The 47,631-nt window shown below is 23.1% G+C and carries 40 protein-coding genes and 1 riboswitch; of the genes, 16 read left to right on the top strand and 24 right to left on the bottom strand.

The genetic code is table 11. The features are described from left to right. Window positions 1-115: 115 nt before the first annotated feature. A complete protein-coding gene (locus tag EV215_RS10150; RefSeq protein ID WP_134113902.1) occupies window positions 116-424 on the bottom strand; it encodes a hypothetical protein in 309 nt (102 codons plus the stop codon). A gap of 269 nt (window positions 425-693) precedes the next feature. Between EV215_RS10150 and EV215_RS10145 the strand changes: the two genes are divergently transcribed. Next, a complete protein-coding gene (locus tag EV215_RS10145; protein ID WP_134113901.1) occupies window positions 694-2,304 on the top strand; it encodes a peptide ABC transporter substrate-binding protein in 1,611 nt (536 codons plus the stop codon). Window positions 2,305-2,360: 56 nt separating this feature from the next. Here the strand turns inward: EV215_RS10145 and EV215_RS10140 are convergent, their stop codons facing one another. The 6 genes from EV215_RS10140 to EV215_RS10115 form a co-directional block, all read right to left on the bottom strand. Next, window positions 2,361-5,192 (bottom strand): AAA family ATPase, encoded by a 2,832-nt coding sequence (locus EV215_RS10140; protein WP_134113900.1) that lies wholly within the window; start codon window positions 5,190-5,192, stop codon window positions 2,361-2,363. Beyond that, window positions 5,179-6,399: a metallophosphoesterase family protein gene (locus tag EV215_RS10135; RefSeq protein WP_134113899.1), complete on the bottom strand. Its 1,221-nt coding sequence runs from the start codon at window positions 6,397-6,399 to the stop codon at window positions 5,179-5,181. The genes EV215_RS10140 and EV215_RS10135 overlap by 14 nt, the downstream gene beginning before the upstream one ends. A gap of 278 nt (window positions 6,400-6,677) precedes the next feature. Beyond that, entirely contained in the window at window positions 6,678-8,696 is a 2,019-nt protein-coding gene (locus EV215_RS10130; RefSeq protein ID WP_134113898.1) for a sensor domain-containing diguanylate cyclase, read from the bottom strand. A gap of 158 nt (window positions 8,697-8,854) precedes the next feature. Continuing rightward, a complete protein-coding gene (locus tag EV215_RS10125; protein WP_134113897.1) occupies window positions 8,855-9,232 on the bottom strand; it encodes a RidA family protein in 378 nt (125 codons plus the stop codon). A gap of 2 nt (window positions 9,233-9,234) precedes the next feature. Continuing rightward, window positions 9,235-9,639 (bottom strand): hypothetical protein, encoded by a 405-nt coding sequence (locus tag EV215_RS10120; protein ID WP_134113896.1) that lies wholly within the window; start codon window positions 9,637-9,639, stop codon window positions 9,235-9,237. Window positions 9,640-9,652: 13 nt separating this feature from the next. Beyond that, window positions 9,653-9,919, bottom strand: a complete 267-nt coding sequence (locus tag EV215_RS10115) for a hypothetical protein (RefSeq protein WP_134113895.1) — start codon at window positions 9,917-9,919, stop codon at window positions 9,653-9,655. Window positions 9,920-10,096: 177 nt separating this feature from the next. Between EV215_RS10115 and EV215_RS10110 the strand changes: the two genes are divergently transcribed. Next, window positions 10,097-12,628 carry a TolB-like translocation protein gene (locus EV215_RS10110; RefSeq protein WP_134113894.1) on the top strand — a complete coding sequence of 844 codons (2,532 nt, stop codon included), beginning with the start codon at window positions 10,097-10,099 and terminating at the stop codon, window positions 12,626-12,628. 38 nt (window positions 12,629-12,666) lie between these two features. Here the strand turns inward: EV215_RS10110 and EV215_RS10105 are convergent, their stop codons facing one another. Continuing rightward, the gene (locus EV215_RS10105) at window positions 12,667-13,080 is read right to left on the bottom strand and encodes a hypothetical protein (RefSeq protein WP_134113893.1); all 414 of its coding nucleotides are present in this window, start codon (window positions 13,078-13,080) and stop codon (window positions 12,667-12,669) included. A 149-nt stretch (window positions 13,081-13,229) separates the two neighbouring features. On the opposite strand from EV215_RS10105, the gene EV215_RS10100 reads away from it, so the two are divergent. The 3 genes from EV215_RS10100 to EV215_RS10090 are packed head-to-tail and all read left to right on the top strand — an operon-like array spanning window position 13,230 to window position 18,098. After that, a complete protein-coding gene (locus EV215_RS10100) occupies window positions 13,230-14,819 on the top strand; it encodes a flagellar assembly protein A (protein ID WP_134113892.1) in 1,590 nt (529 codons plus the stop codon). A 34-nt stretch (window positions 14,820-14,853) separates the two neighbouring features. Next, window positions 14,854-16,119, top strand: a complete 1,266-nt coding sequence (locus EV215_RS10095; protein WP_166667406.1) for an S-methyl thiohydantoin desulfurase domain-containing protein — start codon at window positions 14,854-14,856, stop codon at window positions 16,117-16,119. Between the two features lie 11 nt (window positions 16,120-16,130). Next, window positions 16,131-18,098 (top strand): SpoIIE family protein phosphatase, encoded by a 1,968-nt coding sequence (locus EV215_RS10090; protein ID WP_134113890.1) that lies wholly within the window; start codon window positions 16,131-16,133, stop codon window positions 18,096-18,098. Between the two features lie 38 nt (window positions 18,099-18,136). Here EV215_RS10090 and EV215_RS10085 read toward each other — a convergent pair whose 3' ends face one another. Next, entirely contained in the window at window positions 18,137-19,417 is a 1,281-nt protein-coding gene (locus tag EV215_RS10085) for an O-acetylhomoserine aminocarboxypropyltransferase/cysteine synthase family protein (protein WP_134113889.1), read from the bottom strand. Window positions 19,418-19,596: 179 nt separating this feature from the next. Then, window positions 19,597-19,717, bottom strand: a riboswitch (SAM riboswitch). A 204-nt stretch (window positions 19,718-19,921) separates the two neighbouring features. On the opposite strand from EV215_RS10085, the gene EV215_RS10080 reads away from it, so the two are divergent. Genes EV215_RS10080 through EV215_RS10735 form a run of 3 tightly spaced genes read left to right on the top strand, consistent with a single transcriptional unit; the run spans window position 19,922 to window position 21,797 of the window. After that, window positions 19,922-21,220, top strand: coding sequence for a hypothetical protein (locus EV215_RS10080; protein WP_134113888.1), 1,299 nt, complete (start codon window positions 19,922-19,924; stop codon window positions 21,218-21,220). Between the two features lie 29 nt (window positions 21,221-21,249). After that, window positions 21,250-21,552 (top strand): manganese efflux pump MntP, encoded by a 303-nt coding sequence (locus tag EV215_RS10705; protein ID WP_134113887.1) that lies wholly within the window; start codon window positions 21,250-21,252, stop codon window positions 21,550-21,552. Further along, the gene (locus tag EV215_RS10735) at window positions 21,546-21,797 is read left to right on the top strand and encodes a manganese efflux pump (protein WP_134113886.1); all 252 of its coding nucleotides are present in this window, start codon (window positions 21,546-21,548) and stop codon (window positions 21,795-21,797) included. Before EV215_RS10705 ends, EV215_RS10735 begins: the two co-directional genes overlap by 7 nt. 26 nt (window positions 21,798-21,823) lie before the next feature. Here the strand turns inward: EV215_RS10735 and EV215_RS10065 are convergent, their stop codons facing one another. The 13 genes from EV215_RS10065 to EV215_RS10005 all read right to left on the bottom strand — a co-directional run bounded on the left by EV215_RS10065 (window position 21,824) and on the right by EV215_RS10005 (window position 36,750). Further along, on the bottom strand, window positions 21,824-24,100 hold the full coding sequence (locus EV215_RS10065) for a CHASE2 domain-containing protein (protein ID WP_166667405.1): 2,277 nt from the start codon (window positions 24,098-24,100) through the stop codon (window positions 21,824-21,826). A gap of 58 nt (window positions 24,101-24,158) precedes the next feature. After that, complete coding sequence (locus EV215_RS10060) at window positions 24,159-25,700, bottom strand: hypothetical protein (RefSeq protein ID WP_134113884.1); 1,542 nt, start codon at window positions 25,698-25,700, stop codon at window positions 24,159-24,161. A gap of 60 nt (window positions 25,701-25,760) precedes the next feature. Then, complete coding sequence (locus tag EV215_RS10055; RefSeq protein ID WP_134113883.1) at window positions 25,761-26,513, bottom strand: hypothetical protein; 753 nt, start codon at window positions 26,511-26,513, stop codon at window positions 25,761-25,763. Window positions 26,514-26,534: 21 nt separating this feature from the next. Further along, window positions 26,535-27,554 (bottom strand): FecR family protein, encoded by a 1,020-nt coding sequence (locus EV215_RS10050; RefSeq protein ID WP_134113882.1) that lies wholly within the window; start codon window positions 27,552-27,554, stop codon window positions 26,535-26,537. Window positions 27,555-27,564: 10 nt separating this feature from the next. Then, a complete protein-coding gene (locus EV215_RS10045) occupies window positions 27,565-28,830 on the bottom strand; it encodes a tetratricopeptide repeat protein (protein ID WP_134113881.1) in 1,266 nt (421 codons plus the stop codon). A 15-nt stretch (window positions 28,831-28,845) separates the two neighbouring features. Next, complete coding sequence (locus EV215_RS10040) at window positions 28,846-29,736, bottom strand: MBL fold metallo-hydrolase (protein WP_134113880.1); 891 nt, start codon at window positions 29,734-29,736, stop codon at window positions 28,846-28,848. Window positions 29,737-29,797: 61 nt separating this feature from the next. After that, the gene (locus EV215_RS10035; protein WP_134113879.1) at window positions 29,798-31,300 is read right to left on the bottom strand and encodes an HD domain-containing phosphohydrolase; all 1,503 of its coding nucleotides are present in this window, start codon (window positions 31,298-31,300) and stop codon (window positions 29,798-29,800) included. Window positions 31,301-31,389: 89 nt separating this feature from the next. After that, on the bottom strand, window positions 31,390-31,635 hold the full coding sequence (locus EV215_RS10030; protein ID WP_134113878.1) for a zinc ribbon domain-containing protein: 246 nt from the start codon (window positions 31,633-31,635) through the stop codon (window positions 31,390-31,392). A 130-nt stretch (window positions 31,636-31,765) separates the two neighbouring features. Then, complete coding sequence (locus EV215_RS10025) at window positions 31,766-31,990, bottom strand: FeoA family protein (RefSeq protein WP_134113877.1); 225 nt, start codon at window positions 31,988-31,990, stop codon at window positions 31,766-31,768. Between the two features lie 143 nt (window positions 31,991-32,133). Further along, a complete protein-coding gene (locus EV215_RS10020) occupies window positions 32,134-33,342 on the bottom strand; it encodes an ABC transporter permease (protein WP_134113876.1) in 1,209 nt (402 codons plus the stop codon). 10 nt (window positions 33,343-33,352) lie between these two features. Next, a complete protein-coding gene (locus EV215_RS10015) occupies window positions 33,353-34,030 on the bottom strand; it encodes an ABC transporter ATP-binding protein (RefSeq protein WP_134113875.1) in 678 nt (225 codons plus the stop codon). Between the two features lie 17 nt (window positions 34,031-34,047). Continuing rightward, entirely contained in the window at window positions 34,048-35,535 is a 1,488-nt protein-coding gene (locus EV215_RS10010) for an HlyD family secretion protein (protein ID WP_134113874.1), read from the bottom strand. A 9-nt stretch (window positions 35,536-35,544) separates the two neighbouring features. After that, window positions 35,545-36,750: a TolC family protein gene (locus tag EV215_RS10005; RefSeq protein WP_134113873.1), complete on the bottom strand. Its 1,206-nt coding sequence runs from the start codon at window positions 36,748-36,750 to the stop codon at window positions 35,545-35,547. Window positions 36,751-36,898: 148 nt separating this feature from the next. Between EV215_RS10005 and EV215_RS10000 the strand changes: the two genes are divergently transcribed. From EV215_RS10000 to EV215_RS09970, 7 genes are all read left to right on the top strand, one after another. Beyond that, the gene (locus tag EV215_RS10000; protein WP_208320375.1) at window positions 36,899-37,381 is read left to right on the top strand and encodes a GNAT family N-acetyltransferase; all 483 of its coding nucleotides are present in this window, start codon (window positions 36,899-36,901) and stop codon (window positions 37,379-37,381) included. Window positions 37,382-37,454: 73 nt separating this feature from the next. Further along, entirely contained in the window at window positions 37,455-38,117 is a 663-nt protein-coding gene (locus EV215_RS09995) for a deoxynucleoside kinase (RefSeq protein ID WP_134113872.1), read from the top strand. A gap of 47 nt (window positions 38,118-38,164) precedes the next feature. Further along, window positions 38,165-39,340: a tRNA nucleotidyltransferase/poly(A) polymerase-related protein gene (locus EV215_RS09990; protein WP_134113871.1), complete on the top strand. Its 1,176-nt coding sequence runs from the start codon at window positions 38,165-38,167 to the stop codon at window positions 39,338-39,340. A 133-nt stretch (window positions 39,341-39,473) separates the two neighbouring features. Continuing rightward, complete coding sequence (locus tag EV215_RS09985; RefSeq protein ID WP_134113870.1) at window positions 39,474-40,448, top strand: YeiH family protein; 975 nt, start codon at window positions 39,474-39,476, stop codon at window positions 40,446-40,448. 82 nt (window positions 40,449-40,530) lie between these two features. After that, window positions 40,531-40,953: a DUF3783 domain-containing protein gene (locus EV215_RS09980; RefSeq protein ID WP_134113869.1), complete on the top strand. Its 423-nt coding sequence runs from the start codon at window positions 40,531-40,533 to the stop codon at window positions 40,951-40,953. A gap of 129 nt (window positions 40,954-41,082) precedes the next feature. After that, on the top strand, window positions 41,083-42,339 hold the full coding sequence (locus EV215_RS09975) for a helix-turn-helix domain-containing protein (protein ID WP_134113868.1): 1,257 nt from the start codon (window positions 41,083-41,085) through the stop codon (window positions 42,337-42,339). 103 nt (window positions 42,340-42,442) lie between these two features. Beyond that, window positions 42,443-43,075, top strand: a complete 633-nt coding sequence (locus tag EV215_RS09970; RefSeq protein WP_134113867.1) for a hypothetical protein — start codon at window positions 42,443-42,445, stop codon at window positions 43,073-43,075. Between the two features lie 7 nt (window positions 43,076-43,082). On the opposite strand, the gene EV215_RS09965 is transcribed toward EV215_RS09970, so the two are convergent. Further along, on the bottom strand, window positions 43,083-45,026 hold the full coding sequence (locus EV215_RS09965; RefSeq protein ID WP_134113866.1) for a fructose-1,6-bisphosphatase: 1,944 nt from the start codon (window positions 45,024-45,026) through the stop codon (window positions 43,083-43,085). Between the two features lie 259 nt (window positions 45,027-45,285). Here EV215_RS09965 and EV215_RS09960 point away from each other — a divergent pair, with 259 nt between their 5' ends. Then, entirely contained in the window at window positions 45,286-47,415 is a 2,130-nt protein-coding gene (locus tag EV215_RS09960; RefSeq protein WP_134113865.1) for a glutamine synthetase III family protein, read from the top strand. A 30-nt stretch (window positions 47,416-47,445) separates the two neighbouring features. Here EV215_RS09960 and EV215_RS10530 read toward each other — a convergent pair. Next, window positions 47,446-47,631, bottom strand: a 186-nt coding sequence (locus EV215_RS10530; protein ID WP_208320374.1) for a hypothetical protein, incomplete at its 5' end; no start/stop codon positions are given.

The following is a 47,631-nucleotide window of genomic DNA, read 5'->3' as shown; positions in this document are numbered from 1 at the left end:
AATATTGTTTTTAGTGATTCAACATTTTAGCATAGATTCTTATTAGATGTGTCTTTTTTTTTATTTATTTGTGCAATTAATTATACAATGTTCCATATTTTTTACTTTTAATAAGTTATTCTTTAGTATTTTTATATTTATTTAAAATATAACTTCTAATATAATTTGCAGCTAAGCCATTTGTATACTCAAGAGAATTTGTTTTTGCTATTATTGTTGATACATTTATTTCTTTCTTATTTTCTTCTTCTATATCAAGTTTATCTTCTTTAGTTTCTTCTATCTCTTCTTTTAATATTTTTTCAAATTTTGTTTCTTTATTTTGAATTGTTGTCTTATTTTCTGTTTCAATTTCTTTTTTTTCTTTTTTTTCTTTTATTAATTCTAAGTCATTATAAAATCTATTATTAATATTAAAGTACATATTTTTCCCCTCTTTTCTATTTCCCAAAAAAATTTCCTAATTATTATATTAAATTTTTAAACTTTTTTCAATATTTTTTTGTTTTTTAATAGATGAATTTGTTATTATACAAATTTTTTCTACTTATTATTTATATAATATAAATTTTATAAAACATTACTATTCTTTATATATATATAATAAATACATCTATAAATTTTATATATTTTACTTTTATACTACTTTTGTAATACAATTCTATTATAAGTAAAATAAAAGGAGGAATTTTTATGAAAAAAAGATTAATATTAATATTTACTTTAGTATTTTCACTTGTTATGTCAGTTACAAGTTATAGTGGACTTTTCTTTAAAAAAAATAAAGAAAATAAAAAAATAGTAAAACTTAGTGTTGAAGGTGAGCCTGCGTCACTTGATCCTCAAGTTTTAACTGACGGTACATCGATACTTATTGCTAATGAAGTATATGAAGGACTTACAAGATTGGATCCAAATGGAAATCCTATACCAGCTGGGGCTGAATCTTGGGATATAAATGGTAATGTGTGGACTTTCCATTTAAGAAAAAATGCAAAATGGTCAAATGGAGAACCTGTCACAGCAAATGATTATTATTATGGAATAAGACATGGATTAGAGCCAGAAGTAGCTGCTCCATATTCATATATGCTTTATTATATAAAAAATAGTGAAGCGTATAATACTGGAGAAATTAAAGATTTTTCTCAAGTTGGAGTAAAAGTAATAGATGATTATACTTTAGAAATAACTCTCGATAAACCTGTAGCTTATTTCCCATCTGTGCTTGCATTTCCTACTTACTTTCCATTAAATGAAAAATTTTATAAATCTCAAGGTGATGATTTTGCTTTAGAAAAAGAAAACCTTATTTATAATGGACCTTGGAAAATTAAAGAATGGGAACATGATAGTAAAATAATTTTAACAAAAAATGAGAATTTTTGGGATAAAGATACTATAAAAATTGATGAATTACATGTACTTATGGTACAAGATGTAAATACTTTAGCAAATATGTACAAAAATGATGAAATTGATGTAATTAATATTACTGGCGATCAATTACCTGATTTCAAAGATAGTAAAGAACTTATTAATTTAGATGATAGTTTTGTATGGTATTTAGAATTTAATACAAATAATAAATATTTTAAAAATGAAAATTTAAGAAAAGCTATTGCTTATGCAATTGATAGAAATGATTTAGTTACAACAGTGAGAAAAGATGGTTCTAAACCAGCTCGTTCATTTACACCTGAAGGATTCCCTGGTAAAAATAAATCTTTTAGAGAAGATTACGGACTAAATTTATTCGAAGAAAATATAGAATTAGCTAAAAAATATTATGAAATGGCTAAAAAAGAATTAGGATTTACAGAACCACTTACTTTAAATCTTTTAATTGGAAGTAAACCTACTGCTAAAGGTGATGCTCAATTTGTTCAAGAACAATTAAGAAGTAAATTAGGTATTCAAGTAAATATAGAAAACGTTACATATCAAATAAGATTACAAAGAATGAGACAAATGGATTTTGATTTCCAATTAACAAGATGGGGGGCTGACTATTTTGACCCTATGACTTATATGGATCTATTTGTAACTGGTGGTGGAAATAACCATACTGCTTGGGGAAATACAGATTATGATAAATATATAGATATCGCTTATAATACAGCTGATAAATCTAAAAGAATGGACGCAATGGCTGCTGCTGAAAAAATATTAATAAAAGAAATGCCAATTGTTCCTTTAGTATTCAATGCTAAAAACATCTTAATAAAATCTAGAGTAAAAAATTTAACTCTTTCAAGTGTTGGAGCAGAAAAAGAATTTTATTGGGCTGATATAGAAAAATAATTATAAAAAAAACTAAAAATAAAACTAGACTTTAGTATAAACTAAAGTCTAGTTTTTTAAATATATATAATTTTATTTGCCATTTCTTCAAATGTATCATCATGTGTTACTATTATGCTTTGATTTATACTGCTAAGAATTTTTGACATGGAATCCGCAAGTGATTTTCTTCTTTCTTCATCAAGATTATTTGTAGGTTCATCAAAAATTATAAAGTTCGTAGAACTAAGAATTTCAGCTAATGCTGTACGTATAGCTAATGCTACAGCTATTTGCTCTCCTCCAGATAGCTGTTCAAATACTCTAGTTCCTTCTTCATCTTTTAATAACACTTGATATGTATTGTTTTCATCATTTATCCATTTAATAATCTCTGTTCTTCCGGTAATTTCTCTAAAATTCTCTGTAGCTTTTATAGAAATGTCTTCTATTAAATATTTTGATACCATTTTCCCCATATTATTTATATTTTTTCTAAAATCATCTGCAATATTAGATTTTAATTTTATTTTATTTAACCTTTTTTCTAATTTTTTAATCTCTTTTATATTTTTATTATATTCTTCTTCTTTTTCTTTAAGCGTTTTTATCATAGTATTTGATATTCCTATCTTCTCATTTATATCTATTATATATTCTTCAATTTCAACTATCTCTTTCTCTAATTTTTCTTTATCTATCTCTGATATTTTTTTCTTTAATTCTATTTTTTTCTTATTTTTAGTATTTTTTTCTTCTGATTTCACCTCTTTTTCTTGTTTCAATTTTTCCAATTTATCCAAACAACTATCATAATTATCTGCTGTTTTTTTATTTTCTATATAAATATTTTTTTTGTTTTCTAATTCTTTATTTTTTTCTTTTAAGTCATCATATTTATCTTTATATGGATTTAAATTTTTTAATTTATCAGCTCCTATTGAAAGTTGTTTTGTTAATTCTTTTAATCTAGTTTGCTTTCTTTTAATTTCTTCAGATAATATTTTAGCTTCATTTTCTAATTCTTTGTTTTCTAATTCTTTATTTTTTAATTTTAATTCTAACTCTTTTTTTATTTCAATATCTTTTTTTATATTTAAATTTTCTTGTTTATTTTGGAGAGTTATATATTCTTTTTCTAATTTTGACACAACTTCTTTTATATTTTCATTTTTTTCTAATTTTAAAATATCTCTTACTTGTATATATTTTTTTTCTAACTCTAACTCTAATTCTTTTATTAATAATTTTTTTCCATGCTTTTCATTTTTTTTAATATTAAATTCTTTAATTTTTTCTTTATTTAAATTTATTTCTTTTTCTATTTCATTTAGTTTGATTTCTACATTATTATATTTATTCAACTTATTTATTATTAATTCATATTCTTTTTTTAACTCTTTTGATTTATTTATGAAATAATTATTTGGACTATTTCCCTCTATATTTTTACAATTTTCTTGTAAAATTGGACAAAATCCTGTTGATAATTGCTCTTCTGCTTTTTTATTTTGATCTATCAGTAATCTAATATTAATTTCTTTATTTTTTAATTTTTCTTTTTCTTTTTTTAATTCTAAAAATTTTTTCTTTTCTTTTTCATATTGATTTAAATTTTTTTCTATTATCTCTTGTTTATCAATAGAAAATTTCTCTTTTATTTCTTCTAAACTTTTTTCTAAAAATCGTTTTTCTTCTTTTAATTTTTCATATTCATCATATAACTTTTTTATTTTTTTCTTTTCTTTTTCCTTATTTTCAATATTTTTTAAAATTTCTTGTTCTTGAATTTGTTTTTTAGATAATTCATTTTTTATTTTTATTAAATCATCTTTTATTTCTTGAACTCTATTATTTATATTTTCTTGTTTTGTTTTAATATTTCCTATTTTCCAATTTTTTTCCTCTATTTCTAGTTTAATTTTTTCTTTGATTTTTTCTTGTTTTTCGCACCAACTTTTAATTTCTTCATAATTTTTTAATTTTTCTTCAAGCTCACCTAATTCTTTTTTATTTTTATTATACTCATTATACTCTTTTTCATTTTCTTTTAATAAAACTTTAGCTTTTTTGATAATCTCAAATTCTTTTTCTTGTGATTTTATTTGATTTTCTATATTATTTATAAAACTATCAATATTTTCTATGCTAGATTTTATTAGTTTAATTTCATTTTCTAACTCTAGTAACTTTTCTTTTTCTTTTTTTAATTCATCTTTTTTTATACGAATTTTTTTTTCTTTTTCTAATAAATTTTTATTAACTTCTTTTTCATTTTTCATATCTAAATTAACTTTATTTATATCAATATTATTTTCATTCAATAATTTTAATTCCATTTCAATATCTATTTTTTTTCTATCATATTCATCTTTTACTTCTTTTAAATATTTCTCAAACATCTCTCTATATATTTCTGTATTAAATATTTCGTTAAACATTTTTTCCCTATCACTAGGTTTTAACAAAAATATATCTACAAAACTATTTTGTTTTATTGAAACTATATTATCATATATATTATTTGACTGTTTAATAAGTCCACATATTTTATAAATTTTTTCGTCTATCTCTTTTCTAGTTGCAACTGACTTTTCCGGATTATTTTTTTCATAAAAACTATAAGTATCATTTCCTACTACTTTTATAGTTTTTTTTATAACATATTCTATTCCATCATTTCCTTCAAACTCTATTTCAACTATAGCTTTATTCCTTCCATATTTTATACAATTTTTAGCAGAATTATCCCGTAACTTTGAAGAAAACAAAGTGTGTCCTATTGCTTCCAATATTGAGCTTTTACCTGCACCATTTTTCCCTAGTAATAAATTTACTCCATTAGAAAAATTTATCTCTTTTTTATCATGTATTCTATAATTTTCTAAATATATTTTATTTATTTTCATTATTATCACCTGATATTATTTTATTTACAAAATGGTCAAATACTTCAAAAAATCTTTCTTTATCTTTCTCTTGTTGATGTATTTTTAAATTATTTAATGTTTCTACAACTATTTCTGAAGCATCTCTAAATTTATCCCAGCTATTTTTTATAACTTCTTTTTCTATTTCATATATATTTGATATATTTTCTCTATTAATACTTCTATTATTTAAACTATTTTTATATTTAGTATTTATAAATATTTTTAATGGTTTTTCTTTTTCAAATAATTTTTCTATTTCATTTGTATTTAAAAATATATTTTTTTCTAATGAAATATTTATAAATAATAATGATTCATTTTCAATAATATTTATATTATTTTTTTCTTTATTTATTTTAAGAAAAACTTCTTCTTCTTCTTTTATATTTTCTATATTTAAAATAACAATATCTCTAGTTTTACTATCATAAAATTTATATTCTTTTGTTTCTGTATCAAAAATAATAAATCCTTTTTTTCTGTTTATTTCACTTTTTATATTCCAATACTCACTAGCACCCGGTATAAAAAATATAGGATTTTCTTTTGGATAAGTTATATGTGTATGAAAATGTCCTCCTGCAATATATATAACTTTCCCTTGAAATTTATCAATAATTTCCTTTTCAATAGTTCCAGGCAAAAAATCTCCAGATGATATAGCTGTATGTACTATCACTATATTTTTTTCTAATGGATTAACTCTTTTAGACAGTTCTTCCATAGCCTCATTTACTAATATTCCTGGATATCCAAGTCCATAAAAATTAACATCTCCTATTTTTATAACATCAAAATCAAATTTTTTCTCTTCTCCTATATAAGTTACACTAAAAGTTAATCTTTTAAATAAACCTTTTTTTTCTAAGTAAACTATCCACGAGTTTTCTTCATTTCCCTTTATAATATTATCATGATTCCCTTCAATAATAAGTACTTTTATACCATTTTCCTTTAATTTTTCTAATATTTTCTCTGTTTTTTCTAGTATTTCCGGATTAATAACTCTTTTATCAAAAAAGTCTCCAGCAATAATAAAAATATCTATTTTTTCTTTACAAGCAGACTCTATAATATATTCAAATGATTTAAAATAATCTTCATACCTTTTATTTGAATACTCTCCAATCCCTCCGACAGGTCTTTTCCCTAGATGTATATCTGAACAATGTAGTATTTTCATCTTCTCCCCTTTCTTTTTTGCTATAAAATTTTATTTGTTATGATTTTTATTTTTTTACTATTTTACTATTACAATAAAAAAGCTATCAAAATGATAGCTTTTTGGTTTTATTAAATATCACTAAACTATCTCTACACTTGTTCATGTTAAAATTAGGACTTTAATATATGAAAAACTTTATATATTTTTCTAAATTACTTTCTCCATAACCATTCATATAAAACTTACAATTTTTCTTATGCTATATATAGATAATACTCCAGTAGTTAGATTCAAATTTAATTATTTATCGGTTTTATATGCTCAAAATTATTTTTAATAGTTGATATTTTATCAACCATATTATCTATAATTTTTTCTAGATTTATATTTTGATCTAAAATTTCTGTATCAAAAAATAAAATTTTACATTTTAAACCCTCTTCAATTTGTTCTATATTAAAAGAATCAAGTATTCTTTTAACTACACTTTCAGAATTATTATTTACAATATTTTTAAGTATCATTACAAATTTATCTTCTGAATATCTAGCTATTAAATCTTCTTCTCTAAGATTATCTTTTAAATGTTTTGCAAATTTTTCTAATACATAATCTCGTATATCAATTCCATAATTTTCTAATATATCATTTAAATTTTCTACGTATATCATAACTACTGAAAAAAGATTAATATTTGAACGAAGTTTTTTAAATTCATTATCTAATTCTTTTAAAAAGAATGTTTTATTATAAAGCTTTGTTATATTATCTTTTATTAATAACTCTTTTATATCGTTCTCTTCTGTTTTAAATTTTGTTACATCATAAGCTATAAATTTATAAGTTTTTTCTTCTTTTTCTTTTTTTGCTTTTAACATTAACCATATATAATTATTATCATATCTTTTAATCCTAAATTTATACTCAAAATATCCATTCTTACTATTGTTAAAATCTAAATAATAAAAATTAAATTTTTCTAAATCATTTATATGAATAAGTTTTTTAAAAGTTTCAAAACTAATAATATTATTTTCTTTAGGATACTTTAAAATTGTTAAAATACTTTCATTAAAAGCTACTTTATTTTCTGATATCTCAATAATTCCTACGTTTCCTACATCTACAATATATTTTAATAATTCATTTTGTACTCTTATTTGATTATTTTTTTCTTCTAAAATACTTTTATCTTGAATTCTAATAATATATTCTAATTTTGATACTCTAAAAAGTCTTAATTCAAAATAATTATTATTTCCATTTATTAACATAGAATAATTAAAATCTTTATATTCATTTATATTAATAACATCATTACTATTCTTTACCATACTAATAATATCATCTGGAATAGGTAATTCTTCAAATTTCAATGTTTCCTTTAAAGGATAAATTTCTCCAGATTTATTAAATATATAAAAATTAACGCCCTCAATATCATATAATTTTTCAATCATATTATTAGTATTATTGAGTTCATCTATATATTTTAATTTAGACATTATGTTGCTTATTTGATATCTCATAGATTCTATAATCAATTTTAATGCTTTTGGTATAATCATATTTTTATGGGATACTAAAACAATAAGTCCAAAACTATTCTCATCTGTTTTTAATGGAATTTTAGCAATTGACATTATATTTTCTTTTTTAAACTCATCTATTTGCTCTACGTATACAACTTTGTCTAAACTCGATTTTGCATCAACATGTATTTTATTATAAAAATTTTTATTTGATAAAAATACCTCACTTATATTAATATAGTCTTTTAAATAAAAAATATTTTTTTCTTTATTATATAAATATAGTATTCCAGAATCAAATGCTTCTATTGATTTAAATTTATCTACTAATATTTTTAATGATTCACCAAATGTTTTGATTTCACTTAATTTTTTTAAGATATCATTTTGAAAGAAAAACATATTTTCAATAGTTTTATCTGATTTTATCTCTCTTGCTAAAATATTATATTTTTCTACAATGTGTTCTTCATTTAAAATTGCATAATATTCCCATTCGTACCACACGCTTTTAGAATTTCCAAATTTTATTTTATAATTAGCCTTTGAATAAGGTTTAAATTTATTTAAATATCTTATTTCTTTAACTATTTCATTTTTCAATTTTTCATTTAAATATTCCCCTAAATTTCTACCTACAATTTGTGTTTCATCTATCGAAAATGCATTACAAAAACTTTGATTTACAAATAATATCTCTAGATTTCCCTTTATTTGAATAAAAAAATCTTTTTGTTTTGTATACACAAAATTATAGATATCATCTTCAGCTAATAAAAGCATACTTACCAACTCCACAATTTATAATCTAATATATATTTCAATAGAAATAGCTATTATCCTTTTTATTTTATCAAATAATTATATAATTTTAAAGTTTTTAATAAAAATAATTATTCTATAAAAAAAGAGTAAGTCATTTTAACTTACTCTAAATAACTTTATTTTATATATGCTATTGCTTCTATCTCTATTTTTGCATCTTTTGGAAGTTTAGCTACTTCAACTGCAGCTCTTGCAGGTTTATGGCTTCCAAAAAACTCTTCATAAACTCTGTTCATATCTGCAAAATCATTTATATCATCTAAAAACACTCCAACTTTTACTATGTTTTCTATTGTTCCTCCAGCTTCTTTTACAATTGCTTCAATATTTTTAAGAGATTGTAATGTTTGTTCTTTTATATTATTTGATACAAATTCACCTGTTTTTGGATCAATAGGTATTTGTCCTGAAACAAATAAAAAATTTTCTACTTTTATTCCTTGAGAATAAGCTCCAACTGCTTTTGGAGCATTATTTGTATGAATTTTTTGCATATTTATTCCCCCTTATCAATTTTTTCAAAATCAATTTTTTCTAATCTTTTTTCTACTTTTTTTAAATTTTTAGATATTTCATTTAATCTAAACTCAAGTGACGTTAATATCCAGAATTGAAAATGATTTACTTTTTCTTGAGAGTTTATCATATATGCTACTTTTAATGATACTAAAAAAACCCCTATTTCAAGTGAAAGAGTTATAGGAATTGTATGAAAAATACCTCCTAATATAAAAACAATTAAAACAATTATTAAAAATAATATATTTATATATTTATCATTTTGAAGGTTTCTTTTCCCTCCAATTTGTCCTATTATCTTTCTAACTCTCTCTTTTTCTTTTCTAAAATCTTTTACCTCTTTTTCAAGTTCTTCTCTACTCAATCTTTGTTGTTCTTCCATATTCCACCCCTTTTTATAATTCATCTAAAAACATATCAATTTGTCTTTTTATCTCAATAATAATATCTTCTATATCATCACTATGTTCTTTTAAGTCTTCAAAAAACAAGTAAAAAAAATACCAAGATGACAAACTCATAATAAAAAATAGAACAACATAATGTTTTTCTGTATATTCAGATTTTTTAAATAATTTTTTATATTTATATACTATATAAAATGTAGAAATAAGAGCTAAAAAACTTCCCATAGCATAAAAATTTATAATTGTTCTAAACATTTTTGCCACCCCATACTTTTAAAGTTATAATATTTTATCATATAGAAGAAAAAAATCAAATATTTTTAATTATTGAAAAACAAAATTTTATTTTTGACAAATTTATAAAAATATATTAAAACTTTTATAGAAATATTACGTTAATATATATATACGTTATTTATACAAGGAGGAATCATGAAAAAATATATAATCATTTTTTTTATAGCTCTACACATATTTACTTTTGCAGAAATCAAAACATTAAATACAAAATATTTTAATTTTATATACGAAAATGAATTAGAGGATAATGCTTTAGAATTATTGAAAAATAGCGAAAATATCGCAAATAAAATATTTGAGTTTTTTAATTATTATCCACAAAATAAAATTACTGTTATCTTAAATGATAACTATGACTATTCATACACATATAGCGATAATGACGAAGTCTATATTTCAGCTACTTCTCCATCATTATTTGACCAAGAAAAAAATTATGATAACTGGTTTCTATATAGTTTTTCTATTAATTTAACAAAAACTGTTATCTATAAAAATGTAAATGGTTGGTTTGGAAGATTACCATTTTCAAAGTATACTGCGCAAAAAAAATTTTTACCTAAATGGTACGTAAATGGATTAGCGACATATGTGAGCTCTATTATTTTAGAAAAAGGTATAACTGGTAATCCTATATCTAATAAATTTAAAATGCAATTAAAAGCAAATATTTTAGAAAATAAATTTAATGGTTTTGAACTCTCAAATGGTTATTATAATAATAATCAAGAAAACGAATATGGCTATTATTTTATTAAATTCTTTGTAGATACATACGGTGAAAACAAATTAAAAGAAGCTATATCTTATATATCAAATCATCAATTATTTCAACCATATGATGGCTTCTTAAAAATATCTGGAGTTAATGATGAGATATTATTTTTACAATACTATAAAAATTATTTAAAAACAACATTTAATATTTCAAATAAAAATAATTTAGTTTCTGGAAAAACAATAAGTCAATTGTATTTTAATACAATTAAAAATTTACAAGTTAAAAATAGAAATTTATTTTTTATAAGTAATAATAATATATATTCATATAATATTATTAATAATAATTATAATAGAGTCTATAATAAAGCTATCCTAAATTATACTTTAGGTGATAATAATATATATTTTTCAAAAGTTAATTATAACAATAAAGAAAATACCTATTATTCTTTTTCTTATAAAAAAAGTAAAAATATTAAGAAAATATCAATAGAAAGAGCTATTAATTATATTAATATTGACGGTAAAATTGCTTATATAATAAATAAATCTGGAAAACAAAAGTTAGTTTTAGATAATGGTAAAATATTAATAAATTTTGACGAAAATTTTTTATTTGAAAAATTTTATTATGATTCACTTAATTATAAATTATATTTTTCAGCTGTAAAAATAGATGAAAAAACTCCAAAAATATATGAATTAAACCTTGAAAATAATGAAATTAATTTTATAACTGAAGGTTATTCACCATTTATAGAAGGAGATTACTTATATTTTGTAAATTCAATAAATGGAACATATAATATATTTTCTTATAACTTTGAAAATAATAAAATATTACAATTAACCAATGTACTGTATGGAGCTTTTGAACCTATTGTAATCAATGAAAACCTTTATTTTTCAAATTATACTTCAAATGGATATACCTTAAATAAACTAAATTTAAATAATTCTTATTCTAAATTAATAAAAACAGATATGTATGATAGATATACTCAACCACAAGAAAATATTATTGAAGAAGTTGATAGAACTTTAAATATTGATGATTTAGAAATTAAAGAATTTAGAGATAATTTTGTATTTCAAAATACTAATTTAACAATTGATAGCTTTGGTTCTGTATTTGATACTTATTCAGCTACTTTTTCAAATGTTTTTAAAACACGATTTTTTAAATTAGGAATTAGTGAAAATATAAATAATGGAAAATATAATAACAGTAGTACTGGAATATTTTTTAAAAACATGTACAAAAATAATCAAACTGGAATATTTTTTAATTATTTTGATAATACATCTTTAAATATTTATTTAAGTAATTCTACTACTTATAGTTATGCAAAATTTAAATATCATTACCCTTTAAAATCTTTTAATAATATAAATTGGTTTAATTTAGATTTAAGTTTTGATAGTAATAAAAAATATGATTTTGATTTAAATTATGATAAAAAAATAGGTTCAATTCTAACATTATATAGCGATAATATTGTTGCTAGTGGATATTTAAAAACAAAATATATAAAAGTTAAAGCAAGCCTTGCTAAAAAAGCATTTTATTTTAATGATATACTAGATAATAATGAATATTTTGATATATCAAATAAATCATCAAATAGTATTATTTATAATATATATTCTAGATATCTATTAATAAGTAAACTTAATTTTAATAAAACTATATCTATAAATAGAGGAGTTCCTTCTGGGACATATAGTTTGAAAAATTATAAATTCAATCTAGATACGTATCATATATTATCAAGCGGGCTTACTCAAAATTTAGTATTAAATACTAATGTAACAGGAAATGGATTTATTTTTACTCATATCCCTGTAAATTTAGGAATTGGGATATTAAACCAAATTAATATAAGTAATAAAAATTGGCAAACACCTACAATTTATTTAAAAAGTAAAATTAACTTTTAAAATTTTTACATAAAATAGGCAGATTTTTTATAATCTGCCTATTTTATGTATCTATATACCATATTTCCTTCTTTTTTTAGATACTCTATTCTAATTAATCCTTCATCATCTTCTATTGCTACAACAAATTCATCTTTTTTTTCTTTTAAAATTTTTGATTCATACCCTAATTGTTTTAAATAATAAACAATGTTATTATTTTTTTCATTACAATAACAAATTTCTAAAAATAAATTATTTTTTTCTACTAAACGATATAATTTTTTATTTTGAATCTTAAATTCTATTATTTTTACAACTTCTTCTTCCTCTTTATAATTATTTATATATAATGCAAATAAATATAAATTATTTTCTTTATAATATTCTTTTACTTTGAAGCCATTATTTTCCAAGAGTTTTTTTATATCTAAAATATTTTTAATTTCTTTTTTTGCATATTCCACCCACATATCTTCCCTCCTTATATTTCTTTTATTGTATCCTACTTTAATTTTATTATATTTTTTTTAAATTTCAAACTTTTTTAAAGGTTTTTTTTATTTTTTTAGTAATAATATATTGAATAAAAAAATTTTAAATAAACAAAGGAGGAACAAAAATGAGTGAGAAGTTTAATAAAGTTATTTTAAGAGTTGCTCCCGATGGTGTATATATTAAAATAAAAAATGAACCTATGAGTATCTCTAGTGTACTTGCATTTTTAAATCAAACAGAATTAGATACTTTTGATTTGGAAGCTGTAAAACAAGCTTATTTCGAAAGAGGTGTTGAAGTAAAAATATCAGATAATATTGAAAATCTTAAAAAAATTCCTGATATTGAAATAAAAATAAGTGATGATAAAATGAAAGCTTATTTAAAAATAAAAAATACTGGTTTTATAGAATTTTTATCTTTAAAATATTTATTAGAAAAAGCTTATGATATAGGCATTTCATATGGTATAAATAAAAAAGTTTTATTAGGTATGATAAAATATGATTATAGAGGAAAATTTGTTCTCTTTGCAGAAGGAACTCCACCTATAAAAGGAAAAGATGCTATGATTCATTATAAATTTATGCCTAAAAAAAATAAAGATGAAGATAATCCTAATAACAAAATTGACTATAAAGAAAGAAATGATCTTTTTATCCCTGTAAAAAAAGATCAAATTTTAGCTGAAAAAACTCCTGCTACTCAAGGTACAGATGGAATTGATATTTTTGGAAATATTATTCCAGCTATTCCTGGTCAAGATAAAGTTTTAAAAAGAGGTGAAAATACACAATTAATTCATAATGGCCTCACTTTAGTTGCTGCAATATCTGGGCTTGTTGATATTAATGGTGATACTATTTCAGTAAAAAATATATTAATTGTTAACGATGTAAATATAAAAACTGGAAATATAGATTTTGAAGGAACCGTATTAGTAAATGGAAATGTAGATTTGGGATATCGAATAAAAGCTGATAATGATATTCGAATAAAAGGAGTAATTGAAGGTGCTATTTTAGAGGCTGGAAAAAATGTAATTATTGAAAAAAATTTTATCGGTTCTGAAGTAGGTAAAATTATTGCAAATCATAGTATAAAAATTAGAGATTTAGAATTTGCTTACTTAGAAGCAAAAGAAAATATAATAATTACAGATAGTGCTGTAAACTGTCAAATTTTAGCTGGTAAGTCTGTTGAAGCTATTCAAGGTAAAGGTATAATAATGGGAGGAGAAATCATTGCAATAGAGGGGTTATCTACAAAAATACTTGGTTCTAAAAATGGCTTAAAAACTATTATAAAAACTGGAAAATCTATATCTGTAAAAGAAGCTGTCGATAAAATAGATGAATATAAATCAGAAAATAAAAAAAGATTAATTAATATTGAAAAAAGTTTAGAATATATGGAAAACTTGCGTTTTGCTCACCCAGAATCATTTGATGAAGAAAAGAAGAAGCAATTTAACAGACTTCTTAATGAAAAATTAGCTATTGAATATGAAGTAAAATCTATGGTTAAAGATATAGCTAATAATCTAAAAAATGTCCATCCAACTGAAGGAAGCTTAGTTAAAGTATATAAAATATGCTATCCTGGAGTAGAGATATGGTTAAATAAATATAAATATGTCGTTACTAAAATAATGAAACATGTAGAATTTGTATATATAAATAATAAAATAGAGATACGTCCATTAAGAAAATAACTATAAATTAATATAATAATATATGGGGGTTAAAATGAAAAAAATTAATTCAAAACAAGATTTAGAAGCAATTATTTTAGGTGGATTATTTTTAGGCGCTGGTGGTGGTGGTGGCAAAAATGAAGCTATTATAATCCAAAATAAAATTCTAGAATATATAAATCAAGGGAAAGAAATTAATATAACTACTGTCAATGATAACTCTTTAAATTCTGGTGCTGTAGTTGCAATGATGGGTTCACCTCTTGCATTAAAAAAAGACAACGATTACTCTGCTCCTTCTAGAGCCTTTAATACACTCAGTAAACATATGAATGAAAATTTTAATTTTACACTTCCTATTGAAATAGGGGCTGTTAATAGCCTTATTCCTATCCTTACTGCTGCTCAACTTGATAATCTTTTTGTTCTTGATGCAGATGGTTCAAGACGTGCAGTACCTCAATTACAACTTACTACTTATAGTAAAGATATAAAAATTGCCCCTGCTGTATTATCAAATGATAATTTAAATAATTACATAAATTCTCATTTAAATATAACTATTGATAGCGAAAAAATAAATGATTTGTTATCTTCTGATATATCTGATGCGGAAATATTAGAAAGTATTGCTAGAAACATTCTTAGTAGTAATATTTTTGAATGTTTATGTGGTATATCATTCTATCCATTTAAAAAATCTGAACTAAATAAATTAGCTGATTCTACTATTCAAAATACTTTATCATTAATTTATAAAATTGGTAAAAATTTTATTGAAAATAATGATAGAAATTTAGTACAATATATCTATAACCTATTTTATAATAATAAAAAAGAATTGACTACTTTTTTTGGTGGAATAAAACCTATAAAAATATTTAAAGGTGAATTTGTTGAGTATATCCCTGGAAGTATTGATAAAAAAGGTTTTGATTTTGGTACTATTATCATAAAAAATGAAAACCAAGAGATGCATATTTTTTTTGAAAATGAAAATTTACTTTCTAGCTTACATGAAACAAAAAAAATAAATAAATACAAATCAACACACAAATGTAATTTATGGGGAATGGCTCCTGATACTATTTCTTATGTAACAAATGAAGGTCCTTTATCTAATGTAGAAGTAGTTAACTTATCTAAAGGAGAAAAAATTTTGGTTATAGGTTCAAAATGCGATAATAAGATGAGAGATCCATTTATATCTAATGGATTTTATAAAGTTATCTATAATTTAGCAAATCATAATAAAGGGGGCTTTATACCAAAAGATCTTATCCCTACAAAATATATTCCCATTGAAAAATTGGAATAATTGGAGGTTTTATGTATATTTTTAATAGTCTACGAAAAAAATTACTCTTTTCTATATTACCTATCTTGATAATAAGTATTTATTTATTATCATTTTATCATGCAAAAAATACAAAAAAATATCTTCTCGAAGAATACAGAGTAACACAAAATCAAACAGAAAATGAAATTATTTCATATATTTATTTAATTGACTCTGCTTACAAAATGTTTGAAAAAAAATTAAATGAAGAATTAAATAAAGATATCCTTAAATTTGTAAATGAATACAATAAAAGTTCTAAAGATATCTCTAAAATTAATTTAATAGAAGTTAGTAAATATTTTAAAAATAAATATGATTTTTATATAATAGATGAAAATACAACTGTAATAAAAAGTACAGAAAATAAAGCATTAAATTTTAATTTTAAGAAATTTAATAAAAAACTTGGAGAAAATATTGACTTTATTAGAAAAAATGGAAAAATTTATAATGAAAGGCTTCGAACAAATGTAATGAGTGGTTTTTTAAGTACTTGGGTATATAAATCTACACCCGATAAAAAATATTTATTTGAACTTGGATATACTGCTAATGGGTTAAAAGATTTTATTAATGACCTTGATCCCTTAAACATCATTGATAAACTAAAAAAAATTAATCCAATTATAAAAGATATAAAAATATATGATGTTTTTGGATATCAATTTGTAAGTAACGGGCAAAATTATGCTCCTACCAAAAAAAGTAAAGAAATTGTTGAATTAGCTAAAAAATATACTAAATATACTAAAGAAGATAATGAATATATAGAAAATATTATTTATATCAATTTAAATACGGGATTCAATATATCTGATCATAGTAAAATAATAGCTATACAATACGATAAATCTTTTATAAATAAACGTTTAAAAGAATTAAATCAATTTACATATTTTGCAATAACTATTTCTGTTATTATTTCTATATTTATTATTTCTATTATAAGCTTTTTTGTAACACATTCTTTAAAAAAATTAAAATTTATTTCTCATGAATTATCAAATGGAAATTTTAATATTAAAGCAGATATAAAAAGTAATGATGAAATTGGAGATTTTGCAAAAACATTTAATATTATGACTGCTAAATTAAATGATAGTTTTAATCAAATAAAAGAACAAAATAAAAGAATTGAAGAATACAATTTAACATTGGAAGAAAAAGTAAAAGAACGTACAAAAGAAATTAGAATTAAAAACGAAAAAATTGTTTCATCTGTAAGATACGCTAGAAAAATTCAAAACTATATTTTACCTTCAAAAAAATTTTTAAAAGAAAATTTTAAAGACTTTTTTATTATTTGGCAACCAAAAGATGTGGTTGGTGGAGATTTTTATTTTGGAAAAAAAATAGAAGAAATTATTTATTTCGCTGTTATTGATTGTACTGGGCATGGTGTCCCTGGTGCTTTTATGACAATGGCTACAAGTTCATTTTTAAATGAATTAATTACAAAAGAGATATCACCTTCTGAAATATTAAATGGATTAAATCATAGAATAAAGACATATTTCAATAAAAATAGTCAAAAAATATCAGATGATGGACTTGATATTTCTCTTATAAAATATAATTCAGTTAGTAAAAAATCTATCTTTGTAGGAACAAAGCTTTCAATGTATTTATCAAAAAATGGAGTTATTAAAACATTTAAAGGTGATCGCCAAAGTATTGGATATATAAAATCAAAAGATCATTACGATTATACAGAATATAAATTTGATGCAACTTCAGATACAATAATCTATCTATCTACTGATGGATATACTGACCAAAATGGTGGTCCAAAAAATTTTGGTTATTCAAAAAAACGATTAATAAATGATTTAGATCAAATAGCTCACAAACCATTAGATGAACAAAAAAAAATTATTATTGAAAATTTAAAGAAATGGAAAGGTAAAGAAACTCAACGAGATGATATTACTCTGATAGGAATAAAATTTAAATAATTATAAAAAAGAAGCTCTTATAATAAGAGCCTCTTTTTTTATTTAATTTTATTAAAAGCTTGTTCTAAATCCGCTATTAAATCATCTACATTTTCTAATCCTATCGACAATCTAATAGTTTCAGGTTTTATCCCTACTTCTTTTAATTTTTCTTCTGAAAGTTGTCCATGAGTAGTACTTGCTGGATGAATAATTAATGATTTTGCATCTGCAACGTTTGCTAAGTGTGAAAATAATTCTACACTATCAATGAACTTTTTACCTGCCTCTACGCCACCTTTTATTCCAAATGTAAATATCGAACCTACACCTTTAGGAAAATATTTTCCTGCTAAAGCTTTATTTTCATTTTCATCTAATTCAGGATAACTTACCCATTTTACTAACTCATGATTATTTAAATATTCTACTATTTTTCTAGCATTTTTTATATGTCTTTCTAATCTAAGACTAAGTGTTTCTATCCCTTGTAATATTAAAAATGCATTAAATGGACTAATTGCTGCTCCTGTATCTCTAAGGAGTTTTACTCTGGCTTTTAATATAAATGCAGGTGCCCCTAAATCTGAATATTTTAATCCATGATACCCTGGATCTGGCGTTGTAAAATTATCAAATCTTCCACTTTTTGCCCAATCAAATTTTCCACCATCTACAATTATTCCACCAATACTTGTACCATGCCCCCCTAAAAATTTTGTAGCTGAATAAACTACAATGTCTGCTCCATGCTCTAGCGGTTTAAAAAGATATGGTGTCGCAAAAGTATTATCTATTATTAATGGTAACCCATTTTCATGTGCTATATTAGCAACTGCTTCTACATCAACAAGAGTACAATTTGGATTTCCTATTGTTTCTATATATATTGCTTTTGTTTTTTCTGTAATAGCATTTCTAAATCCTTCTAAATCATCAGGATCAACAAATTTCGTTGTAATCCCAAAATCATTAATTGTATTTGAAAGTAAATTAAATGTTCCACCATAAAGATTTCTTGCCGCTACAATTTCATCACCAGCTTTTGCCACTGTAAGTAAAGCATATGTTATTGCTGCAGAACCAGAAGCCACCGCTAAAGCTCCTACTCCACCATCAAGTGCTGCTAATCTTTCTTCAAGTACTGCTGTTGTTGGATTCCCTATTCTTGTATAAATGTTTCCAGCTTCTTTTAAAGCAAATAAATTTGCAGCATGATCTGTGTCTTTAAATACATAAGATGTTGTTTGATAAATAGGTACTGCTCTAGAACCAGTTTCACTATCTGGTTTTTGTCCTGCATGTAATTGTAATGTTTCAAATTTTAAATTTTTACTCATATTTAATTCCCCCTTAGTTTTTTTATTTTACTTTTTATAAATTATTATTTTTATAAACTTATTATCTACATAATTATTTATCTTTATTCTCTATTTATTTTTTGTTTATTCTTTTAGTAAATAATATTTATAAAAAAAACTCTTCTCTAATGAGAAGAGTTAAAATCTTAATTTTATCTCTCTCATCTTCGAATTTTGATTTAAATTTTTAAATCAATTATTTCACGGAATTAGCACCACACCATAAGGTAGGTTGCTGAAGTTTCTAAGGGCCGTTCCCTCCACTTCTCTTGATGAGTTTTTGTTCAGTTTTGACTTAATAGAAGTATACAATAAAAAAGTAGTTTTGTAAAGTTTTTTTATTAAATTTGTCAAAATTTTTTTTAAAAATTATTATTTCTTTAAAATAATAATAGTTTTTAATTTAAATATAGAAATAGTTTACCTCTTTTAATTTTTATGTTAAACTATTAATAATGCCAAAGTAATAAAGGAGAGAAACCTATGAAAAAATTAATATTTCTTTTGTTTTTATTAAACATAAGTTTAACATTTTGTAATACAAAAATATATAATGAAGAAAATTATAAATTTCCATTTAAAAATAGATTTACAAGTACCGCAATAGGAACTCCTCCTAGATTGCAGTATAAAATCAAAAAAAAACCTGTTGTTTCATTATATAAACTACAAATAAATAAAACAAATAATATCCCTGAAATATTTTGGTTTGCTAAAAAAAACATTTTTTCATTAGCAAAACAGAAAAAAAAGGCCCCTCTTGTATATATTTTTTCGGGTACAGGAGGTTACTATAATGCTCCAAAAACAAAATTTTTAAGAGATGTTTTTTATAATAATGGATTTCATGTAGTTTCTCTCACATCCCCTAGTCATCCATCATTTTTAATAAATTCATCTTCTTATGGATATACTGGAATTATAGAAAAAGATTCAAAAGATTTATACAAAGTAATGAAAAAAGCTCATGAAATAATAAAAAAACAAATTAAATATACTGATATATATTTAGTAAGTTATAGTTTAGGAGGAACTCATGCTGCTTTTGTGTCAAAACTTGATGACAAAGAACATTATTTTAATTTTAAAAAAATATTTATAATTAATCCTGCTGTAAACTTATATACTTCATCTATCATTCTTGATGATTTAGTTGAAAAATATTTCCCAAATAAAATTTCTGATGTTAATAATTTTATTTCAAATACAGAAAATTTATTTTTTAATATTTATCCACATGATCATATAAATCTTGATTTAAATATAATCAAAGATAACTCTTATAACTTAGAAGGACTTGGACTTACTGAAGAAAAATTTAAAATATTTATTGGTCTTTCTTTTAGAAATTCTATAACTAATATATCATTTATTAGTGATATTAAAAATAATCTTGGAAAAATAGTTCCTAAAGATACTAAATTGTCTAAATTTGATTCTATTACTAAATATTACAAAAAAGCTAATAATATGAGTTATATAAAGTATTTCAATGAATATGTTCTTGAAAATTTAAAAAAAGATGACCCTACTTTAACAAAAGAAAAACTTATAGATATGGCCAATATGATGAGTATTACAGATTATTTAAAAAATAAAAAAAATATGTATGTTGCCATAAATGAAGATGAATCTATTTTACTTCCTGAAGAAGTTAAATGGTTAAAAGACACTTTCAAAGGACGTAGTTTTATTTATCCATATGGTGGTCATTGTGGTAATATGTACTATAAACAAAATGTAGATGATATGCTAAGCTTTATTTTAGATAAAAAAAATTAATAAAAATTTTATAAAGGGGTAGAGAATTTATGACTATTTTTACATTGATTTTATTAAGTATCGGATTAGCAATGGATGCTTTTGCAGTATCTATATCTCAAGGTGTTGCTGTTAAAAGATTAAAAATAAACCAAGCACTTACTGTAGCACTTACTTTTTCTATTTTTCAGGCATTCATGCCATTATTAGGATTTTTTTTAGGAAAAAGTATTTATAATTTAGTTCATAATTATAATAATATAATTGGATCTGTTTTATTAATTGGAATAGGTCTTAAAATGCTACATGAAGCATACAAAGAGGAACAATGCGAAAGAAATGGTAAATGTTAAACTATAACCTTATTCTTCTTGCTATTGCTACAAGCATAGATGCGCTAGCCGCTGGATTTTCTTTAGCTTTTACAAAACATTTAAATATTATATTTTCAGTTGCTATCATAGGATTTATTACTTTTATTATTTGTTTTAGTGGAGTGTATATTGGAAATAAAGCAAATAAATTTTTAACCACAAAGGCAGAATTTTTTGGTGCTTTTGTTCTTATAATTCTTGGCATAAAAACTTTTTTTATATAAAATAAAAAGTGAGAAAAACTCACTTTTTATTTTGTAGTAAATGTATATACTCCATCCCAGTCTTCTGGTGGAGGATTTTTTATATATTCTTCTATTCTTTTTATATAAAGCTTACTCGGTCCATCATTTTCATCTACTTCAATTGCTTTTAAAAACATCTCTTTTGATTTTTTCCATTCTTTATTAAAATAAAAATCTAAGCCTTTTTCATATAATTCTTTTAATTTTAATTTTTCTTGAGATAATTCTCCTTTTTTAGCCATTAGTTCATAAGTTTTTACTGCTACTTTTTTACCTTTAACTCTTGCTAAATCTAAAAGTCTTGCTTCTACGTCTTCTTTTACTTTTTTATATGTATTTTCACTTATCATTATATAAGTTCCATACATTTTATTAGCACCTTCAAGCCTTGAGGCTAAATTTACTTCATCGCCTATTATAGTGTAATTAAACTTTTTATTTTCACCTATATTACATCCCATATTCCCTACTACCATTTCTCCACTGTTTATACCAATTCTTGCATATATCGGCGGATATCCACTCTCTTTATATTTTTCTCTAAATTCTACTAATTTTTCTTGGTATTCTAGTGCTGCAAAACATGCATTTAAAGCATTATTCTCTAATTGGATTGGTGCTCCAAAGATAGCCATTACCGCATCTCCTATATATTTATCAATAGTTCCTTTATATTCTAATATAATATTAGTTGAAACTGATAAATAATCATTTAAAAATTCAACTAATTCTTCTGGACTCATTTTTTCAGAAATAGAAGTAAATCCTTGTATATCCGAAAAAAATGCAGTAAGCTCTCTTTTTTCTCCTCCAAGTTTCAACATTTCCGGTTTTTTTACTAACTCTTCTACAAGTATCGGTGAAATATAATGCCCAAATACATTCCTTATATATTTTTTTTCTTTACCTTCTAAAAAATAATTTTCTATTGTTAAAATTAAATATATTAAGATAAAAACGACAATTGGATAAAAAACTTCTATCCACAGACCTTTTCTAAATAAAATATAAGATAAAATCAAGTACGTCACTATAACACTATTAGTTAAAATATTTGAAAGTGCTAAATTTATATCCTTTATTGACAATATAAATATAATTAAACTTCCAAATAAAAATAAAAGTGGTACTTCTCCTTTTACCTCTATTCTTTTCATAAATTTATTATCAATAAGATTTTGAATAGCTGTTGCATGAAGCTCTACTCCTGGTGTGTTAGGATCAAGAGGTGTTACCCTTAAATCATATAGTCCTTTTGCACTATCTGTATATCCTACTAATACTATTTTGTTTTCAAGTTCTTTTTTATCTACTCTTTTATTAATAATATCTGTATATGATATATATTTAAATGTATGCCCTTTCCCATAAAAGAAAAGCCTTTGATAACCATTTATATTTGTTGGTATAGTTTTGTATAGTTTTTCATCTTTAAAAATATCTATTTTAGAATTTTTTAAATCTAATACTACATTATCCTTTATACTTAAATTTTCTGATTTTAAGTACACTAATAAGTACAATGGTGGAAAATACAAATTTGATAAATTTTCTTTTGTAACAGTAACAATTCCTCTAAGAACTCCATCTATATCTGGTCTACCTACATCATAAGGTGCTATTCCATATGCAAATTTTGCAATAATATCTATAGGAGGAATTATTTTATATATTTCAAACGGTTTTACACGTCTTTCTCCTGTTCTTCCTACTTCTTTTATTTCGTCTAATATTCCATTTATTTTATAAAAACGGCTTTTTTGATAATATATTTTATTATACTCAAATCTAGATATATCTTCTGCTATATCCATAATATTATAAGTTCCTATTACAGTATTTTTTGCTTTCTTTAATGCTAAAGCAAATTCATAGTCTTGGTCTGTATCAAGTTTATTTATTTCTTTTAAAAGTTCAATAGCATCTTGTTCTGGTATAATTCCTTGCTTATATTTAGTAGCCACTATTGTTTTCATATTTTTTTTATAATCTATTTTATCTTTTGATACACCTTCTTCTGTAAAAGATACATCAAATCCTATACTTTTTACCCCATATTCAGTTAAAGCTGTAACTAGTTTGCCATGTATACTTCTTTCCCAAGGCCATTTACCTATTTCAATTAAACTTTTTTCATCAACACCAGCTATCACTACATCATATTCGCGATTTTTTTTCTCAAATATATCCATTGCTTTATATCTCATATCATATGTTTTTACTTCAAAAATTTCAAAAAAAGTCATTCCAAGATTTGTGTATATTATATAAATAAAAATCATAAAAGTGAGTATAATATACCCACTTTTAATTATATTTTTTCGTAACATCATTTTTCTCCTAATCTATTGTCATTGTTACACTACTTTCACTAGTATAAATCTCTTTCTCATCATTTCTAAAATGTTCATCAGATGTTTCATTACTATATCTGTGATAATCTACTGTTACTACTCCAGGTGTTGTAGTAAAATCATACTGTATTTCAGCTACATTACTACTATTATAATAATATTTTAAACTTGTAAAATGATCTCCTAAATAAGTAACATTTGCATCATAAGTTTTATTTACATCTATATACGATGGTGATGTATTTGTACTATATGAATATTTATCATATTTAAATGATTGTAAATGATTATTTGTGTCATAATTTATATTATAAAATTTTTCTATTAGTTCTGTATTATAATCTATATTATTATTACCATCTTTGTCTTCATACACTTCAACAGCTTCAATATTTCCGTTCGTATCATATTTTAATAATGCTTCAAATTTATTACTATCATCATGAAGAGATATTAATTGTGCCTCATTATAATCTAAATATTGTATATTTGAATTTGTTGAATTACTAAATAATTTTTCTACTTGTGTTGCACGTCCATACTCATCTGCTGTTATTAATAATCCACCTGTTGTACTATTATTACTATCCATTAAATCAACATATTCTGTAGAAATAGCTGCCTGTGTAGAAGCTTGTGCAAAATAAAAATATTTCCAAAGTTCAAATGCAAAATTTTTATATTTTTCTATATAATCATTTATTACTATGCCTTTATCGTACATTTTTATTTTAAATATATGCGAATGTGTACTTCCATGACTATTTGATGCAACTATTTTATAATAATAATCATTTGGCGCTGTAACTGTAGTAGTAAAATCACTTGGATAATCAAAGTGTAATTGTATATTTGAACTTGTTGAATTTTTTGTTGCAGATTGTAAAGATAATGAAGTTGGTGCTGTTCCAAAATATAATTGATAATTAATATTATTATCTATCGATGATGGGCTAACAAAATCAGAATTACAATTTGATTCTACAGAATCAAATTGTATTCCACTAAAGCTTGAAATATCTACATATATAATATCTCCCGCATTTACATTTGATTTATTATCATATGGGTAGACAGTTTTCCCTTCAACACTTGTATTATAAATAATATTAGGCGCTCCAAAGATAGCAGTATAAGAATTAACTCCTGGTCCAATATTTAAATAATCATATATAACATTTAATGGATTATTTTGATTATCTTTACCAGAAATATCGATATTCCATTGTCCAGCTAAAAGATTATCAATACTAGCTGATGTAGCCGGATAAACTATTGATACAGATTTTGATTGTTGTAAAGTGGCATGATTTAAATTAATTTCAATAGTCTGAGTTTCAGGAAGTATATTTGCCATTATATTAGAATTTTGTACTATATTTTTCTTAGGCCATTTTACATTAAATACAAACTCACCATCACCTTTTGTTATATCAGTAGCATTTTTCACCTGTTCTTTTACATCATTACTATTATTAAAACATCCCAAAAGTGTAAATAATATTAATATTATCCCTATTTTTTTCATTTATTTTCCTCCTTAATTTTTTAATATAAAATGCTTTAATCCTATTTTTCATATTTACTATTATTGAAAACTAATAGTAAATATATTGCTATCTTTATAACCTATAGTATTTTCACCTCTAATTTTAAAATAATATTTTTGACCTGGAGTAAACTCATATGAAGGAAAATCAATTGGATAATTGAATTTTATAATTTCTCCGCTATAAGTAGAACTTACTTCTGATATTTGCACAGCATTAGACATATCTGAATTTGTACTTACATATAATGTATAAGTAATATGATCATATTGTGAGTATGTTGAAGAATCTACATTAATATGGCTATAATTTGATCCCATAGATTCAAATTCTATTCCAGTAAAATCACTAAGATTTGTCGTAGTATCCAAAGAAATACCATATATGTTGTTAGGCCCACCAAAAAATACTGTATAAGCATTTGTCCCTTCGTTTATAACGATATCATCATATATAAAATTTAATTCTTTATCTAAACTATTATATGCTTTCATATCAATAGACCAATTCCCAACTTCCAAATCATCAATTGTAATTAAATATTCACTTTCACCATTTCTAATTATTTCCTTTTTTATTTCTATAGAATTATTATAATTATTTCCATCATATTTAAATAAATATATTGATATTTTTTTTGTTTCTGGTAATATATTTGTACTAACATTTGTATTTATCTCTTTTTTAGGCCAATTTATCATAAATTTTAATTCACCTTTTGGCTTTTCTTCTTGATAATTAATACAACCAACTATCATTAATAATAAGACACTCATAATTACTTTTTTCATTTATTTTACCCCTTTTTAATCTTACTTAATCTGTATTATTAATTTATTTGTTTTATCTTCTTCTATTTCTTGTATTTTCTTAATTATTTCTACTGCATTTGCTTGATCTACAGTTTGATTAACAAAATTATCAATCATAGTTAAATTGTTTTTTAATGATATTACTTCTGGGTTTGTATTAACTGTTTCCTCTTTTACCCCATCTTTTACTTCTGAAACTACTTCTTTTGATTTTTCTTTTATAGTCTCTTTTTTTTCTATTGCTTTTTCTTTTAGAGTTTTTATTTCTTCAGATTCTTCTTTTGTTTCTTTTACTTCTTCTATTTTTTCAGCAACAATTGCTATAGTTTCTTCTGGGTTTATTTCTTCTTCTGGTGGTGTTTCTTGATGTTGCTCTATTTCTCCTATACTACCTTTTCTATCTACTTTTACCTTTTGATTTTTGTTTACAAGTATTTCTAAATCACTACCTATCTTTTTTACACTTACAATTCCTGAAAAAACTGTAATATCAGAACGACCATTTTTAGCCGCCGATACTGTAAATTTTGTTCCTCTAACACCGGCAACTACACTTCCTGTTTTTACTTCGTATTTTGCACCTGTTTCTACTTTTTTCTTTACATTTGAATATATTTTCCCCCATAATAGATTTAACCCTGTTTCTGTTATTTCTTCTGTTTGTGGTCTTCCTTTTAGTGACTCTATATAAACTTTTGTTTTTTCTCCTATATTTACAAAGCTTCCATCTTCCATTTTAAGTGAAAGTGTTGTTTTTTCTGTAGTTAAAATAGTCATTTTTTCTTCTATTTCTGCATTTTCAACTAGTTGATACCAACTATCATCATTATCCAGTTTTAAAAATGCTTGCCCATTTAATTTTGATACAAAAGCTTTTTTAGGTACTTCATTTATAGTATCTTCAGTTAATAAGTCTTTGAATTTTTCTGTATCATCTTGAAGTAGAGAATCTAATTCAGAGGCACTAAATATAATATTAAAAATCATTATATAAAATATCATTAAAATTGTCTTTTTCATAATTTCCCTCCTAAAACTCTCTACTAAGTGTAGTTGATATAATATTATTTATATAATCATATGAATTGATATTTGAATTTCCATATATAAATGTATACCCAACGCTCCAATTCATTTCCCATATTGTTTTCCCACTAATATTTCCAGCTATGTTATGTGATATATCTTTTTTCTTAACTCCATCAATTTCTAAACTATTCAATTTATAAGACAATATATATCCATAATTCATATTATATTTTTCTTTAAATTTTTGAGTTCTATTTATTCCTATATTTATATAATTATTATCATAAGTACTTTCATTATATTTCTCTTTTCCAGTTATAAAATTAATTGTATTTAATATTTCTTTTTGATCTAAATAATTATAAGTTGAATAAAGAGTCATCGTAGTTCCTTTATAATTATCTATTTTATTATTTTTATATCCTATATCTATTCCAAAATTAATATTTGATTTATCATTTATAGTTTTAAATGATAATACCCCTATATTTATCCCAAATTCACTATATTTCCCATTTTCAAATGTTAATTTAAACATACTAGGCGCTGATATATTTAATGTATCATTAATAAAATATTGAGGTTGTCCTCCTATAAATATATTATGATTTGTTTTAGTAGTTTCTTTTGAATAAAGTTGATTTCTATAAGAGGTAAAAAAAGTAAGATTATAATTGTCTGATATTTTATTAACTCCCATTAGAGTAAAGTTCATATTTGTATACATATCTCCAATTTTATTTTCTTTTAATGTATATAAATTGTCATTATATCCTAATCCTAACTCTATATTTTTTAGATATTCAATATTAGCTTTTTTCTTATAAATTCTTTCAAGTTCTTTTAATTTATTTTTACTTTTTTTATCTAGTTTAAATTTTTTGATTTTTTTTATAGTTTTTATAACTTCATTATTATATTTTTCATCAGTTACATATATTTTTAATAATTCAAAATTGTAATATAATTTATCAATATTATCAAAATTTTCTAAAATATATTTATAATATTTTATTGCTTCATCCTTTTCAGAAAGACCATTTTTTATTTTTGCTAAATTTTTATAATATTTTTCCCCTTGTTTTTCTTCAACAGATAAATTTTTTAATAAATCATTAGCCAAATTATAATTTTCATTTTCTACTAATATTGCTATTAAGTCGAGCCCTTCTACTTTGTTTAATTTTTGATTATTACTTGTTTCTAAGTTTTCTATAGCAAAAATAGTGCTATAAATAAAAAACATTCCTAAAAAAACTTTTTTCATAAATTCTCCCCCAAACTATAATTTTATTTCCAAAGTTTCATATGCTAAATAACTTTCTTTAAATATTTTTCTTGCTATTTCTACTTTTTTATCTACAATTTCATCTGTATCATCTGGACTATGATGCGTTAAATAAAGTTTTTTTACTTCCGCCTTCTTTGCATTTACTGCTGCCATTTCAGGAGTACTATGCCCCCATCCTTGTTTTAATTTGTATTCATCATTTAAATAAGCACTATCATGTATCAAAATATCTACATTTTTACTAAATTCAATTAATTTTTCATCTCCACCTACATAACTTTCAACATCCGTTGCAAATACAATTTTTTTATTTTTATATTCTACTTTGTATATATTTACTCCCCCAACTGGATGATTAATTGCATGCATACAAGTAACTACTATATCTTCTTTTTCTATTTCATATGTTTCATAATTTTTGTTATAAATTTCTATATTGTTACTATCTTTTCTAATTATAATAATTTGATTATCATGGGTTTCATATATTCTTTTATAACTTCCTGTTTGTCTAAATTTTACTGGAAAATATTGATGACTCATTATATTAGTTAAAATATCACTAAAACTTGCTGTAAATACTGCTGAACCTATAAAATTAAAAAAATATTTTTTCATATAAATAGGTGTAAAGTACATCAAACCTTGTATATGATCTATATGTGTATGCGTAAAAAATATATTAATTTCTGTATTTTTTTTATTTTTCAATATATCTTTACCATAATTGATTATCCCTGTTCCTGCATCAAATATCATTATTTTTTTACCAATTTCAATAGATAAACATGTAGTATTCCCACCATATTTTTTATATTGGTCACCAAACACATTATGACTACCTCGTACTCCCCAAAATTTTATTTTTATATCATCCGCCATTAATTTCCCTCCTATTATTTATCATAATTTTTATAATAAATGACTTTTCAATAAATTTATATTACAATTTTATTATTTTATCCAATTCTTCTTTATACAATTCATATATTTTTTCTTTTAAAAATATATCTAATAAATCTTTTTCCAAATGATTTGCTTCAACTTCTTTTTTTAAAATACTTATAGCTTTATCTACTGACATAGGAGGTTTATATGGTCTATCTCTTGCTGTAAGAGCTTCAAAAATATCTAAAATAGCTAATATTTTTGCTTGTGTCGTTATTTCATCGCCTTTTAATCCTAGCGGATATCCTGAACCATCTATTTTTTCATGATGTCCTCCTGCTATTATTGGTACGTTTTTTAATTGTTTTGTCCATTTTATTCCATCTAAAATCTCTTTTGAATATACTACATGTTCTATCATTTCTTCTCTCTCTTTATCAGTTAAATTTCCTCTTTTGATTGATAAATTTTTATATTCAAATTCATCTATAATTTTTTCTTCTTTCTCATTTATTTTTATTTTTTCATTATATATTTCTTTTAATTTTTCCTCTTCTTCTTCTTGTAAATAACCTTTTTTATTAGTTTCTTCTATAAACTTTATATATTCATCATATTTTTTTATTTTTTCAATTTCTCCATTTTGAGATAATATTTCTCTAAAATATTTATATCTATATTTAATTACATTAATTCTATCTTCAGTAAGTCTATCTCTTTTTTGTAAAATATATTCTTTAACTCCTATTTTACCTATATCATGAAGAAGTGCTGCATAATATATCTCCTTTATTTGATTTTTATCATATTTTGTATAAGCATATTTTCCATAATTTACTTTACTTACTGTTTCTAAAAATTTTAATGCATATCCTGCTAAACGTCTTGAATGACCAGAAGTAGTATTATCTCTTTTTTCTAAAGTCATAACCATAGATTCAATAAACGATTGTAAAAGATTTTCAATAGAATTGTAAAGTTTTGTTCTTTCAATAAGAATAGCTGCTTGAGATGCTAAAGAACTGATGATTTGTGCTTCAATTTTATTATACTCTAAAATTTGTTTTCGTATCTCTTCTTTTTTTTCTAAAATCAAATTATAATCTGATTTTTTATTTATAAGTTGTAATACTCCCACAAGCTCATGATTATAATCTAACATCGGTATTACAAGCATATTTACTGTTTGATAATTTATTTTTTCATCAAAACTAGAATTATATTTTAATCCAATATTTTCATCAATATTATTTACATTTTTTAATATTAGAGTTTTTTTACTAAACCCAACATATCCCGCTATACTGTTCCTGTCTAAAGGAAGAGTAAATTCATTAAAATCTATTTTTCTTGAGACATTATGAGTTATTGCAAATCTTAAATAATCTTTACCTTTCTCATCTGTTTCTTTTACATATATGCTTCCACCGTCACTACAGGTTATTCTCATACTTTCTTTTAAGATTATATTTAATAATTTCTCTATATCTCTTTCTGCAGATAACGATATTGCGATTTTTATAAGGTCATTTAATAATTTTTTATAATCTAACTCCATTTCTTCTCCCCACAATTTTCTTAAAATTTTCTTAAAACTTTTTCTATTTATAATATTAAAAAAATAGAGGAATTTCCTCTATTTTTTTATTATTTTTTCTTAAAAAATAAATTTACACTTTTTTTAGACTTTAATTCGTTACATGTATTACAAAAAAATTGTAAAGCCCCACAAGCTGATAATAATTCTACTTCTTTTCCACATTTATTACAAGTAGCTCTTTTTACATAAGCTTCATTACATATTTCACAAAAATATTCTCCTGTTCTATTATTTTTACTCATGACATTATTGCATATAGGACAAATTCCTGTTTTTTTTATATTTTCCTTCATACTTATTTCCTTTCACTATTAGCTCAATATAATTTTTCTATATTTCATATTTTTTTATTCAAAATCTATTTTTTAGTAACCTTATTATTATAAAGTGTCAGTGCTTACACTTTTTTATTATTAAAAAAATTTATATTTTTTCAATAATTATTTTTTTTGCGTCTTTCTTTCTGATTGCTATATTAGTATTTCTTATCACATATTGTTTTGGATCTCCTAAAGGAGCATTTCTTTTAAAACTAATAATTTCACCGCTAGTTACTCCCATGTCAATAAGTCTTTTTTTTAACTCCCCTATATCACCTATTTTTATTATTTTTGCTTGTTCACCTCGTTTAAGCTCAGTTAATAACATTTTGCACCTCATTATATTATTTTTTGTTTTTCTAATATTATATAAATATACTTCATTATATTAAAACTATTATCCTATGTCAATATATAATAAAATTCCCATCTATTTTTTTGAAATGGGAATCTTATTAAAGTTATTTAATTTTATTCATGTCTAAGTGCATCTATCGGATTAAGCTCTGCTGCTTTTTTTGCTGGAAACGTTCCAAAAATTACTCCAATTCCTCCTGATACAAATACTGCTAACATTAACATCCATATACTTAATATTGGTTGAATATTCATAATATTCCCTACTATCGTACTAATACTATATCCTAATACTATTCCTAATAATCCGCCAACTAATGTAAGTGTAACTGATTCTATTAAAAATTGAGTTAATATATCTTTATTTTTAGCTCCAATTGCTTTTCTTATTCCTATCTCTCTTGTTCTTTCTGTTACTGTTACAAGCATTATATTCATCACCCCTATACCACCTACAAGTAATGATATAGCTGCTACTGATGTAAGTAATAACGATACTGTAGAAAGTATATTGTTGAATGAATCTAATGGTGAACTACTACTTCCTATTTCATAGATATCTTTTTTATTATGTGATTTTTCTAAATAACTTACTACTTTATCAGCTATACTGTCTTTTTGATTTATATCATTTATCTTAAATTTTATTTGTGATATTTGAGTATCATTTACATATTTTTGAAAGGTAGTATATGGTAAAAATGGAAAATACATCTCTCTTCCACCTAATGTACTTAATAAACTTTTCATAGGATTTTCAAATATCCCCACTATTATAAAATTATAACTTTTCCCTCCCCCTACATCAATCTTTAATTCTTCTCCTACTACATCTATTCTTCCAAATCTTTTCATAGCATATACATCATCTATAAGCACTACTCTATCCGCTTTTTCTACTTCTTCTTCTGTAAACTCTCTTCCATATAAAAGGTCATATCCATTTACATACAAACCATTTTCATTAGTCCCTGTTATTTTACTAAATTTTCTTTTTTCATTTAACATTACACCGCCTCTAGAGGCTATATCTGGTGTTATTCCTTCTATTCCATTAATTTTTGATATTTCTTCCAAATCATCTTTTGTAATATAATCTTTTTTACTCAATACTTCATCATCAGATTGGACAGATATTGTCACCGTTCTATCCATTACATCTTTTAAATCACCTGTTATTGATTGTTGACTTCCTTTCCCAATCATCGATATCATGATAACTGATGAAATCCCTATAATTATTCCAAGCATGGTTAAACTTGAACGAATTTTATTACTTACAAGACTTTGAAATGCTGATTTCAAAGTTTCATTTATATTCATTAGATACCTCCTAATAATTTATCTTATCAGAGATAATCTCCCCATCTTTAAAAGTTATTGCTCTTTTACAATTAGCTGCTATTTCAGGTTCATGAGTAACCATTACTATTGTTACTCCCTCTTTGTTTAACTCTTTAAAAATCTCGATTATCTCTTTTTCTGATTTACTATCTAAATTTCCTGTAGGCTCATCCGCTAAAATTATTGCAGGATTATTTACAAGAGATCTAGCAATTGCTACTCTTTGTCTTTGTCCTCCTGATAGTTCATTTGGTCTATGGTGAATTCTATCTTCTAATCCTACTCTCTCTAATGCCTTTTTAGCTCTTTCATGTCTTTCATGTGCATGAATCCCCGCATACATCATAGGTAATTCTACATTTTGTACCGCTGTAAGTTTTGGTAACAAATTAAAAGATTGAAATACAAACCCTATTTGTTTATTTCTTACTTCAGCTATTTTATCTTCTTTTATTTGCGAAATGTCTAATCCGTTTAATAAATATTTTCCAGAAGTAGCAGTGTCAAGACACCCTAATATATTCATCATTGTAGATTTACCACTACCACTGCTCCCTATAATTGCTGTAAATTCCTTCATTTTTATGTGTAAATTTATATTTTTTAAAGCATGTACTTCAATATCTCCTGTTTTATATATTTTATTAATGTTTTCTAAAATAATCATATCTTTATCTCCTTTTATTAATTTGGTCTTTTCCCACCACCTAATCCTGGCCCTGGTCCTGGTTCTTCGTTATCATCTTGTGATGTATTTTTTGGAATTTCACTTATTATTTTATCTGTCAATACTACTTTATCTCCTGCTTTAATATTAGCCGAATTTACTATTACTTTATCTCCTATTTCTAATCCTTCTATTACTGATATTTTTTTAGTTTTCTCTATTATTTTAATATTTTTTCTTTGGGCTTCTCCATTATTATATACTAATACATAATTATTCTTACCATCTTTTTTTATTGCAAAAGATGATACTACTTTTGCATTTTCTATTTTACTGGTAACTATTTCTAATTCTACACTATATCCTGGTCTAAATCCAGCTGTTTTTGAGTCATATGTTACTTCTATTTCTACATATACATCTTCATAACCATTTCCTGATACTGTAGTAGCTACTGATGATATTTTACTTACTTTTCCTAATGTTTTTTTATCATTAAATGTTATTATTACATCTTGTCCTACTTTTACATTGTCTATGTCTTCTGCTGATACCTCTGCTGTTATTATTTGTGAATTAATATCCGCTATTTTCATAAGATATGTATCTGTACTAGCCATAAAATTTTCAGTTGCGTTATTTTCTGTTATAGTTCCATCTACAGGACTAGCTATATATTTTACAGTTTTCTCAAGATCTTCTTCAAGTGTTGCTATATCTAGCTCTAATCGTTGTATAGCATAGTTTGCTTCCTTTATTGTATTTTTTCTTACAGTTTCCGCTTTCTTATAATCATATTGTAATTTTATTAATTTTTTATTAGATAATTCATATTCATCATTTTTTTGAATTAATTCTTTTTTATAGCTATTAATTTCATTTTCTTTTTGCTTAATTGATTCACTTAAACTATTTACTGTATTTTTACTATTATTTAATTCTGTTATAGTTACTCCTTCTATTTCAAAAAGTTCTTTATTTACTTCGTATTCTTTTTTAGCATCTTCTAACTCTTTATTTAAATTTTCAAGAGATAGTTTAGCTAAAATAAGATTATTTTTTATATTCTCTATATCTTTTTTAATATTTTCCATTTCTAATTTTTGGCTTTCTATATCAATATTACTTGTTTCAAATTTATTATTTTCAATAATTAAATTTTGTTCTTTTATTTGAATTTTTTTGCTTTCAATTTCTCTAATCAAATCATTTCTTTCCTCTTCATCAAATGTAATAAGTATATCTCCAGCTTTTACTGTATCATCTTCTTCAAAATTAACTTTTTCTACTCTCAAAGCTTTATTTATAAATATTTCTTCTTCATTTTTCAATTCCACTTTTCCATCTGCTGTTATAGAATTCTTAAATTCTGTTTCTCTTACAGGTATTACTATTACTTTATTATCTTTTACTTCTTTTTCATTTTTCTTATTCCCATTCAACAAAAAATAATATCCTGAAATCCCCAATACTATTATTAATAATCCTATTATACTTTTTTTCATTTTCCCCTCCTAATTTATTGTATCTAAATAGTTTTGATATTCTGTATAAAGAGTTGTTTTTAATTCTACTAGTTTAAGTTGTGATAATAATAAATCATTTTCACTATTTAAATAATCTTCTAATGTTAATTGATTATTTTCATATTTTATTTTATTCAATTTAAATATTTCTGTTTTTAATTCTATTTCTTTCTCTTTTGAAATAATTGATTTATTTATTCTTTTTATATTTAAATATGATGTTTTTAATGTCAGTTGCAAATCATCTATCTCTTTTTCTTTTTCAATATTTATTTTTTCTATATCCTTCTTGGCTATATATATATTGTTTTTTGTTTCATTAAAATCAAATAAAGTTCCACTTATACTAACTCCTATATTAACCTCTGCATTTTTTACAGAATCTGTTATATTATTTCCATTTCCACCGTAACTTAAATCAAGATTAACCTCTGGTAAATAGGCTGCTTTATCTATTTTAAGATTGCTTTCTGCTATTTTTAATTCTATTTCTTTTGTTTTTACTTCATTTGTATTTATTATTTTATTTAAATCATTTTCATAATCAATATTATTTATCTCTACATCAAAATCTGTTACATCAAAATCATTTTCAATATTTAATAAATTTTTTATATTTTGAATAGATATTTCATATTGATTTGATATATCTATAAGTTCACTTTCTTTACTTAAAATATTGGCTTCTATTTGAAGAAGATCCATTTTAGTTGCTTTTTTATTTTCATATTTTAATTTTATTTTTTTATATTCGTTCTTTAATTCTTCTATACTGTTTTCATAATAATCTATTTTCTTCTTATAATTTAGAGCTTCTATATATTTATCAATTACATTCGTTGAAATTTGAGAAATAATATTATTTTCTGTTATTTCTCCTTTTCTCACATTATATTTAGCTATATTTATTTTCTCTGTTATTTTTCCTCCAGTAAAAATAGGTTGTGAATACAATATCGATGTTGAATACGATGTTTTGGATATATCTGTTGATGCATTTACATTATATTTTATATCACCATACTTATTATTTTCTGTTATTTCTAAATCTTTTTCGAGATTTTTATTGTCAACTTTTAATGATCTAATGCTTAAATTATTTTTAATAGCTATCTCTAATGATTTATTTAATGTTAGTTCTGTTGCATAGGATAAACTACTAATTATAAAAATTAACATAATAACTTTTTTCATTTGTTTCTCCTTTCATTTATTAAATTATACTGTCCATATAGATAATATAATTTATTTGTGAAGAAAATGTGAAAAACATATTTTTTTGTGTTTTTCTTTAATTTATGCTAAAATTTCCTATATTTAAAACAAAAATGGAGTGATAATTTTGAATAAAAATAATTTTATTTTTGAATCAAAAAGATGTATTGTAAGAAATTTTATTGAAAAAGATATCGATGAATTTATAAAATATAGAAATAATCTTGAATGGATGAAATATCAAGATTATAAAGGTCTTACAAAAGAACAATATATAAAAGATTTACTCCCAAAAAAACATTTAAAATTTGGAGTTCAATTAGCAATAATTAACAAGGAAACTAATACTCTCATTGGAGATATTTTTTTATTACAAGAAAAAAAATCATTTTGGTTAGGGTATACAATTAATCCCAATTATCAAAAAAAAGGCTATATTTCAGAAGTTGTTATTTCTTGTATTGATTGGATATTTTCTAAAGGTAATTATAGAATAATGGCTAATGTACATAAAGATAACACACCTTCAATAAATTTATTAGAAAAACTTAATTTTAAAAAAATAAAAGAAAAAACTGAGGAATATATTTATCAATATAAAAAAGATTAGTTTTATATTACTTGAACAAAATTATAAAATAAGTTATAATTACACGGAAACCATAAAATTATGTGAGGTTATTATGAAAAGTTATTACAAAAATTTTTTTAACAATTTAGACTTAGGAGAAAAAACTATGAGTGGAGCAGTATGTTTAGATGGTGTTGTTGGTGTTGGGAAAAGTACTTTAGGAGAATTATTATCAGAAGAATTTGGAATAAAATTTTTTAGAGAACCTGTTATTAATAATCCTTTTTTAGATAAATTTTATCATGATAAAAAAAGATATTCTTTTCCTTTACAAGTATTTTTTTTAAATAAACGATTTTCTATGATTAAAGAAGCTTCAAAGCTTGATGATTGTATAATGGATAGAAGTATATATGGCGATGTTATTTTTTCTAGAATGCTTATGGAAGATGGAGAAATGAGTATAGAAAATTTTGCTGTTTATGAGGAACTTTTATCAAACATGCTTAGATATATAGAAAAACCAAAACTTATGATATATATGAAAACTAGTGTAGATAATGCAATAAAAAAAATAAAAGAACGTGGTAGAGATTATGAACTTATTGTAGATAGAAGCTATTGGGAAAGTTTAAATAAACATTATGAAGAATATTTTAATAGCTATAATTTATCTGATTTAATAATTTTAGATATGGATAAACTTGATCCTAGAGACAATTTAAAAGATAGAGAATATATTTTTAATCTTATTAGAGAAAAATTAAATAAATAATACACAAACCCTCTTGCTTGCCAAGAGGGTTTATTATAGGTGAGCTTATGAATAATTTAAAAATTAATAATTTGAAATTTAATAAAATTATAAACTTAATTATAGAAAATAATGGAATTCCTTTTCTTACTGGTGGATATATTCGAGATTATTTTTTAGAAATTAAAGAAAAAGATTATGATATTGAAGTCTATAACATCACATTTAATGACCTTTATTCTCTCTTAAAATCATTATATCCAAAAACAAAAATTGTTGGAAAAAAATATCCTATTATTTTATTAGATAATATAGAAATATCTACAAATAATAATATTTATAATTCTATTAATAGAAGAGATTTTTCAATTAATAGTATTTATTACAATCTTAAAACAAATAAATTTATTGATTTTTCCAATGGCCTTATAGATTTAAAAAACAAAATAATCAAATTAAATAATTTAGATAATATAAAAAAAGACCCTATTCGAATTTTTAGAGCTGTTTATTTATATTCAAAATACAATTTTCATATTGACTCTAAAACCGCTAAAACTATAAAAAACTCTGTTCAATTAATAAAAACAGAAAAAAAAGAAAGAATATTTAATGAATTTGAAAAAATTTTTAATAATGTAGATAATATTTCAAAAGCTATAAAATATTTAAATGATTTAAAAATTTTTAATGTTTTATTTTCTGATTTTAATTTTAAAAATAATATTTTATTTTCTTTAAATAGACTAAAAAAGAAAAACACCTCAATAATTTTAGCTATTTTATTTTTTTATACAGATAAAAAAATACTAAAAAACAATTTAAAAAAAATTACTAATAATAAAACTCTTTTTAATAATATTTACTCTTTAACTTTTTATTACTCACATTTTAATTCTTTATATAATAATTTTGACTTAACAAAACTAAAAAGAATTGTTATTTCTACTAATTTTGACAATCTTTTAACTCTATATTCTGCTATTAATAATATTAATTCAAATAATATAAAAATAAAAAAAATACTAAATAATTATAATATGAAAAAATCTGATTTATCTCCTATTATTCAAGGAAAAGATTTATTAAAATATTATCCTAATCTTAATCAAAAATATTATGGAAAAATATTAAAAATACTTTATAATATGCAACTTAATAATCTTTTTAATACACATTTGAAAGGCTTAGAATTATGTTATAAATTAATAAACAATCGATATATTTTTATAAACAAAATATAATAATAATTTTTAATACTAGATATTTTAATAAATATAATGTTATACTAGTAAAAAATATATAATCATAATAATTTTTTTAGCTATTTTTTAAAAAATTTAAAATAAATATACTACAAAATATGGAGGTAAGTAAATGATTTATGGAATTTTGTTATCTATTTTTTTAGGAATTTTAGCAACAATTTTTTCTTTTTTTATTCCAGGAATAGGAAGTGTAGCTATTGCTATTTTTTTAGGAATTTTAGTAAGAAATTTATTTTTAAAAAATCAATCTTTTATAAAAGGAGTAAATTTAACTGAAAAAAAACTTTTACCAATTGCTATAATGCTTTTAGGAACTGAATTAAATTTTACTATCTTAATGAAATTAGGATTAAAATCTCTTATTTTTATAACTTTAATGATAACTATTACTATTTTAACAGGAGCATTTATAAGTAGATTCTTTGGCTTTAATAAAAAGTTTGGGTTACTTTTAGGTACTGGAAATGCAGTTTGTGGTTCATCAGCAATAGCAGCTACTGCACCTATTTTAGAAGCAGATGATGAAAGTATTGGTTTATCTATTGCTGCAGTAAATTTAATGGGAACATTTGGAATATTTTTTATGCCTATTATCGGTTCAATCGTCGGTTTTAGTGATTTACAAAAAGGTACATTAATTGGAGGTACATTACAAGCTGTTGGTCAAGTTGTAGCTTCTGGATTTTCTGTAAATAATAATGTTGGAGCCATAGCAACAGCAATTAAAATGGGAAGAGTACTAAGTTTAGGAATTGTTATAATTATATTAGACTTAATAATGTCAAAAGAAAAAATTAAGCTAGAAAATAAAAATTCTAAATTTAATATCATAAAAATTCCATATTTTATTATAGGATTTTTTGTTTTAAGTATAATTTCATCAATAAATATATTCCCTATATATATCATAAATTTTATTAATAGAATTGGAAAATGGTTATTAGTATTTTCTATGGCTGCAGTTGGATTAAAAATAAATTTTTCTGCATTAATAGAAAAAGGAAAGAAATTAATTTTATTAGAATTATTAATAGAAATAGTTCAAATTTTTTCAGCTATTTTATTGATTAAAATAATATTTTAAACTTTTTCTTGATATTTTTTATTAAACCAATTATAATATTACTATAAAATAGTTTTATACTCAAAATTATTAGGAGGTTAATATGTCTTTTACAAAAATAGATGAAAATAGTATAGAAAGACCCGAAGGAAAAAATTGCATTTTAGCATATGGGTATTCTCAAGAAGAAAATTCAATTATAAATGAATTTTCAAAAAAAATAGGAATAGAACATTTTATTCATATCCCTACTGAAAAAACACATCATACTTTAGAAGAATTAGTAATAAATAATCTAGATAATTCTACTTCAATATCTAAAATCAATGAAAAAGCTATTGTCTTTAACGCTGTTTCAGATAAAGAATTAAATGAATTTATTTCAAAATTTAAATTATTAAATTTACAAAGACCTCTTTTTGCAGTAGTTACACCTACTTCTAAATCATGGAAATTTATTGATTTAATTACAGAATTAATGAAAGAAAGAGAAGAATTTAAAAAATTACACACACAAAACAAATAATAAAAAAGCTCTATTTTTTCAAATAAAAAATAGAGCTTTTTTATTTAATAATACTTGTTTTATATAAAATTTAATGATATAGTATAATTATTATTTATATCAATTTTATTATATATTAAGGTGGATTTTATGAAAAAAATAATAACTCCAAATGAAAAATTAAAATTAATTAGAAAAAAATATGGATTAAAACAATCTGAAATAACAGGTAATATAATAAAAAGAAATACTATTAGCATGATAGAAACTGGAAAAAATAATTTAACCGAAAAGACGGCTAAAATAATTGTTGATAAAATAAATGATATTTTAAAAAAAAGAGGTCTTAAAGATAAAATATCTTTAGATTATTTATTAGAATCGGTTGAAAGTCAAGTAAAAAATATTATCAAAGAATATAATTTATTACTAGAAAAATCTGATTATTCTGAAAATGTTATTATAGAAATTGATAATTTTCTTATTGATAAATACGATTCAATAGAAAAAATAAATCTTTACAACAAAATAGCTAACTATTATTTTAATCAACAAAAATTTTTTAAAGCTATTTTATATTACTCAAAATCATTAGATTTCATTATAAATAATAGTGACGATAAAATACTTTATCAATATATTTTCAATTTTCTTTTATCACTTTATAATCTTAGACATTATGAAGAATTTTTAACTATTTTTTCTTTAATTGAACCAAAAATTCAGACTTTAGATTATACAAATATGTTTTTATTATTAAATATAAGAAGAAGTGTCTATATTCAAAAAAAAATGTATAAAAAATGCATAAATGATATTGAAAAATATAATTTCTTAACTCAATATAATAATATATTTTCTCTTATTTCAAAAAATTTTCTTGCTGAATCTCATTATTATTTAAAAAATTATTCTTTAGCTTCAGAATTTTATTCTGAATTAATAGAATCTAAATATCCTAATCTAAATATTTTAGGAAGAATAGGACTATGTTTTATTAATTATGAGCTAAATTATTTAAATAATAAAGATGAATGTATAAATTATATAAAAGAAAATATTAATAACTTAAATAACAACTATTTAACAAAACAAGAGGTTTATTGTGAAGTAATAAAATTATTTTCAAAACTCAATAATTATTCTGAAGTAGATTTTTTTTATAAAAATTTAATTAAAAATAATTTTATATTTAATAATAATGTATTAGAGATCACAGAATTATTTTTAAAAGATTCTATTTCTCAAAATGATTTTGAAAATATATTATTTATTGAAAAAATAGTTTTAGATTTTATACATAAAGAATATATATCTAAATCAAGTACATTAATTTATCAGTTAATTAAATATTATGAAAAAAACAATTATATTGACAATTTGTTAAAACTAATAAAAAATTTATAATAAAAAAAGGAAAACTGTTTTTTTTTAGTATAAAAAGTAATAAAACTATATTATTTTTTAGAAAAAATACTCTATTATTTAGTAGAAAAGGAGATATTATGATATGAAAAAAAATACTATTAAAGAAATTGCTTTTTTTAATATTTTAAAAACGCTTATTCCTCCTACATCAAAATTTACAAATTATAAATTAAATTATACTGATTTAGCTGATAAAATCAATATGGATAAACAAATAATTCGTTCAGCTATATTAAATCTCGCAAATGACCATTTTATTGATATTTTAAATGATACAAATGACGAAATTGATATTAATTTTAATAGAACTTATGAAAAGCTTTTAGAAGTTTTTTCAATTGAAGATATTGATCATTTGCTTGAAAAAATGCAAGAATTTTTACAACTTCATCCAAATTATTTTAATATTTTTGAAGCCGATGATTCTATAACACTTTATGCTAAACAAGTAAAAGAACGGATTGGAAAATATGGAATAGATGCAAATATTAATGATATTATTGAAAATGGAGTTAAATATTATTTTTCAAAAAAAGAAAATTTAATTACTATTAAGAAAAGTATATTTAATATTTGTGAAAAAGCTGAGAGCGAAGATGATTTTGAAGCACTTGAAGCTATTCTCTTTTGTCAATTAAACTTTCCAATTGAGCAAAACCCTTTTTATGTAACTTTATTTTTATCAAAAATATATATACAAATGGGAAAAATCTAGTATAAAACTAGATTTTTTCCTTTATACAGCCTTGATTATATGCTTTTAATAAATCTAATAAGTCCTCAATTTTTCTTTCTAATTCTTTTCCTATATCTGTATCTTTTACTTTTTGTCTTTCTTGTCTTTCTATAATTTCATTTGCTAAAACCACATCATCTCCTTCTTCTAATACTTTTTTTACAGATATAAAAGGCTTATGTGATATTATACGAAGTCCATAAGAATTATATACTAAAGTATACCCTGCAATTCCTGTTTTTGATTGATATGCTTGAGAAAAACCACCATCAATAACAAATAATTTCCCTTTTGCTTTTATTGGACTTTCTCCTCTTTTTTCTAATACTGGTGTATGTCCATTTACTATATGAGCAGTTTCCGGATTCATTTCAAAATCAATTAAAATCTTTTTACAAGTCTCTTCTTTTTCTCTTAACTTATAATAAGGGTTTTTAACTTCTATTATTGTTTCTTTATCATTTATAAAATAATTAAGAAAAGTTGTCATTTTTTGTTTTCCAAAAAGCGGTGAACATTTTCCTCGCCATAAATACCACATATAGTCTCTATAATCTTCTTTTTCGTTTTTAAAATTATAGGATTTTCTTACAATGTGATCAAAGAAATCTAATAATTTTTTTCCTTTATACTCTTTATCTTTAAATTTAAAAGACTTCAATTCTCCATTTTCATCTAGAGGTATACATCCATGAAAAAGCAAATTGTTATTATATTTCAAATATATAGAACCTTTATTTATTAGAAATTTTAAATGCTTTTGTAGTTTTTCATTTGATAAAAAACTGTCCACAAAATAAGAGATTATTTCTTCTTCTCTATCTGTTAGTTTTTCAGGAGCAATTTTATCTATTGTTGGAAAGTACTTATCTACTAATTTATAATCTTTCCCAGCTATATTTATTGTATATTTATCAAAATTAATTCTCGATAAATATAGTTCATTTTCCATTTGAAGTTCTTTTCTATTTTTTATTATTTCTTCTTCTAATTTAAATTGAATTATTGCAATAGCCTTATGCATTTTCGAAATTAATTTTTTCTCTTCCTCTTTAAGTTCATCTTTTAATAGTATTGGATTAAATATATTATTTTTTTCTTCTTTGTACACTTCTTGGACAAAATTTGCAAGAGGTCTCATATTAAATCCATACCCCTCTTCTAATAAACTTAAATTACCATATCTCAATGATATTCTTATTGCTGTAGCTATAAGTGCTCTATTTCCCATAGCTGCCCCCATCCATAAAATATCATGATTTCCCCATTGTATATCACAATTGTGATGCTCTAATAGCAAATCTAAAATTTTATGTGGATATGCTCCCCTATCAAATATATCTCCTACTATATGTAGTTTATCTACAATCAATCTTTGGATAAGGTTTGCTATTGTAATAATAAAATTTTCGCCCTGTCCTATATTAATAATTGTTTCTATTATTTCATTATAATAATCTTTTTTATTAAGATCTTCTTCTTTCAAATGTAAAAGTTCTTCAATTATATATCTAAAATTTTCAGGAAGTGCTTTTCTTACTTTTGATCTACTATATTTTGATGATACTACTTTACATACTCTTATCAATCTATATAGTATAACTTTATACCAATCTTTTGTTAATATTTCTTTTTTCTTTAAAATTTTTAATTTTTTTTCTGGATAATATATTATTCCTTGTAATTCTATTTTTTCTTTTTCCATAAGTTCAGATATAAATATCTCATCTATTTTAAATTTTAATACTCCAGATGCACTTTTTAACGCATGTCTAAACGCTTTATATTCACCATGTAAATCTGTTAAAAAATGTTCTGTTCCTTTTGGCAAATTTAGTATGGCTCTTAAATTAATAATTTCAGAACTAACTTTTTCAATATTTTCATACTGTGTTGATAATAATTTTAAATATTCAATATCACTTTTCATTATAATACCCCTTCTTTCTCAAATATTACCTTTCTTTTTATAAGCCTGTATTATATATATTTTTTATAAATTATATGTTTTGTAAATTTTTATCAAACATTTCTTACTAATAAATATACTCTATGATTTAAAAAAATTCAAAATTTCATTTTATATATTTAATATATTCTTTATATTAAAACTATATATTTGATTAAAATTAAAAAAATTGTATAATAAACATAAATAGAAATATAAAATAAAAATAGGGGGGATTAAATTGGCAGAATTTAATTTTAAAGAAAAATCTGTTAGTGAATTATACGGAGAAAATTGTTTTAGTGACTCAGTTCTTAGAAAAAGAGTTCCAAAATCAATTTACAAAGAATTTAAAGAAGTACAAAATGGAGAAAAAACTCTTGATCTTGCTGTGGCAGAAGTTATAGCAAACGCAATGAAGGATTGGGCTTTAGAAAAAGGAGCCACTCATTATACTCACTGGTTTCAACCATTAACTGGTTCAACTGCTGAAAAACATGATTCTTTTATTTCGCCTACTTTTGATGGTCAAGTAATTATGGAATTTTCTGGAAAAGAATTAGTACAAGGAGAACCAGATGCTTCATCATTTCCAAATGGTGGACTAAGAGCTACATTTGAAGCTAGAGGATATACTGCATGGGATACTACTTCACCTGCATTTTTAAAAGAAGATGAAAAAGGAACTACTTTATATATACCAACTGCTTTTGTTTCATATACTGGTGAAGCATTAGATAAAAAAGTTCCATTACTTAGATCAATGGATGCTGTTGGAAAAGCTGCTCTTAGAGTATTAAAAGCTTTAGGAAATACTACTTCAAAAAAAGTTGTTCCTACTGTTGGACCAGAACAAGAATATTTTTTAGTTGATAGAGATTTCTTCTTTAAAAGACCTGATTTAATGTTGTCAGGAAGAACAGTTTTAGGAGCTATGCCTTCAAAAGGTCAAGAATTAAGTGACCATTATTTTGGAAGAATTAAAGAAAGAGTTGCTGCTTTTATGAGAGAACTTGATTATGAATTATGGAAACTTGGAGTAGCATCTAAAACAAAACATAATGAAGTTGCTCCAAATCAATTTGAAGTTGCTTTAGTATTTAGTACTGTAAACCAAGCAACAGATCAAAATCAAATAACAATGGAAACAATAGAAAAAGTAGCTTTAAGACACGGATTAGTTGCTTTATTACATGAAAAACCATTTGCTGGAGTTAATGGTTCTGGTAAACATAATAACTGGTCATTAGCTACAGATGATGGAATAAACTTATTAGAACCTGGTAAAAATCCTCATGAAAATGCTCAATTTTTAGTATTCTTAACTGCTATTATTGAAGCTGTGAATAAATATCAAGGGTTACTAAGAATGAGTGCTGCTAGTGCTGGAAATGATCATAGATTAGGAGGGCATGAAGCTCCACCTGCTATAATCTCTATGTTCTTAGGAGACCAATTAGCAGAAATTTTAGAAAACTTAGTAAAAGGACAAACTAACGAAGCAAAAGAAGGTCAATTATTAGAAATAGGAGTAGATGCGCTACCTAAATTACCTAAAGATTTAACAGATAGAAACAGAACTTCTCCTTTTGCATTTACTGGAAATAAATTTGAATTTAGAATGGTTGGTTCAAATCAATCATTGGCAGGACCAAATGTTATATTAAATACAGCAGTTGCTGAAGTATTAAATAAATTTGCTGATAAATTAGAAAAAGCTGATGATAAAATTTCAGCGATCCAAAAATTAGTTATAGATTCTTATAAAGAAAATAATAGAATTGTCTTTAATGGTGATGGATATAGCGAAGAATGGAAAGTTGAAGCTGAAAAAAGAGGATTATTGAACCTTAAAGATACAGTTTCAGCATTAGAAATAGGAGTTACTGATTTAGCTTATGAATTATTTGAAAGTCAAAAAGTACTATCAAAAGATGAATTAGATTCAAGATTTGATATTTACTGTGAAACATATGCTAAAAATCTTAATATAGAAGCTACAGTAATGTTAGATATGGTTAAATCTTATATCTTCCCTGCTTGTAATGATTATGCTTTAAAATTAGCTGAAACTATTAATCAAGTAAAAGAAGCTATGCCTGAAAGCGAAATACTTACATTACCTCAAAAAAGAATTTTGAAATCAATACTTGAAAATTGTAAAGTATTAAAACAAAAAGAAATAGAATTAGAAAAACTTCTTGAAGAAGTTCCTTCTATAGAATCTAATCATGAATTAGCTAAATTCTATAGAGATAAAGTAAAAGCAAAAATGGCTGAAATTAGAGAAGCTTCTGATGCTTTAGAAAAATTAGTTGATAGAAAAACTTGGCCATTCCCAACTTACGAAGATTTATTATTTAAATTATAATATTTTGGACTCGCTTATTGCGAGTCCTTTTTATATCACTTCTTCATAAAACTTTGTATAATCTTTTCTTTCTTCTTTTACAAAATTTATTGCTGCTCTTGGGTGTTCATTTAATTGTCCTGTTAGCATATACGCTGTGTTATATCCCCATTTTAACTTTTCCTTCATTTCTGCTTCTTCTTCTTCTATAAATCTTAATAATGGCTCTATTTTATA

The sequence above is a fragment of the Hypnocyclicus thermotrophus genome (assembly GCF_004365575.1).
In the GTDB taxonomy this organism is placed as follows: domain Bacteria; phylum Fusobacteriota; class Fusobacteriia; order Fusobacteriales; family Fusobacteriaceae; genus Hypnocyclicus; species Hypnocyclicus thermotrophus.
This window is presented reverse-complemented; position numbering and strand designations above follow the sequence as displayed.

What these genes read in the sequence shown, in the direction of transcription:
- EV215_RS10080 (WP_134113888.1), top strand. Translation starts at nt 19,922, where the DNA reads ATGAAAAAATTAATATTTCTTTTGTTTTTATTAAACATAAGTTTAACA.
- EV215_RS10125 (WP_134113897.1), bottom strand. Translation starts at nt 9,232, where the DNA reads ATGCAAAAAATTCATACAAATAATGCTCCAAAAGCAGTTGGAGCTTAT.
- EV215_RS10130 (WP_134113898.1), bottom strand. Translation starts at nt 8,696, where the DNA reads ATGCTTTTATTAGCTGAAGATGATATCTATAATTTTGTGTATACAAAA.
- EV215_RS09970 (WP_134113867.1), top strand. Translation starts at nt 42,443, where the DNA reads ATGAAAAAAAATACTATTAAAGAAATTGCTTTTTTTAATATTTTAAAA.
- EV215_RS10115 (WP_134113895.1), bottom strand. Translation starts at nt 9,919, where the DNA reads ATGTTTAGAACAATTATAAATTTTTATGCTATGGGAAGTTTTTTAGCT.
- EV215_RS10100 (WP_134113892.1), top strand. Translation starts at nt 13,230, where the DNA reads ATGAGTGAGAAGTTTAATAAAGTTATTTTAAGAGTTGCTCCCGATGGT.
- EV215_RS09990 (WP_134113871.1), top strand. Translation starts at nt 38,165, where the DNA reads ATGAATAATTTAAAAATTAATAATTTGAAATTTAATAAAATTATAAAC.
- EV215_RS10015 (WP_134113875.1), bottom strand. Translation starts at nt 34,030, where the DNA reads ATGATTATTTTAGAAAACATTAATAAAATATATAAAACAGGAGATATT.
- EV215_RS10140 (WP_134113900.1), bottom strand. Translation starts at nt 5,192, where the DNA reads ATGAAAATAAATAAAATATATTTAGAAAATTATAGAATACATGATAAA.
- EV215_RS10045 (WP_134113881.1), bottom strand. Translation starts at nt 28,830, where the DNA reads ATGAAAAAAGTTTTTTTAGGAATGTTTTTTATTTATAGCACTATTTTT.
- EV215_RS10040 (WP_134113880.1), bottom strand. Translation starts at nt 29,736, where the DNA reads ATGGCGGATGATATAAAAATAAAATTTTGGGGAGTACGAGGTAGTCAT.
- EV215_RS10020 (WP_134113876.1), bottom strand. Translation starts at nt 33,342, where the DNA reads ATGAATATAAATGAAACTTTGAAATCAGCATTTCAAAGTCTTGTAAGT.
- EV215_RS09985 (WP_134113870.1), top strand. Translation starts at nt 39,474, where the DNA reads ATGATTTATGGAATTTTGTTATCTATTTTTTTAGGAATTTTAGCAACA.
- EV215_RS10095 (WP_166667406.1), top strand. Translation starts at nt 14,854, where the DNA reads ATGAAAAAAATTAATTCAAAACAAGATTTAGAAGCAATTATTTTAGGT.
- EV215_RS10110 (WP_134113894.1), top strand. Translation starts at nt 10,097, where the DNA reads ATGAAAAAATATATAATCATTTTTTTTATAGCTCTACACATATTTACT.
- EV215_RS10120 (WP_134113896.1), bottom strand. Translation starts at nt 9,639, where the DNA reads ATGGAAGAACAACAAAGATTGAGTAGAGAAGAACTTGAAAAAGAGGTA.
- EV215_RS10005 (WP_134113873.1), bottom strand. Translation starts at nt 36,750, where the DNA reads ATGAAAAAAGTTATTATGTTAATTTTTATAATTAGTAGTTTATCCTAT.
- EV215_RS10050 (WP_134113882.1), bottom strand. Translation starts at nt 27,554, where the DNA reads ATGAAAAAGACAATTTTAATGATATTTTATATAATGATTTTTAATATT.
- EV215_RS09975 (WP_134113868.1), top strand. Translation starts at nt 41,083, where the DNA reads ATGAAAAAAATAATAACTCCAAATGAAAAATTAAAATTAATTAGAAAA.
- EV215_RS09965 (WP_134113866.1), bottom strand. Translation starts at nt 45,026, where the DNA reads ATGAAAAGTGATATTGAATATTTAAAATTATTATCAACACAGTATGAA.
- EV215_RS10010 (WP_134113874.1), bottom strand. Translation starts at nt 35,535, where the DNA reads ATGAAAAAAAGTATAATAGGATTATTAATAATAGTATTGGGGATTTCA.
- EV215_RS10705 (WP_134113887.1), top strand. Translation starts at nt 21,250, where the DNA reads ATGACTATTTTTACATTGATTTTATTAAGTATCGGATTAGCAATGGAT.
- EV215_RS10030 (WP_134113878.1), bottom strand. Translation starts at nt 31,635, where the DNA reads ATGAAGGAAAATATAAAAAAAACAGGAATTTGTCCTATATGCAATAAT.
- EV215_RS10135 (WP_134113899.1), bottom strand. Translation starts at nt 6,399, where the DNA reads ATGAAAATACTACATTGTTCAGATATACATCTAGGGAAAAGACCTGTC.
- EV215_RS10150 (WP_134113902.1), bottom strand. Translation starts at nt 424, where the DNA reads ATGTACTTTAATATTAATAATAGATTTTATAATGACTTAGAATTAATA.
- EV215_RS10105 (WP_134113893.1), bottom strand. Translation starts at nt 13,080, where the DNA reads ATGTGGGTGGAATATGCAAAAAAAGAAATTAAAAATATTTTAGATATA.
- EV215_RS10060 (WP_134113884.1), bottom strand. Translation starts at nt 25,700, where the DNA reads ATGAAAAAAATAGGGATAATATTAATATTATTTACACTTTTGGGATGT.
- EV215_RS10035 (WP_134113879.1), bottom strand. Translation starts at nt 31,300, where the DNA reads ATGGAGTTAGATTATAAAAAATTATTAAATGACCTTATAAAAATCGCA.
- EV215_RS10025 (WP_134113877.1), bottom strand. Translation starts at nt 31,990, where the DNA reads ATGTTATTAACTGAGCTTAAACGAGGTGAACAAGCAAAAATAATAAAA.
- EV215_RS10065 (WP_166667405.1), bottom strand. Translation starts at nt 24,100, where the DNA reads ATGATTTTTATTTATATAATATACACAAATCTTGGAATGACTTTTTTT.
- EV215_RS10085 (WP_134113889.1), bottom strand. Translation starts at nt 19,417, where the DNA reads ATGAGTAAAAATTTAAAATTTGAAACATTACAATTACATGCAGGACAA.
- EV215_RS10735 (WP_134113886.1), top strand. Translation starts at nt 21,546, where the DNA reads ATGTTAAACTATAACCTTATTCTTCTTGCTATTGCTACAAGCATAGAT.
- EV215_RS10090 (WP_134113890.1), top strand. Translation starts at nt 16,131, where the DNA reads ATGTATATTTTTAATAGTCTACGAAAAAAATTACTCTTTTCTATATTA.
- EV215_RS10145 (WP_134113901.1), top strand. Translation starts at nt 694, where the DNA reads ATGAAAAAAAGATTAATATTAATATTTACTTTAGTATTTTCACTTGTT.
- EV215_RS10055 (WP_134113883.1), bottom strand. Translation starts at nt 26,513, where the DNA reads ATGAAAAAAGTAATTATGAGTGTCTTATTATTAATGATAGTTGGTTGT.
- EV215_RS09995 (WP_134113872.1), top strand. Translation starts at nt 37,455, where the DNA reads ATGAAAAGTTATTACAAAAATTTTTTTAACAATTTAGACTTAGGAGAA.
- EV215_RS09980 (WP_134113869.1), top strand. Translation starts at nt 40,531, where the DNA reads ATGTCTTTTACAAAAATAGATGAAAATAGTATAGAAAGACCCGAAGGA.